Raw genomic sequence first — 53,192 nt, 5'->3', positions numbered from 1 at the left:
TTCGTGATCAACGACGCCCCGGGGGACGCCAGCGCCTTTACCTCCTCGGGCTTCTACGAACAACGGGACCCTGCGGGGCCCTTCCTGACCGCTGCGGGATACAACCAGAGCGGGGTGACCGACGAAATCGATGGCCGTATCGACGAGCTGAAGGTATACAACAAGGCATTGGGGGCCGAGGAGATCAAGGCCTTCTTCGACCTGGGCAGCGGACTGGCCGGCGTACCGGACTGTCCCCAGGGGACCATAGCCGCGGAGTTCAAGATAGACGACGGCGAATGGACCGCCGGCAACAACGTGAACGCCCCGGAGGGCTCACGGGTATACCTCAGGGCCGTGACGGCGGGCACCTATTACGTGACCACCGCCCAACGGGACTTCGAGGCGCCGACATTGCGCTCGGCGGCGGATTTCGACCAGGCCGACGGCTATCAGGTCGATACCGGGGTGAGCGACCCCCAGAACGACAGCCCGGAGCGCAACGACGGACTGGTGGACCTTGAGAACCAGGGTAGTTTCGTGCTCACCACGGCGGCGGGATGCGCCACCGTAGTGAACGTCAACGTGGTGAAACAGTGCGACCCCGAGGACATCCTGATCAGCCCCGAATGGAGGATAGGATCGAACCCATATCAACATGGAGACCCCGGTGAAAATGTTACTATTTCGGTAGCGCTCGATGAGCGCGTACGTTTAAGCATTTTACCGAACGTCTTTGAAAATTTGGATAAGCTTTCTTTTAGCATTACCACCCCACGAGGAGCTACTATTCCCAACATTACCGGGGACTATACCATCGGAAGGGTAACCCCTGCCGATATCGGGGTTTATGTATTGACTTCCATAGAAGGATGTACCGTTCTCATAACGCTGGACTTATTGAGAGAACCTGTATGTCCGGAAGGGAACATTGTCGGGGAATACCGGATCAACGGTTCGTGGCAGAGCGGCAGCGGTACCCTGGAAGTGACCGAGGGCGACGTGCTGATGCTCAGCATGCTCCCCAACGATATCCCCGTGGAGTCCATTGCCCTTCCGGACGGACGTCTGGTACGGGACAACCATAACCTAGGCGCCGTGGACGTATCGGACCAGGGTCGCTACCTGATCACCTCCGTAGAGGGCTGTACCACGGCGATCGACCTTGTGGTCGGTGCGGACTGTCCGGCGGACAGTCTGGTACATACCCATGAGGTGGGCGGAATTCCCGGAACGGGAGGACTCGTACTTGCGGACGAGGGCGTATCGGTAACGCTGGGCCTCGGTGCGGCTGTGGGCACGGTACTGGAACTTCCCGACGGTACTTCCGTAGGAGTGCCCTACATCATTGGTATCGCGGGCGTTTCCGATGCGGGCACCTATACCCTTGTCAATACCGAGGGCTGTAGTACGGAGATCGAACTTCGGGTCAACTCCCTATCGGCCTGTCCGGAAGGGAACATTGTCGGGGAATACCGGATCAACGGTTCGTGGCGGAGCGGCAGCGGTACCCTGGAAGTGACCGAGGGCGACGTGCTGATGCTCAGCATGCTCCCCAACGATATCCCCGTGGAGTCCATTGCCCTTCCTGACGGTCGCCTGGTGCGGGACAACCATAACCTAGGCGCCGTGGACGTATCGGACCAGGGTCGTTACCTGATCACCTCCGTAGAGGGCTGTACCACGGCGATCGACCTTGTGGTCGGTGCGGACTGTCCGGCGGACAGTCTGGTACACACCCATGAGGTGGGCGGAATTCCCGGAACGGGAGGTCTCATACTTGCGGACGAGGGCGTATCGGTAACGCTGGGCCTCGGTGCGGCTGTGGGCACGGTACTGGAACTTCCCGACGGTACTTCCGTAGGAGTGCCCTACATCATTGGTGTCGCGGGCGTTTCCGATGCGGGCACCTATACCCTTGTCAATACCGAGGGCTGTAGTACGGAGATCGAACTTCGGGTCAACTCCCTATCGGCCTGTCCGGAAGGGAACATTGTCGGTGAATACCGGATCAACGGTTCGTGGCAGAGCGGCAGCGGCACCCTGGAAGTGACCGAGGGCGACGTGCTGATGCTCAGCATGCTCCCCAACGATATCCCCGTGGAGTCCATTGCCCTTCCGGACGGACGTCTGGTACGGGACAACCATAACCTAGGCGCCGTGGACATATCGGACCAGGGTCGCTATCTGATCACCTCCGTAGAGGGCTGTACCACGGCGATCGACCTTGTGGTCGGTGCGGACTGTCCGGCGGACAGTTTGGTACATACCCATGAGGTGGGCGGAATACCCGGAACGGGAGGGCTCGTACTTGCGGACGAGGGCGTATCGGTAACGCTGGGCCTCGGTGCGGCCGTGGGCACGGTGCTGGAACTTCCCGACGGTACTTCCGTAGAAGTGCCCTACATCATTGGTATCGCGGGCGTTTCCGATGCGGGCACCTATACCCTTGTCAATGTGGAAGGCTGTAGTACGGAGATCGAACTTCGGGTCAACTCCCTATCGGCCTGTCCGGAAGGGAACATTGTCGGTGAATACCGGATCAACGGTTCGTGGCAGAGCGGCAGCGGCACCCTGGAAGTGACCGAGGGCGACGTGCTGATGCTCAGCATGCTCCCCAACGATATCCCCGTGGAGTCCATTGCCCTTCCGGACGGACGTCTGGTACGGGACAACCATAACCTAGGCGCCGTGGACATATCGGACCAGGGTCGTTACCTGATCACCTCCGTAGAGGGCTGTACCACGGCGATCGATTTGATCGTGGCCCCGACGGCTGAGACGCCAATAGCATTAAAGTCCCGTCTGGATAGTGTTGACGACGACCGTAACGAATTACGGGTATTCCCGAATCCTTCAAAAGGAACCATTTCAATCGACCTTAGCGGGCGTGCGGGTACGGCTGTTGGGCTTACCGTCTACAACATGCTACAACAGAAGGTTGTGTCCCATACCTTTCCAGCGACCCATTTGGAATTTGAAACGCTTGACCTCACTGGCTTACCTGATGGGTTTTATGCCCTTGTTTTTGATGCCGATGGGCATACCGAAGTTCAAACGATCGTCATGAAAAAATAAAAGGGAAAGGATGCTACAACATGGTATTGATCCCTTCCTTTAGAGAAGTCACACATGTTGATGCAGAATTTTAGCATTTTAACACCCTTTCCCTGTTTTTTTTGAGGAATGAAAAAAAAACGAAAACCACTGTTTTTTAAGGGGATAAGCCTTATTTTTACCGGATTTTAAAAAGAGGGTGCTATTTGTTAAAAATGTTAAATTTTCGAGCGTTTTATCGAATAAATTCATTTTTCACGTTCTATCGAAGACTATTTGGCGCATTTCACCGTATTAAAGATGTATTTTATCGAAAACGATTTTTTAAGATTCCAAACAAACCCCCACACCCGATGAAGCGAATTACATTCCTATTCCTGTTAATGACCTGTATTTTCGGGACATTGATGGCGCAAGACGTGACCTATGAACAGGCATTTCCCAATCTAACTTTTGATGTTCCTGTGGAAATTCAGAATGCCGACGATGGATCCAATCGACTTTTTGTTGTCGAACAATCAGGAAAGATCAAAGTTTTTCAAAATAACGGACAAACAACTACCCAGCAGACTTTTTTAGATATTTCTAATGAAGTCAGTTTTGTTTCCGGTCTTGAAATAGGCTTATTGGGGCTTGCCTTTCACCCCAATTATAATCAAAATGGTTATTTCTACGTGTATTACACCCGCAGAAGTTCGTTGCCGGGCATTGTTGTAGAAATAGTGTTGGCAAGATATCAAGTGAGTAGTGGAAATCCGAATCAGGCAAATACTTCCAGTCGATTGGAAATCTTCAGTTTTGATAAAAATCAGAACAATAACAACCATAACGGAGGGAAAATCGGGTTCGGTCCTGATGGGTACCTGTATGTGTCCATGGGCGATGGTGGCGGTGCAGGAGACCCTCAAGGGAATTCGCAAAACCTAAATAATATTTTTGGTAGCATCCTGAGAATTGATGTGGACGTAAATGGAAACAATCCGTTGGAAAGCAATCCGGATTTGCCTAATGGCAATTACGAGATACCTTCGGACAATCCCTTAGCTAATCAAGGTGGTTTGGACGAACTATATGCATGGGGAATTCGAAATACATGGAAGTTTTCATGGGATACCCAAAATAATAGAATGTGGGGCGCCGATGTAGGTCAGGGCAATTATGAGGAGGTCAACATCATTCAAAATGGGGGCAACTATGGCTGGAATCGATTTGAGGCAAATGACAGCTATAATTCCTCAACTGGATTGGCGACCAGTCCTGATATTAAACCTGTATTTAATTACAACCATAGTAATGGCGATGTCTCCATAACCGGAGGTTATGTGTATCGGGGAAGTAGCACAAATTCCGACATTCAGGGAAAATATATTTACGGAGATTTTGTCACGGGGCGGGTATGGGCATTGGACTATAATTCCAACTCCGATAGCGCGACAAGTAATCTCTTGTTCAGGGCGGAAGGCCGAATGATTTCTAGTTTTGGACTGGATGAAGATGGTGAAATTTACTTTGCTGACTATACCTCGGGTAAAATTTATCAAATTAATGGTGGAGACGTAACACCGCCGCCTCCACCTCCAGGCCCTACCAAGGTAGCGGTGGATGGAGTAGGAGTTTGGAGAGCTCTGGAAAATGGTACCAATGGTACCGTAGAAGCAATAGTGACATCGGGAGAAGATACTTATGTAGCCGGTAATTTTTCCAATGCCGGAGATAGCGCTGCCAACAATATTGCCCGGTATAATAAGGAAAGTGGATGGGAAAACCTGGGCAACGGCGCCAATGGTCCCGTTAGAGCACTAGCTTTAGCAGATGACGGTCGATTGTATGCGGGTGGTAGCTTCACTTCAATTGGAGGTGTAAGCGCGCAGAATGTTGCTGTATGGAACGGAGCCTCTTGGTCCGCTTTAGGTTCGGGTACCAATGGTCCCGTTGCGAAAATTGGTGTTGACGGTAACGGTAATGTATACGTAGGAGGTGCTTTTGAAACTGCTGGAGGGATTTCCGTGCAGAATATCGCCAGATGGAACAACGGTTGGTCGGCGTTGACCGATTCGGGAACTTCTGGCACCGGAACAAATAACGAAATTAGATCCATTGCTTTCGACAATGCCAACGTATTGTATGTGGGAGGTAATTTCGATACTGCCGGAGGTCGCAATGCCAACAGAATTGCCACTTGGAATGGGACCAATTGGGGAACCTTGGGAGAGGGAACCAGTGGATTTGTCCAGGCGATTGAAGTGACTTCGGAATATATCTATGCCGGAGGAACCTTTGGATCGGCTGGTGGAAATACCGTAAACAATCTGGCACGTTGGAATCGGAATTCAAACCAATGGCAGTTGCTTGGGGATGGAGTAAATGGTAGCGTCAATTCCTTGGAACATGACGGTACATATTTATATGTAGGAGGAAGCTTTGAGACTGCCGGACAGGATAGCAGTACCGACTATATTGTAAACAATAGTGCGCGTTGGAGTAGTGGTGGTGGCTGGCAGGCTTTAGGTCCCGCTAGAGCGGTAGGAACCGATAACATTGTAAGGGCCCTAGCACTTTCCGATGATAATAGACTTTACACCGGAGGTACTTTCGATAATGCGGCCAATGTTACGGCAGATAACCTTGCTGTTTGGGCACTTTCATTCGATTGTGGAGATGAACGATTGATTACCGAGTACCGTATTAACGGAGAATGGTCCAGTGGTGATACCGAAATAACCTTACCGGAGGGGACCGATTTAATATTAAGCTTATTACCGAATACAGTAACCTTTTCTATTACATTGCCTAATGGCAATATCACGGAAGGTGATTATGGTTTAGGGGAAATAACCAAAGAGGATGAAGGGACGTATGTTTTTGTCACTGAAGGCCAGTGTCAAATTTCGCTAATACTTACAGTGGAAACGGAGGACGAACCTTGTACTTCGGAAAGTGTGGTTCCAGAGTTTCGCATAGGTAACAATGGTTGGATTAGCGGTGAAGAAAGTACCACAGTGGATGAAGGAACACCATTGGCGCTAAGAGTTGCCCCCGGTAATTTGGATTTTACGGTTACATTGCCAAATGGTACCGAACAAGAAGTATCAGGATTGTTGGATTTGGGTGCCGTTACACCCGGTCAACAAGGTACCTATCTATTCACGATAGCCGAAGGATGTTCGGCCAGTTTCGAAATAAGTGTCATTGCCAATACGCCAAACTGCCCAGAGGGAAGTATTGTTCCCGAATATACCGTAAATGGGGAAACGGGTAGTGGCCAAACCGAAATCACGGTCGATCAGGGTGCAGAAGTGCTGCTAGGTACCGTGGATAATCAAGATGGTCTGTTAATACGATTACCAAATGGTACAACCGTAAGTGGAAGCTATCAAACGACAAATATAACTTCCGAACAGGAAGGAACGTATACTTTTATCTCTCAAGATAGCTGTGAGGCCACATTAACCATAAACGTAGAAGAAACGGGCACTGGGGATTCTTGTAACATTGTTCCGGAATACCGATTGAACCGAGTGTGGTATAGCGGCGAAAGTAATATTACCGTAGATCAGGGTACCGATATTATACTAAGTATTTTACCTAATGATGTTCCGTTGACCATTACCTTGCCTAATGGAACGGTTGTAAATGACAACTATAGCTTGGGACTGGTAACGCCGGAGGACAATGGAACCTATCTGTTTACCGCTTCCGATGGATGTACGGCCGAGTTGAACTTGATCGTAGAGACTTTGGATTGTGGGGGGGTATTGATTCCTGAATATCGTATCAACGGCAATTGGCTGAGCGGTGATAATGTGGTGACCGTTAACGAATCAGCCGAGGTGATATTGAGCATGCTTCCCAATGGCGTCGGACTAAACATTACCAGACCTAACGGACAAGTAGTTGGGGATAACTATAGAATTACCAATTTCACATCCGCCGACAGCGGTACGTATGTGTTGACCTCTGAAGAAGGATGTACGGAAACCTTGGAACTTCGCGCTATTGACGGCTGTGAAGAGGCCATTACACCGGAATATCGTATCAACGGACAATGGAGTAGCGGTCAGGAAAACCTGAGCATCGTCGTCGGCACGAATTTGATGTTGAGTATGTTGCCCAATGACATTGGATTAACGATTACAAAACCTGACGGAACCGTTGTGGGGGACAACTATAGTATCGGTCAAGCTTCGCTTTCCGATAGCGGGCGCTATACCTTACGTTCGGAAAACGGTTGTACAAGGACATTCAATCTTTCCGTAGACGAAATACCAAATTGCGATGCAAATGCTTTGGTTGCGGAATATAGAGTGGCCGGAGTATGGCGAAGCGGACAGAATGCGCTTACGGTCGACCGGGGTGAAGAGGTGGTGCTTAGTGCATTGCCCAACGATAAACGTGTAACGATTACATTGCCGAACGGCGAGGTAGTGGGAGACAACTATTCCTTAGGAAATGTTGGTGCCCAGGATGCCGGTTTCTACGTTATAGAATCGGCAGAAGGCTGCCGATCGGTATTGCAGTTATATGTTTCCGATTCCGCCTCGAACAGGAATGATACCTTTGATGAGTTTGGTAGGGAATTTGAAAATTCCGCAAGGGAGAATACATCGGTTTCCGTTTATCCGAACCCGACCAGTACAATGGTGACCGTTGACCTATACGGGCTGGCCGGAAAAGAAGTAGAAGTGGTCGTTACCAACATGCAACAACAGCAGCTTTTATACCGTGCCTTAAAACAAGATCATTCACCCACGCTCGATTTAAGCTTAGAGACCCTGACTACGGGAACCTACTTTGTCTCTGTTTGGTCGAATGGAGCGGTAATCACCAAAAAGGTGGTGAAAAGATAGTTAGCACAGTTTTAGACTAAGAATTTAGGAAACCCTTTCGAACGATTTTCGGAAGGGTTTTCTTTTTTATTGCAATTGGCACAACAATTGTCCTTTGTGGGCGAGGGTGTGCCGTTTGTAGTAATGAACACTAGTGCTAGCGGAGGCTTACACCAATTAATACAAAAAGATTATAAACTGATACTGTCTTTAGCTGACAGATTGACCGAAAAATTGTTATGGGAGATTCTAAATTTTCAAATTTTGACAATATGTCGTTGGATACCTTTGATGAAGATGCCGAACTTATTCCGTTGCTTACGGCGGAAGATGAAGAACAAATGAACAACGAAAGTTTGCCGGAAACTTTGCCTATACTGCCGTTGCGCAATACAGTACTTTTTCCTGGAGTGGTAATACCGATTACCGCTGGGCGGGATAAGTCCATCAACCTTATAAAAGACGCGAACAATGGTTCCAAGGTAATAGGGGTAGTTTCCCAAAAGGATGCCGATACCGAAAACCCGGATATCAAGGACATCAATACCCTGGGCACCGTAGCCAAGATTCTAAGGGTACTGCAGATGCCCGATGGCAATACCACTGTTATAATACAGGGAAAAAAGCGGTTTGAAATTGCCGAGGTATTGACGCGGAAACCCTATATGACCGCCACCGTGATGGATACCAAAGAGGACCGACCAGCGGAGGACGATAAGGAGTTTTTGGCCATCATTGAAACGATAAAGGAACTGTCGTTAAAAATTATCAAAAACAATCCCAACATACCCAGTGAAGCTTCTTTTGCCATAAAAAACATTCAGAGCAACTCTTTTCTGATCAACTTTATCTCCTCTAACCTTAACTTGGGGGTGGCGGAAAAACAGGGCTTGTTGGAAATTGGAAGTTTGCAGGAACGGGCATTGTCCACCTTGCGCTATATGAACGTGGAACTTCAAAAGTTGGAGCTAAAGAACGATATCCAATCCAAGGTTCGCAATGATATGGACCAGCAACAGCGCGAGTATTTTTTGCACCAGCAGATGAAGACCATACAGGAAGAGCTGGGTGGGGTTTCGTACGACGAAGAAATCGAGGAAATGCGCAAGCGGGCCAAGGACAAAAAATGGGACGACAAGGTATCCGAACATTTTGATAAGGAGCTTTCGAAAATGCAGCGCATGAATCCTCAGGTGGCCGAGTATTCCATACAGCGAAATTACTTGGACCTGTTTTTGGATTTGCCTTGGAACGAGTTTTCCAAGGACAAGTTTGATCTCAAGAGAGCCCAAAAAATACTGGACAGGGACCATTACGGACTGGAAGATGTAAAGAAAAGAATCATCGAATACTTGGCCGTTCTGAAATTAAGAAACGACATGAAATCGCCTATTCTTTGTTTGTACGGACCTCCGGGAGTGGGAAAGACCTCTTTGGGCAAGTCGGTCGCCGAGGCCTTGGGAAGGGAATATGTACGGATGAGTTTGGGAGGCCTAAGGGACGAGGCCGAGATACGGGGCCATCGCAAAACCTATATTGGTGCCATGCCCGGGCGAATCGTGCAAAGTCTTAAAAAGGCAGGAACGTCCAATCCGGTGTTTATCTTGGATGAGATCGATAAGCTGTCCAATAGCCATCAGGGCGATCCATCATCCGCTATGTTGGAAGTGCTCGATCCCGAGCAGAACGCAGCGTTTCACGACAATTTTCTGGAAATGGGATACGACCTATCCAAGGTAATGTTCATCGCTACGGCCAACAGCTTGGCTTCTATACAGCCCGCATTACGGGATCGAATGGAAATCATCAATGTTACCGGGTATACCATTGAGGAAAAAGTGGAAATCGCCAAGCGGCACCTGCTTCCCAAACAATTGGAAGAGCACGGCCTTAATACGAAGCACTTGAAGATAGGAAAACCCCAACTGGAAAAAATAGTTGAGGGCTATACTAGGGAGTCGGGGGTACGGACCTTGGAAAAACAAATCGCCAAAATGGTCCGGTATGCGGCAAAATCAATTGCCATAGAAGAGGAGTACGAGGTAAAGGTGTCCAGCGCGCTGGTAGAAAAAGTTTTGGGACCTGCCCGGTTGGAACGCGATAAATATGAGAACAACGAGGTGGCAGGTGTCGTTACCGGCTTGGCATGGACCAGTGTAGGGGGCGATATTCTATTTATAGAGTCCATCCTGTCCAAAGGCAAGGGCGCGTTGAACATTACGGGAAATTTGGGAAAGGTGATGAAAGAGTCGGCCACGATCGCTTTGGAATACATCAAGTCCAATGCGGAGCGGTTCGGTATCGATGCGACCATTTTTGAAAAATACAATGTACACATTCACGTACCGGAGGGGGCCACACCCAAGGATGGACCAAGTGCGGGTATTACCATGCTTACGTCATTGGTTTCCCTATTTACCCAAAAGAAAGTGAAAAAGAGCCTTGCCATGACAGGAGAAATCACTTTGCGGGGCAAGGTGCTGCCGGTAGGAGGTATCAAAGAAAAAATACTGGCGGCCAAAAGGGCACGGATCAAAGAGTTGATCCTTTGTAAGGATAACGAACGTGACATTTTGGAGATCAAGCCCACATATTTAAAAGGGCTCCAGTTTCATTATGTATCCGAAATGCACGAAGTAATCGATATCGCCGTAACCAAACAAAAAGTAAAAAACGCAAAAAAGTTGTAAGGTGTTAATGTCCGGTTGCAATAGTATATGGGAAACCGGGTGAAATGGAACAATTCCTGTATTTTCTACTTATTTTTGAAATATGGCAAAGATAACCATAGCGATCGACGGGTTTTCCTCTACGGGTAAAAGTACCTTGGCGAAACAATTGGCCAAGTCGTTGGGGTATCTGTATGTCGATACCGGGGCCATGTACCGTGCCGTTACCCTTTATGCCATGCGGGAGGGACTGTTGACGGACCCTCGGGAGTTGGTAGCGTCATTGCCCAATATTGCGTTGCGGTTTGTGCTCAACCAACGTTCAAAAGATGCCGAAATGTATCTCAATAACGAAAATGTGGAAAAAGAGATACGGACTTTAGAGGTTTCCAGGCATGTGAGCGATATTTCCAAAATTGCAGAGGTACGCCATAAATTGGTGGACATACAGCGGCAAATGGGAAAAGAAAAAGGTGTGGTGATGGATGGTAGGGATATCGGTACCGTAGTTTTTCCCGATGCCGAACTTAAAATATTTATGAACGCTTCTTCCGACGCACGGGCTGCAAGAAGGTATAAGGAACTGTTGGACAAAGGCGAGGACGTATCCTATGCCGATGTGCTTGCCAATGTTCAAAAGCGGGACCATATCGATTCGAATCGGGAGGTTTCCCCTTTGCGCAAGGCCGAGGACGCCGTAGAGTTCGATAATACGGACATGGGTCTGGAAGAACAGTTTGAACGCATCTACAACTTTGCACAACGAATCATTGCCAAAACTGTGGCACAATGAAGTAGTTTAAACGTTTCTTTTGGACAAACAAAACAAATGAAAGGCACCCAAATGAAAGGGTAAATGCTGATTAACAGCATTCATTTTATCATGATGATCATTTTGATGTCGAACTCACATTAAAAAATGGTTTAGAAAGTCACAAAAGCCGTCAGTTTCGGTTTAAACCAAAAGCTCAAAACCACGGTAATAAAAAAGACGTGCAAAGCACGTCTTTTTTGTTTATCATGTCATCGGCCTTAGCCGATATCTCAAACGATTACGGATTTGGAATCACGAGCACTTGATCGGGCTGTATAACATCCGGATTGCTCAAAATATTGGTGTTCGCCGAAAAAATCTGTTGGTACTTCATGGCGTCACCGTAGTAGTGTTTTGCAATTTTACTTAATGATTCACCACTTTTAACCGTATGTCTGTGGTATACCGAGCTATCGGAAACGGAGATGTTGGCCTTGATATCCGAAGGGCTTTCACCACCCAGCTCTTTGATCTTGTCCCATAACAAATCCTTTTCATAAGGTGTATTTGCCTCTCCCTTGATTTTCAGCACACCACCGTCTTCGGTAATGTCACCGTTCTTTATCCCAAGTTGTTCTCCAAGATTCAAAACGCCTTGGTACTTTGCTTTAACGCTCATAGTTGTCTATTTTTATTTGGTTAATATTTCGCAATTAAAGGTACTAAATATTGCCATATTTCAACCTGAAATGGCTAAAATACTACAAAAGATAAAAGCTTCGGCCCGGTATGTTGGTATATCGACCAAAAAACCGTACTTTTGCACTCCTTTTTTACGGATAATCAAGAGAAAAAGGAAAGGATATTGAAATAAATATAACAGCTTTCGAAAGTACCGTTTTACCCTTGTAACATTTCGAAATACAAATTATTAATCAGCAAATGGCTGAAGAAAACACCACCGCCCAAGTAGAGGAAACTACGCCGGCACAAGAAGAAAAAGCAGTAGCGGCTCCGGTTCAGGACCCAAAGGAATTTCTGGAAAACTTTGATTGGGAAAAATACGAGCAGGGAATCGAGCGCGTAGACGATACCAAACTTCAGGAGTTCGAAAAACTGGTAGCAGAAAATTTTGTCGACACCGCCGATGAGGAGGTAGTAACGGGTACCGTAGTATACCTTACCGACAGAGAAGCGATCATTGACATTAACGCGAAATCCGAAGGGGTCATTTCTTTGAACGAGTTTCGATACAACCCAGGACTAAGTGTAGGGGACAAGGTTGAAGTTTTGATCGACATCAGAGAAGATAAAAGTGGTCAATTGGTATTATCGCACCGTAAGGCGCGTACCATTATGGCCTGGGAACGTGTGAACAAGGCACATGACAACGAAGAGGTAGTCAGTGGTTTTGTGAAGTGCAGGACCAAAGGGGGAATGATTGTCGATGTTTTTGGTATCGAGGCGTTCCTACCGGGATCACAGATCGACGTGAAACCGATCCGGGATTACGATCAGTACGTGAACAAAACAATGGAATTCAAAGTGGTCAAGATCAACCACGAATTCAAGAACGTTGTTGTGTCGCATAAAGCGTTGATCGAAGCGGATATCGAAGAGCAGAAAAAAGAGATTATCAGCCAGTTGGAAAAAGGCCAGGTATTGGAAGGTGTTGTAAAGAACATTACTTCTTACGGAGTCTTTATCGATTTGGGTGGTGTAGACGGATTGATCCACATTACCGACCTTTCCTGGAGCAGGATCAATCACCCGAACGAGGTGGTCGACCTGGATCAGAAATTGAACGTAGTAATTTTGGATTTCGACGAAAACAAATCCAGAATCCAATTAGGATTGAAGCAATTGGAGAAACATCCATGGGATGCCTTGAGCGATGAAATCAAAATTGGCGACAAGGTAAAAGGTAAGGTCGTGGTCATTGCGGATTACGGTGCATTTATCGAAGTTGTAGAAGGCGTTGAAGGATTGGTGCACGTATCCGAAATGTCATGGTCTACGCATTTACGTTCCGCGCAGGACTTTGTTAAGGTCGGTGACGAAATCGAAGCGGTCGTATTGACCCTTGATCGCGAAGACCGAAAAATGTCCTTGGGCGTAAAACAACTAAGTCCAGATCCATGGACCGATATTACTTCTAAGTATCCTGTAGGTTCCAAACATACCGGTATTGTTAGAAACTTTACCAACTTCGGTGTTTTTGTGGAGTTGGAAGAAGGTATCGATGGGTTGATTTACATCTCCGACCTTTCATGGACGAAGAAAATCAAGCATCCATCCGAGTTCGTAACCGTAGGCGACAAGCTAGAGGTGGAAGTATTGGAATTGGATGTTGATGGCCGTAAGTTAAGTCTTGGTCATAAGCAAACTACCGAGAATCCTTGGGACAAGTACGAAGCGGAATTTGCTTTGGATACGGTTCACAAAGCTGCGATTACCGAAATCGTGGACAAAGGAGCTACGATCGATTTCAACGAGGATATTACGGCTTTTGTACCGCAACGTCATTTGGAGAAAGAAGATGGTAAAAAGCTTGGTAAGGGCGAAGAAGCAGAGTTTAAGATCATCGAGTTCAATAAAGACTTTAAGAGAGTGGTTGCCAGTCACACCGCGATCTTTAGGGAAGAAGAAGCTCGTAACGTAAAAGCTGCCGTCAAGAGAGCCAAAGCCAGTAGCGACGAAGCGAAACCGACACTCGGTGACGCCAACGAACAACTGCAGGCCTTAAAGGATAAAATGGAAGGCAAAAAGTAAGCCCGAAATACTATTCATATCAAAAAAGTTCCCAGCCTTAGGTTGGGAACTTTTTTTATGGAGTATGTTCAGTGCTCTCAAAAGATATATGGGCTCGAAAGTGGTAGTTTCCGAATTTCGGTACTACGGGGATTTTTTTCAGTTGGTGAGTCAGTGTTAGTAGTTAGTAGTCGGTACATAGTATTTAGTAAAAAGTGGTTAGTGAAAAGTGCGTGTGAGTTTGAATTTGAACTTGGCACTTGAACTTGAATTTGTCGTTTATCCTTTTTCTTTCAGCGTAGTGGTCTTTATTCAATGAACAATGATATCAATTAGCAATAAACAATGCGTGATCGGTAAAAAGTGGTTAGTAAAAAGTAATTGGCAAAAAGCGGTTAACGGCAATTTTGGTTTTGAATTTGACATTTGACATTTGACATTTGAGTGGTCACAGCAATAGTTCAACCTATGCACTTTAGTGTATTTCGCTTTAGCTTCTAAAAAAACCTACTTTTGCCATTATGTCGGAACAAAGGGTAAATGGACATACGGTCTCTCGTCTTTCGGTGCATATAGTCTGGAGTACGAAATACCGATATTCTGTCCTTGTGGGAGATGTGCAAAAGCGTTGCCGTGCGGTCCTGATAGAGATCTGTGACGCGGAAGGGGCCGACATTTTGAAAGGTGTGGTAAGTAAGGACCATGTCCACATGCATTTGGAGTATCGCCCGTCCCAGGATATCAGTACGCTTGTCAAGAAGCTAAAGGGTCGAAGTTCCAGGAAACTTCAAATGGAATTCCCGATACTGAAGAAGAAATATTGGGGCCGGCATTTCTGGGCTATAGGATTCGGCTGTTGGAGCACGGGCAATATAACGGATAAAATGGTGGACGAGTATTTGGAGCATCATCGTAAGTCCGGCAACGATACCGATGCTTTCATACTGGAGTAGTCTTCCGAACAGCTAACTTTAGTTGGATTTAAAAACCTATGGTACTTTAGTCCATAGTGGTTTAGTTTGAACTTGAACTTGAGCTTGAATTTGAATTTGACACTTGAACTTGAACTTGAGCTTGAATTTGAACTTGAGCTTGAATTTGAACTTGAACTTGACCCCGCCTTCCCTCCCGCTAAGCCGGAATCTATCGGTATCAAGGGATAATTGTACAGAAATCCCTATTTTTGTTTTTTAAATTCAGGCATCGTTCAATTCATGGGTCAAAAAGTATTGCTTTCCTCAAAAGAGATAAACATTATACTTCACCGTTTGGCCTGTCAGCTACTCGAAAACCATCTCGATTTTAAGAATACCGTATTGGTGGGCATGCAGCCCCGGGGTACTTTTGTGGCGCAACGGCTCAACAAAATTTTAAGGGAATCCTACGGTGTACGTGAGATTGAAATCGGTTTTCTGGACATTACCTTTTATCGGGACGATTTTAGACGGGGAGACAAGACCTTGGCAGCGAACCAAACGAAGATCGATTTTTTGGTAGAGGATAAAAAAGTGGTGTTGATCGACGATGTATTGTACACTGGAAGAAGCATCCGGGCGGCACTTACGGCCATACAGTCCTTTGGAAGACCGTCGGAAATTGAGCTGTTGGTGCTGATCGATCGTAGGTTCAGCAGGCACTTGCCCATACAGCCGAACTATCGGGGCCGGCAGGTGGACGCCATTAACGACGAAAAGGTGAAGGTCATGTGGGAAGAAAACGATGGCGAGGATGCCATACATTTGATCGATAGATAATAGAACCATTCAGCTCCTACGGGAACGGAATAGCAACTAGAATACAAAAGCGGACGAAAAAAATGAGTGAACTGAGTGTAAAACACTTGTTAGGGATAAAATATCTGAACGAAGCGGATATTCAGCTCATTTTTGAAACTGCCGATAATTTTAAGGAAGTGATCAATAGGGCGATCAAAAAAGTCCCTTCCCTACGTGATATTACCATTGCCAATATCTTTTTTGAGAACAGTACCCGTACCAAACTATCCTTTGAACTGGCACAGAAACGGCTTTCCGCGGATGTGATCAATTTTTCTGCAGCGCAGTCCTCGGTCAAAAAGGGGGAAACCTTGATCGATACGGTGAACAATATTTTGTCCATGAAAGTGGATATGGTGGTCATGCGGCATCCCAACCCGGGAGCGGGAATATTTCTGTCCAAACACGTTAATGCGGCAATCGTGAACGCTGGAGACGGAGCACACGAGCATCCTACCCAAGCGTTGTTGGATTCGTATTCGATTCGCGAGCGTCTTGGCGATGTAGCGGGGAAAAAGGTGGTGATCGTGGGCGATATCCTGCATTCGCGGGTGGCGCTCTCCAATATTTTTGCCCTAAAATTACAAGGTGCCGAAGTGAAGGTCTGTGGTCCAAAAACATTATTGCCCAAGCATATCGAGAGTCTTGGGGTAACGGTGGAGACCAATTTGAGAAAAGCATTGAACTGGTGCGATGTAGCGAACATGTTGCGCATACAGAACGAACGTTTGGACATCAGTTATTTTCCTACGACACGGGAGTATACCCAGCAGTTTGGGGTCAATAGGGCGGTATTGGATAGTTTGGACAAGGAAATCGTTATCATGCATCCCGGACCGATCAACCGGGGCGTTGAAATTACCAGTGAGGTAGCGGATTCCGACCAGTCCATTATCTTGGACCAAGTAGAAAACGGTGTCGCGGTTCGTATGGCGGTGATGTACCTGCTCGCCTCTAAAATAAAATAATATGATTTTTGATAAAAATGGCAACACCACTGTTGTCTCACAGGAAAATATAGCGATTCCCGCCTTTTTGGAAAATTTGAACGCCGCTTACCCAAAGCTGGAAAGCGATAATATTATCGTCAATCTTTTTTCATTTTCAAAATTGGGAACCGGGGACGTATTGGAATTTCTTGACATCGCGCGTACGCACACGGCAAATGGAAAATCATTTGTTTTGGTAACCGATAAGGTGGGGTATGAGGATGTTCCCGATGCGATTACCGTGGTACCCACCATCCAAGAGGCCAAGGACATTATTGAGATGGAAGAGATCGAAAGGGATTTAGGCATTTGATGTTCCCTTGGGTATAGCGATCGTAAATTAAAAGCGGTCCCCTAAAATTTTTGGCAGCACCATATTCCGGTATCCATCATCGCGTAGGAATACTATCGTCAGGCGAACCGATTCGGGTTCATAGGGACCGTGGCCTGACCAAATCCCAACACTAACAAGACCAAACGAATGAAGTTACACATTATGGGTTGCTATGCGGCCACTCCCCGAACGATGACCAACCCTTCTTCACAGGTATTGGAAATACGCAACCAATTGTTTTTGATCGATTGTGGTGAAGGCACACAGGTACAGCTCCGTAAAAATAAAGTGAAGTTTTCCAGGATCGACCATATTTTTATCTCCCATCTGCATGGGGATCACTTTTTTGGTCTTCCCGGACTTATTTCCACCTTTAGGCTGTTGGGCCGAAAAAAGGAGTTGCATGTTTATGGGCCAAAGGGAATACAGGAGGCCATTACATTACTCTTAAAATTGGGCGACTCTTGGACGAATTACCATCTGATCTTTCATGAACTTACCAATACGGTTCCGGAAACGATTTTTGAGAACGAAAAGGTTTCGGTGGAGACCATACCCCTGAACCATAGGATATATACGAACGGATTTCTTTTTAGGGAAAAACCGGCTGAACGGAAGCTGAACATCGATGCCGCGCAGCGTTATGGGGTGGATAAGGCCTACTTTCGCAATTTAAAAAACGGGAAGGATGTTGTTTTGGATGACGGAACGCTCGTCCCCAATAAAGCGCTTACCTTTGACCCACCAAAACCGATGGCGTACGCGTATTGTAGCGACACTGCCTACAAACCCGAATTGGTACCACAGCTCAAAGGTGTGGATGTGCTATACCACGAAGCCACTTTTTTGGAATCGGAGGCGCACCTGTCCGACAAAACAAAACACGCCACGGCAATGCAAGCGGCAGCGATAGCAAAAGATGCCGGGGCGGGTACCTTGGTCCTAGGGCACTATTCCACACGGTACAAGTCCATTGCCCCTTTTAAAACGGAAGCGGAAACCGTGTTTCCCAATGTGGTACTCGGCGATGATGGTAAACTTTTCGATTTTCCTGAAGGTTCTTAACGGTCGGGAATTAGTGGTCAAGAATACCATAATCCATGCGGTCGTGTTGTAATTTATTAAATTGTCGACCCTACCGATGTGGGCCATTCCAAATGGTCCTGGACAGGTGCTATGGTTCCCACCTAATTTTAACCCGGTTTCTGCATTAGAACTTCGTCCGGAGGGCAGAAAATGCAATAAAATCGGAAAGCATAGTAAAACGCTTCGTTTTGAAGCAGTTTCGGGCCGTAGTAGAATTTCTCATACCTAAAACAGCTTTAATTTTTTATTAGCACAAACTATGATACAGGTTCCTTATTTTTGATGAACTTTGAAAGTTAAGTTACTAATGGTCGGTCGGGCGAAACTAGATTTTTCGCCATCGAATCACCAACTGTTAGTCATGTTAAATATTGAATTGGAAACGATGCAAAAGGATTTAGGCGCATACAGAAAATCATATGAAAAGGAGGCCTTAACGGAACATACGGCTCCCGAGGATCCTATGGTCTTGTTTCAAGAATGGTTCCGACAAACGGAAGAGGCCAAAGGCGTGGAAGAGCCGAACGCCATGACGTTGAGCACCTTGGGAAGCGACGGTTTTCCAAAGAGTAGGATCGTCCTATTAAAAGCGTTTTCCGACGAAGGATTTGTTTTTTATACCAATTACTCCAGTGAAAAAGGCATGGCCATTGCCAACGAACCAAAAGTATGTCTTTCCTTCTTTTGGCCGAATTTGGAACGCCAGGTCATTATTAAGGGAACGGCGGAGAAGGTTGCGGACACACAGTCCGACAGTTATTTTAAATCACGACCCAAAGGAAGCCAATTGGGTGCACTCGTATCCGATCAGAGTACGGTCATTCCGTCTCGGGAATACCTTGAAAACGAATTGGAAGCCTTGGAAAAGACCCATTTGGACGGCCCTGTGGAAAGACCTGATTTCTGGGGAGGGTACGTGGTAAAGCCCGTTTCCATGGAGTTCTGGCAGGGAAGACCCAACAGGTTACACGATCGGTTACGGTTCCGAACGGGAGCGCTTGGTAAATGGCAACGCGAGCGACTGGCTCCGTAGCCTTTAGCGGTATCACATAAATTACGGCAGGTCATATCCGCTTATAGCCATTGTACGTCGACCGTGCCGATGAGGTTCAAAATAGTTAAAGGAAGGTAGTCTATGAAACAGCTGATTTTGGTACGCCATGGAAAATCCTCTTGGGAGTACGGCGTGAGCGATAGGGATCGCCCGCTATCCGAAAGGGGAATCAACGATGCGTTATTGGTGTCCCAACATTTCGCCAACAAGGGCGAACCAATGGATGGCATATGTTCCAGTCCGGCCAACCGCGCCTTGCACACCTGTATGGTCTTTATGCGACAGCTGTCGTACGATTTTCGATTGTTGACCATTTCGGAACAGCTTTACGACTTTTCCGGCGAGTCCGTTCTACAACAACTGCGACAACTACCGGAGTCTCAAAAGACGGTACTCTTTTTTGGCCATAACCATGCCTTTACCCATATTGCGAACGCCTTGGGGAGTACCTATATCGACAATGTGCCGACCAGTGGTCTGGTGCAACTGAAATTTGATATCGACAGTTGGTCCGCTGTCGAAAAGGGAACTACGGTTCAAACAATTTTTCCAAAGCATATTCGATAATGATCAAAACAAAAAACCAATACATCAATCGCGAGATCAGCTGGCTTCGTTTTAACGAAAGGGTTTTGCAGGAAAGTGCCGATAAAAATGTACCCCTGATCGAAAGACTTCGTTTTTTAGGGATTTTTTCAAACAATCTCGACGAATTTTTTAAAGTACGCTATGCTACCGTAAAACGAATAGTCGAAGCCGGAAAAAGTGGGAAAAGTGCCCTGGGGGGCGAAACGGCCAAAGATCTTTTGGCGGAAATTACCCAAACCTGTATCGGGCAACAGACCAAGAGTCTTAAAATATTAGGGGATATCGAAAAGGAATTGGAGGCCCAAGATATTTTCATCCTGCGGGAAACGGAACTTTCGCAGCCGCAGGCCACTTTTGTAAAGGACTACTTTATACAAAATGTAAGTCCACAGTTAATGACCATCATCTTGAACGATTTGGCCGAGTTCCCGATCCTCAAGGATACGGCGGCCTATTTGGCAATTAAAATGCTGCTGCGTACCGGAAAGGAAGCCGTAGAAAAAAAGTACGCCCTCATAGAAATTCCAAAAGGGATCGATCGTTTTGTGGTGCTCCCCAAAGAGGGTGATAAAAACTACATTATCATCTTGGACGATTTGATCCGCTATTGTTTGGACAGCATTTTCACTATGTTCGACTATACATCCATATCGGCCCATATGATCAAAATTACGAGGGATGCGGAACTCGATATGGACAACGACTTGAGCAAGAGCTTTATCGAGAAGATTTCGGCAAGTGTCGCCGATCGTAAAATAGGCGATCCGGTGCGTTTTGTTTACGATAAGGGCATCGAAAAGGACACCCTTTCCTTTTTAAAGGAAAAGATGAACATAGAGGATACCGATAGTGTGATTCCCGGTGGGCGTTACCACAATCGACGTGACTATATGGGATTTCCAAGTTTGGGAAGGACCGACCTGTTATACCAGAAAATTACGGCCCTTCCTGTAAAAGGGTTGTCGCTAGAGGGGAGTATTTTTGAGCAGATCGCGAAAAAGGATTACCTACAGTACACTCCGTACCATACTTTCTCCTACATCATTAAATTTTTAAGGGAGGCGGCCATAGATCCTACGGTAAAAAATATCAAGATTACGGTGTACCGTTTGGCGAACAACTCCCAAGTAGCGGCATCGTTGATCAACGCGGTAAAAAACGGCAAACAGGTGACCGTCCAAATAGAATTACAGGCACGTTTTGACGAGGAGGCCAACATACAATACGCCGAACAGTTGCAGGACGAAGGGGTAAAACTGATCTTTGGTGTTCCCGGACTGAAAGTACACAGTAAAATATGCGTCATCGAAAGGGAAGAGGGCAATGCCCTAAAACGATATGGCTTTATCAGTACCGGTAATTTTAACGAGTCTACTGCAAGAATTTATACCGATTATACCCTTTTTACGGCACATGATGCCATTTTAAAAGAACTGAACAAGGTGTTCGACTTTTTCGAAACGACTTATAAGATCCACAAATACAAACATTTGGTGGTCTCGCCCCATTATACCCAACGGGTTTTTGAAAAGCTGATCGATAACGAAATCTCCAATGCCATTGTAGGTAAGGAAGCGTATATAAAAATAAAAATGAACAGTTTTACCTCCTACAAGATGATCGATAAGCTGTATGAGGCCAGTAGGGCAGGGGTAAAGGTGAAGTTGATCGTTAGGGGTATCTGTTGTTTGGTACCCGGAGTAAAGGGCATGAGCGACAATATAGAGGCCATTAGCGTAGTGGACAAGTTTTTGGAACACTCCCGTCTGTTCATCTTTGGCAATGGTGGCAACCCAAAAATCTATATCTCCTCCGCCGATTGGATGACCAGGAACATCGACTACAGGGTAGAGGTGGGCTGCCCGATATATGATGAGGATGTAAAACGGGAACTGCTCGATACTTTCGATATCTCATGGAACGATAATGTGAAAGCTCGAATATTCAATGAGGCCCAGGACAACGCATACAAAAAGAATGGCGGTAAAAAGCTTCGTTCCCAATTCATAAAATATGAATACTACCGGGATCAGCTGAAATCCTGATGCTTGAATTTGTAAAGGCAGCGTATTTGGTGCGGAGGAGTACGCTTATCCGTGAATGGTCTCTTTTTTGCCCAAGTCTTTCATGATATCCGCTTCGTAGCGTAGCAAATCGTCCCATTTTTGGTCGACCGTTTCGCGGTCGCCATACTGTCTTGCAAATTTTAGGAACATGGTATAATGTCCTGCCTCGCTGACCATAAGTTTATGATAGAATTCGGCGAGGTCCTTATCGGCCAATTGTTCCGATAGCAGGCGAAACCGTTCACAGCTGCGCGCTTCTATCATGGCTGCATATAAAAGCCGGTGCACCAATTGATCGGTACGGCTCCCCCCTTTTGGGAAAAACTTCATAAGCGCGATAACGTACTCATCCTTTCTATAACGGCCCAAAACGGTACCCCGGGCCAAAATACGGTCGTGCACCATTTTAAAATGGCCCATCTCTTCCCTTGAAAGTGCTACCATTTCCGTTACCAGTTCAGGGTATTCGGGAAAATTGACAATGAGTGAAATTGCCGTACTGGCCGCTTTTTGTTCGCAATAGGCGTGGTCCGTTAAAATCTCGTCGATGTTTTTTTCCACTAAATCTACCCATCTGGGGTCGGTCGGTAATTTTAAGCCTAGCATTGGATTTCTTTTTTTGTAAAATTAGGAAGAATATGGGAAAGTTACCGCTTGAAAATATGGCATTCCAAGCCTAAAATCGCTTATTTATAAGTAGCTTTGCAGCAGTTGAGCAAACGGGTAAAAAACGTAAGGTACCGTATAACGTATGCAATTCACCGACATTTCCCAAAATCTTTCTACCCTGTTGACGCGTAGCTTGAAGCCCGATACGTTCGAATGGCTTCAACAACGCATAGCATCGGTAGTGGACCATGCCGCTACAAAGGATCTTTATTTAGGGTACAGCCTTGTGGCAAGCAAGGTAGTTTCCGATAAGGAGGCGGAAATCGATTTTCCGCGAAACCCATTAGGTACCTATTTGAAAGCACAGGGGGCAACACCTTTACAACTGGCACGAATGTATCTTTTGATTGGTGTTTTGGAAGGGAACACTCCTTTTTTTGCCCCTAAAATAGCGCAGATCATTCAGGTGGCCGATACGGGGGAACTCATCACATTTTTAAAGTTCTTGATATTGTTGCCCGAACCGGAAACCTACAGGTCTGCTGCGGTTGAAGCGTTACGGACCAATATTGCACCGGTTTTTGATGCTATTAGCGCTCACAATCCCTATCCTTCCCAATATTTTAACGACCAGGAATGGAATCAAATGTATTTGAAGGCGGCGTTTATGGAACGGGACCTTTCGGTCATATCGGACGTTAAGGAACGGGCAAATGGTGAACTGGCGCGTATTATTTCCGATTATGCGCACGAGCGTTGGGCGGCATCACGAAAAGTCGATCCATTGTTTTGGAAACCGGTCGGTAACTTTCTGGACGACCGCTTGCTGGAAGATATGAAAAGACTGCTCAACAGCCCCGATACCAAGGAACAATTGGCGGGAGCGCTCTGTTGTATGGAATCTTCGGAAAAAGCCGCTGCAATATTGTTACAACAATACCCTAAAATACAACAGCAAGTAGCAAACGATGCTGTTAGCTGGGATACACTAAACGTTTACGAATGAATACGAACTTACGATTTATAGATCCGCACGTACACATGACGTCGCGCACGACCGACGACTATGAGGCCATGGCCAGGGCCGGAGTGGTCGCAATTATTGAACCTTCGTTCTGGTTGGGCCAACCGAGAACACAGGTAGGCTCTTTTCAGGATTATTTCAGCAGTTTGGTCGGTTGGGAACCGTTTAGGGCCAGTCAGTTTGGTATCAAACATTATTGCACGATCGGGCTAAACTCAAAAGAGGCGAACAATGAGGCCTTGGCGGAACAAGTGATCGAGTTACTACCGTTATATGTACACAAGGAAAATGTAGTGGCCATCGGGGAAATCGGATATGACGATCAGACCCCGGCGGAGGATAAGTATTTTCGAATGCAGCTGGAGTTGGCCAAGGAACTGAACATGGTAGTACAAGTACATACGCCGCACCGCGATAAGAAGGCCGGTACCATACGGAGTATGGAAGTATGTTTGGAACATGGCATCGACCCGGGAATGGTGGTCATCGATCATAATAATGAAGAAACCGTACAGGCCGTATTGGATCGCGGGTTTATCGCCGCCTTTACGATTTATCCCAAAACTAAAATGGGCAACGAACGCATGGTAGAAGTAGTGCGAACCTATGGAAGCGATAACATTATTGTGGATAGTTCCGCCGATTGGGGCGTAAGCGATCCGCTGGCAGTGCCAAAAACGGCCGGACTCATGCTCCAAAAAGGAATTTCCAAGGAAGATGTGGTCAAGACCTGCTACCAAAACGCTTTGGATATTTTTGGTAAAAACGGAAAAATGAAAGCATCCGATTGGTTGCGTCCCGAAGGTGTGGACCAAACGCAGCTGTTCAATGACAATAGCGTACTGCGGGGGCAAAAACCCAAAACAGGTTCCGACAAGATCGTTTAAATGAATGCAGTCCTAAAAGGATATTTTCGCTTGGCGCGACCGGCAAACCTGCCTACGGCCGCGGCCGATATTTTTGCGGGAATGGCGTTGGCCGGAATGTTTTCAGCAGATACGTTACCCTCCCATTTGCTGTTTCCCGGAAGTTGCCTGGTGCTGGCTTCCATACTTTTATATGCTGGCGGTGTAGTCCTCAACGACGTTTTCGACCATCGGTTGGACGCTGTGGAGCGGCCCGAAAGACCGATACCCAGTGGATTGGTTTCGCTGCGTTCGGCAAGTAGCTTTGGGGCCATATTGCTCATTTTAGGAATCGGCTGTGCATTTTTGGTACATAGTATCAGTGGCTTTATCGCTTTAGCGCTGGCATTTTCCATAGTGCTATATGACGGGGTGGCAAAAAAGCACGCTTTTTTAGGCCCTTTGAATATGGGCTTTTGCAGAAGCCTAAATCTGGTGTTGGGAATGTCCCTATTGGGAAACATCCCCGATTTGTATTGGTTGGCGGGTATTCCCCTGATCTACATCTTTGCCATTACCCTCATCAGTAGGGGCGAAGTACATGGGAACAATAAAAAGCATTTACTATGGGCCGCAACGTTATATGGGATCGTTGTTTTGGGCGTTGTGGGAGGTATATTTTTGGTCTCGGGAAAAGTGTATCCAGTGGTCCTGTTTTTGGTTATGCTTGCCGTGTTGGTCTATAGGCCTTTGGTTGCGGCCTATCGGGAAAATACGCCCACAAACATAAAAAAAGCGGTCATTTCGGGCGTATTATCGTTAATTGTACTCGATGCCGCTTTTGCCGTGGGGTTTGCCCCTTGGTGGTATGGATTGCTTATTTTACTTTTATGGCCCCTGTCCGTAGGCTTGTCTAAACTTTTTGCGGTCACTTAAGTTTGCAGTATGCAGTTGAAACCAATAGCACAGTCGTTTGCCGTAGAATACCGATATACGCTGTACTTCACCGAACAGTTGTTTTCCAAGGACAACCCGTTGTTCCATGAAGTGCTGGCCCGTTATAAAAAAGACACCCAAAACCGCTTGTTGTTCGTTATCGACGAAGCGGTGGTGGCACGCCATCCGGACCTTATCGTTTCTATTCGGGAGTATTGCAGTTTTTTTGAAAAGACACTGTTGCTTACCGAGGTGCTGACCTTACCGGGAGGGGAGACGAGTAAAAATGACACCGCCCATCTCAATGCAGTGCTAACGGCCATCAACGATGCCCATATCGACCGCCATTCCTTTGTGGTCTGTATCGGTGGCGGGGCATTGGTGGATATGGTGGGGTATGCCGCTACCATTGCCCATAGGGGAGTGAAGTGCATACGCATACCGACCACGGTACTCGCACAAAACGACGCGGCCGTAGGGGTGAAGAACGGCATCAACAGTTTTCAAAAAAAGAATTTTTTGGGCACGTTCGCCCTGCCGTACGCCATTATAAACGACAGTCATTTTTTGACGACCTTGGAACAACGCGATTGGATCGCCGGTGTTTCGGAGGCGGTGAAGGTAGCCTTGATCAAAGACCGTAGTTTTTTTGAGTTCATCGAAGAGAAGGCCGATGCCTTACGGGAACGCAATATGGAAACCATGCAGTTGCTGATCCATAGATGTGCCGAAATGCACATGCAGCATATTGCACAAGGAGGAGATCCTTTTGAGAGCGGTTCGTCCCGGCCATTGGATTTTGGGCATTGGGCCGCACACAAAATGGAGCAAATGACCCAATACCGGTTACGGCATGGGGAAGCAGTGGCAAAGGGCATCGCTTTGGACGTTACCTATGCCCATTTGACCGGTTTATTGACCGAACCGCTGTTACAGCGCATACTCGGCGTGTTGGAGCGCATCGGTTTCGATTTGACTATCCCCGTTTCGGATGCTGCGGAAATACAAACCTTGTTAAAGGGCATTCAGGAGTTTCGGGAGCATTTGGGCGGTACACTTTGTATCACTTTGATTACAGGGATAGGAATAAAACACGATGTCGATCGTATCGATATGGCCCAAATGGAACGGGCGGTCACCTTTTTGAACAGCAGGTACCCATGAAAATAAACGATACCTTTCACGTCAGTTACTGCACCAATATCCACCCGGGTACCGATTGGGAAACTACCTTCAACAGTTTAAAGGAGTTTGCCCCAAAAATAAAGGAACAGGTATCGCCAGACCATCCTTTTGGGTTGGGATTGCGGTTATCGAACAAAGCAAGCGAGGAACTTACCGAAACCCGAATGGCACAGTTTAAAAAATGGCTGGATGCCAATGGGCTGTACGTATTTACCATGAACGGGTTTCCATATGGTAATTTTCATGGAGAACGGGTAAAGGATACCGTACACGCCCCGGATTGGACAACGCCGGAGCGCCTTGCCTATACAAAACGGCTTTTTGAACAGCTTTCGGTATTGCTTCCTAGCGGAATGTCCGGAGGTATTTCTACCTCCCCGATAAGCTACAAGCACTGGTTTTCAACTACCGAAGCTACCGAAAGGGCATTTGAGAGCGGGGCCGGGCATCTGGCGCAAATTGTACTGCAACTGCTGGACATTGAAACGCAAAAACAACAGTACCTGCATTTGGATATCGAACCGGAACCCGATGGCCTCTTGGAGAACAGTGGGGAAGTGGTGCATTTTTATAATACCTATCTTTTACCGATCGCCGCTGAGGTACTCAAAACCGAACGGGGCATTCCCGAGGATGCCGCGCATAAACTGATCAAAAGATACATCACGCTCTGTTATGATATCTGTCATTTTTCCTTGGCTTTTGAAGAACCGGAGTACACCTTTCAAAAGATGAAAGATCAAGGCATCGCCATTGGTAAAATTCAGGTGAGTGCCGCATTAAAGATCTTGTACGACGCACAAAACGAGGACGCCATTTGGGAGGGGTTGGCGCGATTTGATGAACCCACCTATCTGCATCAGGTGACCGAAAAAGTAGGGGATACGGTAACGACCTATAACGACCTGCCGATGGTACTTCAAGAAAAAAAGGCTTTTACCGAATTGCGGGCCCATTTTCATGTGCCTATTTTTTTGGAACGTTTTGATGCATTGCATTCCACTCAAGATCATATTTTAAAAGTACTTGCGTATGTAAGGGAGCATCCCGTTTCCGAACATTTGGAGGTTGAGACCTATACCTGGGAGGTACTACCGAAAGCATTAAAACGGGAACTATCGGCATCCATAGTACGAGAAATCGATTGGTTAAAAGAAAGACTATAGCACGCCATGAAAAAAACGGTCGTAATCAATGTGGTCGGGTTGACGAAACGGTTAATAGGGGAACATACCCGGCATATCGCCGCCTTTTTGAAAAAGGGTACCGCTGCCTACATTAAACCCGTGTTTCCAGCCGTCACTTGTTCGGCACAAGCAACCTACCTGACGGGCAAGTACCCGACAGAGCATGGTATTGTCGGCAATGGCTGGTATTTTAAGGACGAGTGCGAAGTCAAGTTTTGGCGGCAGTCGAACAAATTGATCCAGCGCGAAAAAATCTGGGAAAAAATGAAGCGTGTCGACCCCGATTTTACCTGTGCCAACCTGTTTTGGTGGTATAACATGTATGCCACCACGGACTATAATGTAACCCCACGCCCCAACTATTTGGCCGATGGGCGGAAAATTCCGGATGTGTATTCCCATCCCGCCGAGTTACGGGATACCCTTCAAAAAGAACTGGGAACCTTTCCCCTTTTTAATTTCTGGGGCCCCAAGACCAGTATCCGTAGTAGTCAGTGGATCGCGGATGCGACCATACGAACGGACGAATTGCACGACCCTACCCTTACCCTGGTCTATTTGCCGCACCTGGACTATAACCTGCAGCGGCACGGGTTGGATTTTAGCATCATTTCAAAAGATTTACGGGAAATAGATGCTGTTGTACAACAGCTTATCGAACATTACCGGAAAAAGGACGCCAACATCGTTTTATTGAGCGAATACGGAATCGTAAATGTGGACACCCCCATTCATTTGAATCGCGCTTTAAGAAAAGAAGGGTTGTTGGGCATCCGACGGGAGCGGGGTTTGGAGCTTTTGGATGCCGGTGCCAGCAAAGCGTTTGCTGTGGCGGACCATCAAATTGCCCATATTTATATAAACGATGTTTCGGTAAAGGAACAGGTAAAGCAGTTGCTTAAAAATGTAGCGGGGGTAGCGTCCGTTTGGGACGATGCCGAACTACGGGAAGCTGGGCTGTTGCACGACCGTTGTGGGGATCTGATGGTATTGGCCAAGGAGAACGCTTGGTTTACCTATTATTTTTGGCTCGATGACGCAAAGGCCCCGGATTATGCCCGTATGGTCGACATTCATAAAAAACCGGGTTATGATCCCCTAGAAATGATGACAGATCCTTCCGATCCTTTGGTGATGCCAAAGGTGATTGGGAAGCTCATTCGTAAAAAAATGGGTTTTAGAACGGTTATGGATATCATTCCTTTGGATGCTACATTGATCAAAGGGTCCCATGGAACGGAGCCAAAGGACAAGGCGGACTACCCCATACTCATTTCCGATGGTAATCTTGGGAATACCGGCGATACTATAGCGCCCACGGAAGTATTTCGTATTTTAGAACAACAATTAACCGAAACCGCTACTACATGAAAATCTTGTTCAAGGCAATCGGCTTTATTTTTGCGCTGTTATTTTTTGTTGCCGCGGGACTGCAATTTAACGATCCCGATTCCCTCATTTGGATCATTATATGGGCATTGGCGGGGATGCTCGCATTGGGTTTTGCCGTAGACAAGGTGCCGTCAGCGCTTTTGTGGATTACGGGAGTAGTGGCTTTGGGCGGTTTTTTATATTGCTATCCCGAGCAGTTCGAGGGATTCGAGATCGGGGAAGGAAACATCAAAAATGTAGAGGAGGGCAGGGAAGCCTTTGGATTGTTGATTATCGCACTAATACTGTTGTTGTTTGCCGCCCGCAAACAATTTTCAAAATCATAGGTCCAGATCGAACTCTTGTCGCAATAGGTCTATAGCGGGGTTTTTGGCCCGAAGCTTTTCATATTTTTCTTCCGGCGTAAACGCAAATTTCTTGGCTGTTTCCTCGTTTACCGTAATCTTTAGGGTGATAAAGTGGTTGTTGAGTTTGCTGCGCAAGTACACCATAAGGTCATATTGCTCCCGCTCCACTTCCTTTTTCATGGTTCCGTTGGGCAATTCGATCCAAAGCGTGTGGTTCTCCAACAGTTTGGGAACATCGGTAGCCAGGTTCGATGCTAGAATTTTTTGCCCTTTTTTGTCTATCTGCTGCACAAATTCGTTCCAGTGGCCGCGCATCGTTTCCTCTGTAAACGGGTCTTTTGGCAGGTCTTTTTCATCTACTACCTGTTCCTTTTTTGTACGCTCATGCTCTTTTTTGGCCTTTAAGCTGGAAAGGGAAAGCCCGGAAACCCTTTTTGGAGCTATGGGAATAGCATCTTTTTTTTCCGTGGGTAGTACGTCTACTTCGGCCGTAGCGGCACTGTTTGTTTTTGCTGGATTTGTTGTGTTCTCGGCTACGGGAACAGGGGCTTCCATGGTGGGCGCCGTATCAAGTTGTACGTTACCGTTTTCTTCCAGTGTTGCCGGCGCGATCTCGTCGGTCGGTACGGGCTGGTTATCCGTTTCGTTCCAAGTCGGGGTTTCCTCTTGAAGCGATGGTGAGGCTAAAGCTATGGTGGGTGTTATAGGGGCGACCGTTTGGGGCGTTATTTCGGCACTGACCGGTTGTACCGGTTCGGAAACGGTTTCTGGAGCGGGAATCGTATCCGGTTTGGGCGCTGTTAAGGGAGCGGCAACGTTCTCCGCGCTAGCTGTTGCCATCTCGGTTTCAGGTGCGGGCAACTGTTCTTGGTGAACATTTTCCGAGCCGGTATCGGGTTGCGGTACTTGGGAGATTTCGGTAGCGACTGCCGTTTTAGGGCTTCTGTCCTTGAAAAAAGAGGCCGGAGCGATAAAATCGACCGTTTTATTGGCCAGGGCTATCGACTCAGGATTTTTTTTTTCTCCGTTATAGGTAATGGAGGCCAACTTCATCAAGGTCAGTTCTACCAGCAACCGTTGATTTTTACTGGATTTGTACTGCAGGTCGCAGGTATTCGCCAAATCCAGCGCTTTTAATAAAAAGGATTGATTGACCTGGCCGGCCTGTTGCATGTACTTTTGCTGCGCCACGTCGCCTACTTCCAAAAGGGAAATGGTGCCCGGGTGTTGGCAGACCATAAGGTCTCGAAAGTGCGAGGCCAGTCCACTAATAAAATGGTGCCCATCAAACCCAAGCGAAAGCGTTTTGTTGAACAATAAAAGCACTGAAGGGATATCGTTTTGCAACAAAAAGTCCGTAGCCGAAAAATAGGTGTCGTAATCCAGTACGTTCAAATTTTCGGTCACCGCTTTTCGGGTGAGTTGTTTGCCCGAAAAACTGACCACTCGATCAAAAATAGAAAGTGCGTCCCGCATGGCACCGTCCGCTTTTTGGGCAATAATATGGAGCGCGTCCTCTTCGGCGGTTATTCCTTGGTTCTCGGCAATATACTTTAGATAATTGGCCGCATCCTTTACCGTAATTCTCTTAAAATCGAAAATTTGACATCGGGATAGGATGGTAGGGATAATTTTGTGTTTTTCGGTCGTCGCCAATATGAACACCGCATGTTTGGGGGGCTCTTCCAAGGTCTTTAGAAAGGCGTTGAACGCCGATTGGGAGAGCATGTGTACTTCATCGATAATGTACACCTTGTATTTGCCCACTTGGGGCGGAATGCGTACCTGATCGATCAGACTGCGGATATCGTCCACCGAGTTATTGGATGCGGCATCGAGTTCGAACACATTAAAGGCAAAATCCTCATCGGGCCTTTCGGTACCGTCCGAATTGATTTTTTTGGCCAAAATACGGGCACAGGTCGTTTTACCGACACCCCGGGGACCGCAAAAGAGCAATGCCTGTGCCAAATGATTATTGTCAATGGCATTGGTCAGGGTATTGGTAATGGATTGTTGCCCAACAACATCTTTAAACGTTTGGGGCCGATACTTGCGGGCTGATACGATAAATGGTTCCAAAAAGGGACGGTATTTAGTTCTTGAAAACGAGTGTAACAAAGATAAAAATTGCCCTTTATTAAACGGAAAAACCGAAATGAAGTTACCCCTATTTATCAACAAGGGGCGAATCGTTTTGGTATCGATGGGGCGTTAAGGTATCTTTTTGTACAGTGGTTTCCCTCAACAGCGCTAAAATCGTGCGTGACACCAAATGGGGTGTTCCCAACGGTATATAATGACCACTTTTATCGGTCCAGATCATTCGTCGTATTGTAGCCAATAGCGGTACCATACTTTACGGTTATCGACCAAGCTATTTGAATGGTTATTAGAGCGGTCACCTTTCAATTGACTGCGCCATACATGATGCTGTTGCTTCTTCCAAAATGTCCGTGAGGGAATTTAAGCTGGTTTTTGGACAATCTATTTCAGGGTTAAACTATACCATTTTAACTTTGAAATAGCACTAACAAATCGTTTCTTTTTCAGCTGTTCTTCGTTAAAAAATATAACCGTAGCTAAGGCTATGCTTAGATCCCCTGTCAAGCCGGGGACAGGCTTTTTGCCTCGAACAACTAAAAAATAATTCAATTTCTATACGCGCGATTTCAAAGTTAAAATGGTATTAGTATAACGAACACCGCTCCTTCATCCATGTTTCGGTACAAATATCAAATGCAACTCGGTTGTATCATTTTTTCTTTTTGCGTAATTTGTATGCTTATACTATCCGTTTGTTATAAACTCATTTAGACTTTTTGAATTTAAAACATGATAAAAGGTTTTAATACAGTCGAAAGCTTTCCGAGTTTTATGGCCGAGTTCAAATTGAAAGGCCCAAATAAGTTCGTTATAAACACTATAAAATTTTACATGAATCGTATCCTTTTTTTAAGAAATATATTTGGTTTAGGCCTTTTTTCAATCTTCGGTTGTAAAATGGAGAAAACTAAAACCGATACTGACACGGTTTTGGACGGGTCTAGTTTGACGCCCGCCGCAGTTGCTGCAAAGTCCTTGAGAAATGAACTCATCGCCGCTTGGAAAAGATCGGAATTGATGACGATGACCAATGTAAAACAAATGCCTCTTGATTTTTTCACCTTTAAATATACCGATGAGGCCATGACATTCTCCGAGCAATGGCGCCACTGCGTTGTCTATACCTGTGGTCAGCTTGCGGGCCGGGCCGGAGTTATAAACCCCTATGAAAATGTAAAGCTCCCGGTACAAATGCCCAAAGCCGATGTTATTACGGAACTGAACAATATGTACGCCTTTGTTCGAAAATCGATTGCCGAGTTATCCGATGAGAAACTCCTCTCTGATTGTGAGTTTGCCGGCGAAACTATTCCTGTTTGGCGTCTTTTTTACGCTATGGAAAACCACATTATTCACCATCGAGGGCAATGTATTGTTTATTTACGGTTGAACGGGATAGTTCCTAAAGGCTTTTATGGGTGGTGATCCTGAAAATAAACGGTACGTTCAATTGCCATAAATGGCGTTCAAAAATAGGGTCGCCGCAATACCAAAACCGGCACCGGAAATAAACACCTTCCATTTTAAATGCGTTCCCTTGATGAACTTGGTGTACCCCCATAACGCCAACATAAATAGCAGTACAATAAAAAGCTGGCCGGCTTCAATACCGATGTTAAAAGCAAAGAGCGGCATCAGAATACTGTCTTGGAACAACATAAATTTAAAATTACTGGCAAAGGCCAACCCATGGATAAGCCCGAATACAAGGGCAATGGCATATTTTATTTTGGTATCGGAAAACTTTCCAAATCCATCGTACTCCACCACATTGGCCAAAGCGGTCAGCATGATGGTAAAGGGAATAAGCATGTCGATAAGCTGCGCATTGGCGGGGATCATATCCAAGGTACTCAATATAAGGGTACCGCTATGTCCAATTGTGAAGGCGGTAATGATCACTAATATTTGCTTCCATTGTGCCAATGTAAAGGCTGCACATAGCGTCATTACAAATAAAAGGTGGTCGTAGGCTTTCACATCTACAATATGTTCCCAGCCGCTGGCAAAGAAAGAACTAAAGTTGCTCATAAGGTCGGTATTAAAATTGGATGGGTAGGGTGTAATCATCTTCTTTGGCCTCAAAGTAGCTTTCAGAAATTAAGGGGGGTATGCGTATGGTGGTCATATTGGTTTGGAGAAATTCGAATTCCTCAAAGAAAAGTCTATTCTCCATACAGAAAACATCTCCTTTTTTTAAAGGCTTTACCTCCGCCGAAAATTTTAGGGACAGTACGTTTTGCTTTTCCATGACCTCGGACGAAATATAGTGAAGGGTAAGGTTAAGATCATTGACCATAAGCGTCACATAGCGTCGAAAATAGGCTTCAATGATTTTTTGGTCGTTTTTTGAAAGATCGGCAACATCGATCTCTCCTTTGAATTTTTTCCGAACACTATTTTCGAAATCATCGATAAAAACACGACACTCCATTTGCAAGCTCCTTGTTTTGGTATCATACTCAATTAACGAAGAAGTTAATTTAATGGGGTGTGGGGCTATAAAGGCAGTGGTAAAAGTTAAGGCAAGGACGACTAATAAAATGTTATGGTGTTTTGTTCTCATTTGTAACAGCTTTATATAAATAGAAAATAGGGAAAGAAAATTTCCATTAGGTTGAATGGACCTAAAGAGACTTTAGGTCGTAGCAAGGATGGAATATGTATAAACACCAACGATGCGTCATCCTCGACCGGTAGTACCCCATGGGAATCGGGCGGGCCGGCAAAAGATAGGGCACATGTTATGCGTTTAAGAAGATTAGGGAGTCGGAGGAGGTTTGTTGTGAAGCTGTTCCGGGAGCGTAATACAGTAGTGATGTGAAGCCCCTGCAAAATGCAATGTGAAGGTCTGTACAATAATATCGGCCCTGGTATGTGATTCCTCAAAACCGCCATCCAAGGTAGTCTGTACGGTATCGGTACTTACCACCATAGCGCATAGTTCACAGTGTGTTTGCCCGTCGTGTTCGGCAAAATGTGAGTACGCATGTACCTTGACTATTCCAAGAATCAGGAAAGTCAAAAGGAAAAATATTGAAATGGTATTGTTACCTTTCTTCTGTAACATGATATGAAGATACTAAAAACGGTAATGGAATAATAGTGCCAATACAGTCAAACTAAGGTTTGCCTATACAAAGTTACAAACAATGGTATCCTACGAATGCTTTAGCTATACCCTTGCTGACTGTTCGACAATAGGAAACTATGGGCTCTAGAAAAGAACGACCGTGTTTACTACTAATGTTGCGTCTGGAATAGAGGGTTTTTACCCGATCTTACCGCTTGTCATCACTGTGGAAGGTGAAATTTTCAACCCGGTTTATCCGTTAAAACTTCGTGATGAGGGTCGAAGACGCAAAAAAGATAGCGAAGCGTTCTTTTTTGCTACAGTTTTGAGCGGTAATAAATTTTTAATCCATAAACGGGTTAGAGTGGCATTTTTGGCCATACAAATTCCATTGTAGCTTTTTACAAGTGGTGTGCCCAAATTGATTTCAGGAAGCCCTGGCAAAGTTATGGGCATAGCACTTTAACTTTGGAAGGATACTACATAAAACTATCGGCAGAAGCATTTCTAAAAAGACATATTCATATTGAAAAGACAACTAGAGAAATTAAATCAAATCCCCGGAAGCCATACCTGTCTTGTAGACAATAGCTTTTATAACATTCTTTTCTGTTTTAAAAGTTAAGCGGGTATAGTTTCAATAATACCTTCCCATTAAGGGGTGGTCTACAATTGCTTTTTTTAGTTCAAAAGGGGTAATAGTTCCCATTTTTCGGTATACGATCGTACCTCCCGGTTCCACTAAAGCGGTATAGGGCAAAGCACCGTCCCATTCGGGATCAACGGCCTCGATCATGGCGTATTTGTCGGCTCCCGAAAAAATGTAATTGGTTACGGCGGCATGTTCTTTTTGCAAGAATTTTAGCGCCCGTTTTTCTGATTTTAAGTTATCCGCACTTATCGACACAAACTCGAAATCACGGTCTTCGTACATTCTATGAATTTCTACAAAATCCGGAAATTCCTGTACGCAAGGGCCACACCAGGTAGCCCATAGGTTGATCAGTCGAAGTTTATCCGAGTCGTTTGCAAAAAGTGCTTTGATTCCGTTTTCATCAACGGGTGCCAGGGTTACTTCTTTTGCTGCCCATTCTTTGTTTATTTTTTTACGGTATTCATTTTTCCATGCCCATTTTACAGAACACCCAAAGGTTTTTGTTACCGCATCGGCCACAGCTACGTTCTTTAAAGTATTGTCAATGGCATTGCGAAGGTCCTCGGCATTTGCAGTTCCCGGTTTCTCCGAGGTATCCAATCGGCCGGTATAGGTAAGCTCCCGCTTTTTATTGAAAACAAAGGTATGCGGAGTGGCGATAGGCCCATATTTTAAGGAAACCCCATGGGTGTCACCATCATATAAATACGGGAAATTATAGCCTTTGTCATTGGCCCGAACGATCATATCTTCAAAGGAATCCCCTAAATCACTATAGCTTAATTCTTTAAGAAGTAGTGCATTGACAGCGTTTGGGGAAATGGCGATAAGCTGCACTCCTTTGTCTTTGTAATCGGTGGTCAATTGTATAATACGGTCTTCATATGCCTGTGCCGTTGGGCAATGATTACAGGTGAAGACAACGACCAAAACTTCCGCGGTATCATAATCGTTTAGGGAGTGGAATTTACCGTCTACGCCCGGCAACCTAAAATCGGGTGCTTTTTCACCTATTTTGAGCGTCGACACTTCCTGTGCCGGTACTTCTTGGGGATCGGCAACAAAAAAAGCAGTTTCCTCCTCCGTCTCGTTTGCTGTTTGTTCCGTTGAGGGTTCCTGAATTTTCTTCTCTTGTTTACAAGAGGAAAGTACCGATAGGGCTATGAGGCCTACCAAAATAAATCGTTTCATACGAATTCCTTTTCAATGAAGTGGTTTAAAGTTACAAAAACGAGCAAGCTTAAAGAAATCGAGATGTTTTTTGAGATATAACAAAGTTCTAAAATGACCCTGCGTTCCGGCAAAAAACAAAGATTATGGTATGTCATTTCAATAGCTTCCCAAAACCTTCCTAAAAGTGCCGTTTCGTTATTGGTGCATATCGTTATCGACCATTTAAAATGGTATTAGATACGATTCATAATTGGCGGGTTTGCTACCGAGCCGGTGTTTTACTTTTTGCACTTTGGTAGTAAACGGTATTAAATTACCTGAACTACAAAAGGTAAATATGCTGCCGAAATATGTTCCTTACTGGGTTTGATGTACCTTTGGCGTAGCAGGCCACCTTATCGCTCCGGCCGTTCGGCCGGGGAGGAAAGTCCGGACACCATAGTGCAGCATAGCGGGTAACGCCCGTCGTTCCGAACAGCGTTCGGAAAAGGACCAGTGCAACAGAAAGCAAGTACAGTTCGGCTGTAGTGAAACCAGGTAAACTCTATGCGGTGAAACGTCATGTAAATCGGTGTTTGAGGGCGGCACGTCCGAATCGAAGGGTAGGCGGTTAGAGCCTTTGGGCAATCAAAGGTCGAGATAAATGATAAGGGGCGACCGTATATCGGTCGCAACAGAATCCGGCTTATGGCCTGCTTTTTTTATTATACGATGGTTTTGTTTCCTTTTGGCCGTCCCATAGCGGGAAGACAGTTGTTATATTCCTATGGGGCTCCTGAAAACCGGGTTCTGTGATTATGAACAGGTTAAGGGCTATAGGTCAAATAAGGGTGTTTACGGCAAAAGAAATGTAGTCAATAGCGGTATTCAATTGGCATGTTAAACGGACCAACAGATTAATCAAATTGCTATTCCTTTAACTTTTTTATCAATTCATCAACTCTTGTTATTCTTGGGCTAATTTTATTTCTTACTATTCTTTTGCTTTTACAATATGAATAGATTAGGATTCCTACCAAAGCAAAAAATGATATGACTCCTACGTATCGGGCTAAAGGTTTATCCCAAATACCGGTAAAAAAGAAAATGTAAATCGGTAAAATAGTCAAAACACGCCAGTTCAACGAAGTTTCAAAAAATCCCTTTTGAGCAAGAAGATAGGTTTTGGTTTTTTCTAGATATTGTAGGTAATTCTCTTCTAGGTCACTCGGTTTGAATTTTTTCAAACTTTTCCCTCTAGTTCCTATGTATATTGCCCAAACCATTATCAGTGCCGACGAAATTTTCATGGAAGTATAGGGCACCCAAATAATACAAGGAATAAACCCCAAAACGGTTACCCATCCGGAAATAACATTTACACGTTCCATATTCTTCCACCAAATTTGGAAACGTTCTAAACTTGAACCTAACTCTAACATCAATTTAGACTTCTCAAATTTTACTCTTTCTTGATTACTAGACGATTGCCATATTCTAATTAGTTCATCTTCTATCATAATCTTCTATTTATACAGTTCAACAATTTTGACTTGATTCGCTTGATTTTTACAGCTATGTGGTTTTCAGATAATCCTAGAATACTTGAAATTTCTTTGTAAGCTATGCCCTCTAGGTAAAGTGCAACTATCGCCTTATCTGCTTCATTCAGTTCTTTTACACATTTTCTCAGACTATCCAGTTTTTCCACTTCTGATTTGTTATTTTCTTCTGTACCAAAATTTGCAATAGTGATACTATCTAATCTTATGAACCGATTTTGATTCTTAGTATGCTTAGATTTAAAACGTAGGCAAACATTTAAGGCGATTCTAAACATCCAAGTTGCAATTGCCGAATTACCTTTAAATGTGCCCATCGACCCCCACACATGAACCAGTACCTCTTGAAAAAGATCTTTGGCATCTTCATCATCCTTAGTATAAATCGTACATATTCTAAATAGCTTCTCCTGGTTCTGTTCTAAAGCATTAATGAATATGGTTTCTTGCTCTTCTTTCATTTATAAATCTTCTCTCTACTAGTTTAGTTACCAAATTCTTTTAAATATGACACTTTGGCACTGAAAACTTTTAATAAGGCAATCAAAGGAATTTCTAGTGGACCGGAATTATCTGGTTTTCAAAAATGTACATTACTCAAATCCAGCTGTTGCGTAAATTGACCGTACCAAGATGGAAAATAATGAAAGCGCAATTTTCCGTGCTTATAGTTGCGTGTCGCTATGGAAGATAACAAAGCTTAATACTTAATGCGACTTACAGGTTTGCGCCAAGGTGTATATTTATGATGTTGTAAAATTTTTAGGGTTTAGTTTTCGAATAAAAAAAGAAAGACCAAAACGAACATACAGGCCCCGCTTTCCGAACATTTTTGTTCGGATGACAGGTACCACTAGATATTACATGAAGTACACCACGAGCACTATACCCATAACGAATTGCGCCTATTTCCAACATGGAAAATCGTTAATAATTATTACTATCTTCATAACCTACTGGAGCGATTTTAGGGGACATTTCCGCAACTGGACATAGCCGAACCGCTAGCGGTATATGGCCATGCACACTGAATATTGAACAGGAATAAAAATTATCAGAAGGGATATATCAACACTTTAGCTGAATTTGGAAAGTCTAATGGCTCAAAACCAATTTGCCTGAATAAGGGCCGTTTATGGTACACCTATCGTTGGCAGTTGTTCTAAAAAACCTCAAAAGTATTCAAAATACACAACCATTTATTTATGATGAAAATTACATTAGTACTGCTCTTACTGTTTCAATTTCAATCTGTTTTAGGGCAAAAAAAATTGGAACAGATTATTAGTGACACGCCATTTTATGAAAGCTATTATTCACCTTTTAGTTATTACGATGGTGCTGAAAAAAAACAAGGGTTTTCAATACAACACGAAACACAAATTTTAAAAAGATTAAAACTGGAACCCTTGGAGCATAGCGAATATTACATTACTGGTAAGTATGCGATAAACAACCTGATGGTTCTTTTCTTTTCAAAATATTGGATTTCCGAGAATATTCATTTTGCCATACTTTTAGATAAATCGTTGAATGTAATAGATAGGCTGGATGAAACGGCTTATTACAACGAAGAAGGTTTTTATGAAGTAAACTCGTGGATAAACTATAATATTATGACTTTGAATATTCATAATATATACAACGACCCTGAGCGTACCGTAAAACAATATTCAATTACTGATACCGGTTTTAAACCTATCAAAAATCAAGTTATCATAAAAGCGCCATCGGGAATTAGAGTTCGAAACAAACCGACTACAACCAGTGAGGTTGTTGCTTCCGCACCCAATTCAACAGTTTTCAATTACCTATCCAACGATTCCAAAATAGATTCCACATCAGTATTGGACAACGGAATATATTTAAAGGATTATTGGATAAAAATAGCGAAGAAAGACTCTTTGCAGCAATTAGGTTATGTTTTTGGCGCTTTTGCAAAAAGACATACCGAGATAATCACTAACGACTATAAAGTGATTCTTGATCAAATTTCAAAAGAAGATTTTGATAGGGAAGAAAACAAAAAAGATAGTTACCCGTCCGTAGAAAAAATCACGGATATCAAAAAAATAGAGGGTGTTTTAAAAAATCAATTAGTAGGCCAATTTGATGAAGACGGTTATTATACGGTAACAAAAATATTGACGGATAACCACAAGGAAGTTCGTTCAGATCTAAACGAATGTGGAATTACCGAATACTTTCCAAAATACCATTATTTGTTATTGGAATGTGGCCATTCCTCAGATTATTTAATTAACTTAAAAAATGGCAAAGATGATATTAACCGAATAGGAAATCCAAACTATTACCGATCATCTCCGGAAAACACTTTTCGTATAAATGGGTACTACAGTGGGCAATCAAATGTTCATTTTTTGGAAAAAATGAATAAAAACCTTGCACCAGAATATTTGTTGAATTTTTCAAGTCTTATCCCGATGGATTATATGGAAAAATATTCTTGGAAAGACGATAATACCATGCTGTTAAAAATTGAAAAAGGGTATTATAAAATACAATTACAAAAACTTTAAGTGATGATGTTCTCTCGTACCTTAGGTTCTTTTAAAATCCTAGACCTAAAAGTTCGTGGAGTTGTTCATGGCCAATTTTGGCTTTTAGGTAGTTTGCTAGGGGAACCAAAAATTAATGGAAAACCTAAAACGGGATTTTTTAAAAAATTGTTAGCAGTAAATAAAGACACTGCGATACTAGTTAAAATACATTAAAACGCATTTTAAATTAACCGTTGTACTTCGTTTAGAAACCATGAATCAAATACTTTGCTTATCATTTTTTTTAGCAACTATAATGTTCTGTACACAGGTGCAAGGTCAAACTCATACAAATGACGAGTTGAATTGTGCTTATCCTGTTATGGATAAACAAATGAATGTAAAGCTATGCTTGCCACATGATAATTTTACGGTTGAAAAGAGTACGAACTACTTTACTGTTGTTCCGAAAAATAGGGATTCAACGGCGCTAATGGATGTCTTCTTTATGGTGAAAGTTGATGACTTCAAAGAAAAGTTAGATGCCAATTGGTATCGGGATGAACAGCTAAAACGATATCGGTCAAACGCAAAAATGGAAATCCGTACGCTCAAAAAAGGAAATCAAGTAATCGATGGTAAAGAATTTGCCGATGTGGAAATGGTGATAACCATAGCGGACAAAAAGATGTATTCTCGAACGTTATTCTACTTTGAGGGTACCATCGGTTATTTGCTAGATGCCGTTGGAAGTTATGCCGATATGAATGAAATAAGCAAATCGGAAATTTTATCTTTATTTCAAACGTTTAAAATTGTTGGCGTTCCCAACTGATACCATTTCAAAGTTAAAATGGTATAATAACCACAATACAATAATGGTAACCGTTGCACAAGCCCAAATGCGGAACGAAAATAGAACGATTTGAACCTTTTTAAGGGAAGTATCCCATAATGCGTGTAAGCTTAAATCCGAAGATCAAACCGCTGCGCTATCATTTTCGAAAAAACTGAATACGCTTCCACCATACTTTCGCTGTTCCTGAAACCCGGTTTGGTCCGATAGGTCGGTCTTGTCCGAATGTTCGATGATCAGGACGCCACCTTCGTTCAATAGCTTCCGCTCCAATACCATTTTGGGAATATCGGTAAATACCTGTAGCTCCAGATCATACGGGGGATCAGCAAAAATAACATCCGCTTTCATAGGCGTTTTCTGCAAAAAACCCAAGGCATCACCTTTTATAGCGGTAATGGGAAAGCCCAACATTTCGGCAGTTTTGGCGATAAATGCGGTACAACCCGCATGGGCATCTACGGTAGTAATACGAACGGCGCCCCTTGAGGCAAACTCGTAGGCAATGTTGCCCGTACCGGAAAAAAGGTCGATGACCGATAGTTCATCAAAATAAACGCGGTTGTTCAAAATATTGAACAGCGCTTCTTTGGCCCGGTCGGCCGTTGGCCGTACCGGTAATTTTTTTGGAGCGGTAATACGCCTCCCTTTATGGCTTCCGGATATAATTCGCATTTAGAGGGCGTTTAATAAGGTGAGATCCATGGTTTCCGTTGCCGTTGCCCCGCCGGCGAAAGAAGTTGTCGCGGGAACAAAAATGGAAAGCTTGGAAATATATTCGTAACATTTGGCATACAGCGCGTCCTTTTCCCTAATATCCCCTAAAAGGTATACCAGGGTCTGCTCGGTATCGAGTTCCAATTGTTCCATGGTAAAGAGCAAGTGGTACAAAAAGTCGTCGGCCGTGTCAAAAGAGGTGCTGTTGAAAAGCAACAACTTCTTTTGGGAAATTATGGTAATATCCAATTCCTTTTGATAGGCATTGGCGTATACCACAGGGCGCTTCGCCCCTTTGTGCTCGTTCAATAAGGTTTGAACCAATACCGTGGCATGGTGTTTAAAGGTAAACTCCCCGAAAAGCTCGTAAAGGTAGTTGTTGATGTTTACGAAAGGCACATAGGTGTTTACGATGTCGTATCCCTCAAGTTCATCGTGGGTTATATGATCGTTCGCTAAAATTTTGGCATTGAACTGCAAGTAGTTGGGCAGTTCGTTTTCTTTGAAGAGGGCTTTGGGGACCAAGCCGAACAGGGTATTGCGATGTACGGCAACGACCTCTGCAAAAGCCGTTTTTGTAATTCCCTCGGCTTCCATGAGGTTTTTTAATTCCTTTAATACCTGAAAGGGATCTAAGGTTTCGACAAAGGTCCGGTGCTCCGAAGAAATAATTTCCGTATGCAACGTATCGAGAATACAAAAAGAAAGTCCATTCAAACCGATTTGAATGGACAGTCTTAAAAAATCCTTCGACGAATCGATGTGCTGTTTATTGGTCGATTTTTTTGTCATAGATCGGAGGCCAGTTTCCACTGGTACTTACTTCTTCCAGAGAACCTACTACAATTGCCGGTCCGTTAACTTCTTCAACGCTTGATTCCGTCATTTCCTTGGCCAATAGGTCTTTGGGTTGATCAAAGAGGATGGTCTTTTTGTCGACCTTGGCTTCGAACACCGGAGCTTTATAGCCTCCTTTATCGATGATATCCGCCTTCATGGTCACTTTTTCACCATTTGCCGCACCCGGAATTTCCATCATTGCCTTAAAACGATCATCTTTTTTGAATAACGAGTCCCGAACCGATACCGTCCCTAAGGTGTCGATGAGCACGGTGTCTTTCTGTTGGTCGATTTTATACACTTCATCAAAATACATAAAAGAAGAATCCCGCTGCTGGGTGATGGTGTATTGTCCGGATTCCACAAACTTGACCAGTTTGTTAAAGTCCGGCGCATATTTTCCGTTTACTGTTTTGTACGCTTCCTGGGAAACCCTAATGTCCTTTAATTTGGAGATTACCTTTGCATAACGTTCTTCTTTGACCCTATTAAATTCGATCGGGCCGGTAACGGATTTGTAAATAAGATACCCAAAAACGATACAAGCTATCCAAAGTACAATCTGTATTATGGTCTTCATTTCCTTAAGTGTTAGTTAACTATAACGGTTCACACAAATCTACAATTTTTTTGCAAACTGCCTAATTTTTTACCATCGGATTTCGCCATGCCCGACCACTGGCGAAAAATGACCGCAAACGGTCGTTGTTGCCTTATTCGCATCGGTCGGACAGTCGAACCTACCGTGTGGTTCCAGTAGGTTACAAACGCTTCGGGGACGACCCACCGGTAAAGAAAATCCTGAGTATCTTTACCGTTCTATGGAACCGATGACAGCCGCCGCTTTTTACAAATTGATAAAGGAAAAGTTTCCGCACCAGCCTACCGTCAATCAAGATATTGCCTTACAGCAATTGGCCGATTTTGTGTTGTCAAAGGAAAAAGACCGGCTCTTTTTATTAAAAGGATATGCAGGCACCGGTAAAACGACCTTGATCGGTACCTTGGTGAACAACCTTTGGCATTGCAAGCTAAAATCGGTGATGATGGCCCCGACCGGGAGGGCGGCAAAAGTAATGTCGGGCTATTCCAAAACGGAGGCCTTTACCATCCACAGAAAAATCTATTTCCCCAAAAAGCAAGCGGGTGGTGTCGTACAGTTCGTGCTGGCGCCCAACAAGCACCGAAATACCGTTTTTATCGTTGATGAGGCCTCTATGATCCCCGATACCCCTACCAACTCCAAATTGTTGGAAAACGGTTCGTTGTTGGACGATTTGATACAGTTCGTGTACTCCGGGCATCAGTGCAAACTCATGCTGGTCGGCGATACCGCACAATTGCCTCCGGTACATTTGGATCTGAGTCCGGCCTTGGACGGGAACAAATTATCGCTCAATTACCTGAAAGAGGTAAGCAAGTTGGAGTTGGACGAAGTGGTGCGGCAATCCGAAGATTCCGGTATTCTAATGAACGCCACCAATCTGCGTGAACAGTTGCAACAGGAATTTTTTGATCATTTTCAATTCGATATCACTCCTTATCGGGATATTGTCCGCCTCATCGACGGACACGAAATTCTAGAAGCCATAGAACAGGCCTATGCCGACCACGGAAAGGAGGAAACCAGCTTTATCGTCCGATCCAACAAAAGGGCCAATTTGTATAACGAGAACATCCGCTCCCGTATCCTCTACTTGGAAAATGAACTTGCCGTAGGCGATTATATGATGGTGGTAAAAAACAATTATTTTTGGCTATCGCCCAATACCGAAGCAGGTTTTATTGCCAATGGCGATATTATAGAGGTATTGGAAATATTTACGATACAGGAGCTGTATGGGTTTAAATTTGCCGAGGTGCGGGTGAAAATGGTCGACTATCCCAACCAAAAACCCTTTGAGACCGTACTGTTGTTGGACACCATAACGGCCGAATCGCCATCACTTCCCTACGAGGAGTCCAACCGGCTTTATCAGGCGGTAATGGAAGACTATGCCGATGAAACCTCTAAGTACAAAAAGTTTTTGGCGGTAAAGAGCAACAAGTTTTTTAACGCCCTACAAGTAAAGTTTTCATATGCCATTACCTGCCACAAATCGCAAGGGGGACAATGGGAAACGGTTTTCGTGGAGCAGCCTTATCTTCCGAACGGGGTAGGCAAGGAATATTTGAGGTGGTTGTACACTGCGATTACGCGTGCGAAGAAAAGGCTCTATCTTATCGGTTTTAAAAGCGATTTTTTTGTTGATTCGGAATAGATTAAATTCGTTTTGGCAAAGAAGCCATCCAAAATGCTACGTGGGTCCGCGTCTCCTATGATGGGGTATTTCGGTTTTATTCCGTAAAGACGTAATAGGGTTACATCATATTCCCTATGTCTTTCCCAATCAAAAAAAGCGCGCACCCTGGGCCTATTGGATTTTTTATACCATTTTCAAAGTTAAAATGGTATCATATAAACACGACCATTAGCTTTTCTAAACCATGACAGCAGATACCGTTATTAGTATTTTTTTAGGTATAGGCTTGGCCGCTTCGGTGGGTTTTAGGGTGTTTTTGCCCTTATTCGCCTTGAGCTTGGCCGCTTATTTTAACGTATGGGACCTCAATGAAAGTTGGGAATGGATCGGTAGTTTGCCGGCCGTTATCACTTTGGGTGTGGCCATGTTCGTTGAAATTTTCGGATATTTTATTCCTTGGGTTGATAATCTGCTGGACAGTATTGCGGTGCCGTTGGCCGCGATAGCCGGTACCGCCGTAATGGTTTCCACTGTGGCAGATCTTGACCCGGTGGTTACCTGGGCATTGGCCATAATTGCCGGGGGGGGAACGGCCACGGCCATAAAGGGCGCCGGTGCCACGGGAAGGTTGGCATCTACCGCTTCTACGGGCGGATTGGCGAACCCCATTGTTTCTACAGTGGAAACGGGTACGGCCGTGGTAGTGTCCACCGCTTCCATTTTTGCACCCATCGTTGCCGCGGTATTGGTCATTATCATCTTGAGCATTATTTTTAGCATTTATAGAAAACTGAGACCCAGAAAAAAGAGTTCGGAACCAAACAACTGATACCTTGAAAACAATAGCAATGATACCCGCCCGTTATGCGGCGTCCAGGTTTCCGGCAAAACTGATGCAGGACCTGCACGGAAAACCGGTTATACTGCGCACCTACGAAGCCGCATTACAAACCGGGCTTTTTGATGCCGTATATGTGGTGACCGATAGTAAGCCCATTTTTGAAGTGATCCAAAATGCCGGGGGCAAGGCCATAATGAGCCTTAAGGAACACGACTGTGGTAGCGACCGTATTGCGGAAGCCGTAAGTGGTATGGATGTTGATATTATAGTGAACGTACAGGGCGACGAGCCCTTTACCGATAAGGAAAGTCTAAAAGGGGTACTCGAGGTTTTTGAAGAGGACGTTCAAAAGGAAATCGATTTGGCCTCCCTCATGGTGAAGATTACGGATGAGGAGGAGATCAATAACCCGAATACGGTGAAGGTAATTGTCGACCAACGGAATTTTGCCCTTTATTTTTCAAGATCGCCAATACCGTATCCAAGGGAAAAAAATACCTTGGCCACCTATTACAAACACAAGGGCATTTACGCTTTTCGAAAGAGGGCGTTGATGGATTTCCAGCGGCTTCCGATGCTGCCTCTGGAGGCCACGGAAAAAATAGAGGCCATCCGCTATTTGGAGTATGGAAAAAAGATAAAAATGGTGGAAACCCACGTCACCGGAATAGAAATTGATACCCCGGAAGACCTGATCAAGGCAAAAGAAGCATGGAAATAGATGTAAAAGGCATAAATGTGATCGGCTTTGATGCCGATGATACCCTTTGGGTGAATGAAACCTATTTTAGGGAGGCAGAAGCCGCCTTTGCCGGGATGCTGGAACAGTACGAGACCAAAAACACCATCGATCAAGAGCTTTTTAAAATGGAGATGCGAAATTTGGAACTGTACGGATATGGCGTCAAAGGCTTTGTGCTTTCCATGGTAGAATCGGCACTCCAATTGTCTAACAATACGGTTTCGCAGGAAACCCTGTTGCAAATTTTGGACCTTGGTAAAGAAATGATCTCAAAACCGGTAGAATTGTTGAACGGTGTAGAAACGGTTTTGGAGGAACTGTCCAAAAAATATCGATTGATAGTGCTGACCAAAGGAGATCTATTGGATCAGGAACGTAAATTGGAACGCTCGGGCCTCTCCAAGTATTTTCATCATGTAGAGGTATTGAGCGATAAAAAAGAAGAAAATTACCTTCGGTTGTTGGAACATCTTAAAATTGACGTTGCCGAGTTTTTAATGATCGGGAATTCCCTGAAATCGGATGTGTTGCCTATCATCAATATCGGTGCCCGGGCCATACATGTTCCCTTCCATACCACTTGGCAGCATGAAGAAGTTGCGGTAGATGAAACGGTACGGCAGTACCCGACACTTACTGCGATCGATAAACTTTTAGCGTACGTCTAAATTATTGTATGAAATTAAATAAAGAGTTCGATATTAAAAACACAGCTTCAACTTCGGCACCGTCCTTTCGAAATTTTCCGATGGTGCCCAGGGTCGTTTATGGGCGTGGCAGTTTTTCGGAACTGGGCGCGGTATTGATGCCCCATCGCAAAAATTCCGATGCCCCCTGTATTTTTTTGGTGGATGACGTATTCGAAGGAACATCCTTGGTCGATAGGATCCCGTTGATATTTAATGACCAGATTATTTTTATTTCCGCGGAGGAGGAACCTAAAACAGATCAGGTAGATGCCTTGGTATCCAAAATAAAAAACGACTTTTCCGAACGGCCTTCCGCAATCATCGGTATCGGAGGGGGCACCTTGCTCGATTTGGCAAAGGCAGTGGCCATACTTTTGTCCAATTCCGGGAATGCGGCCAATTACCAGGGCTGGGACCTTGTACGCAAGGCGGCGGTGTACCATGTAGGCATACCCACCATAAGTGGTACGGGAGCGGAAGTGAGCCGTACGACTGTACTGTTGGGGCCCGAAAAAAAGTTGGGCATCAATTCGGACTTTACCATTTTTGATCAGGTACTGCTAGATCCGGATTTGACCGAGGGCGTTACCAAGGAACAATGGTTTTACACCGGTATGGATTGTTTTATCCACTGCGTGGAATCATTGAACGGCACGTATTTGAACGCCTTTAGCCAGAGTTATGGCGAAAAGGCCATGGACCTTTGTACGGAAGTTTTTTTAGGGGACCTTTCCCCATCGGACGCCCGCGAGAAGTTGATGATGGCCTCTTGGCATGGTGGTATGAGCATTGCCTATTCCCAGGTAGGGGTGGCGCACGCCATGAGCTACGGCCTATCGTTTCTATTAGGGGTAAAGCACGGTATCGGAAACTGTTTGGTGTTTCAGCATTTGAACGACTACTATCCCGAGGGGGTAGCCCTTTTTAAACAAATGATGGCAAAACATCATATCGCTTTGCCCAAAGGCGTGTGTGCCGGACTTTCCGATGAAGCATTTGACACAATGGTGGGGGTATCCTTGAAAATGGAGCCGCTATGGGAAAATGCCCTGGGAAAGGATTGGCGTTCCAAAATGACACCGGCTCGGTTACGGACACTTTACGAAAAAATTTAACAGACCCGACCATACCTTTTTGCCATCACCCACGTTTTGCTTTTGTTCGCGCTTAGGTAAAGCGCTAAAACGACCCTAAAAAACCCTCAAATTCCGATTCCCTTATGTTACATGCCCTTGCGAAGTTTATTTATTTCAAGCTTTTGGGTTGGCAGTTCAAAGGTGACTTTCCACGTCATCTAAAAAAATGCGTGATCATTGTTGTGCCGCACACGAGTTGGGTCGACTTTTTGATGGGCGTTCTGATACGAAAGGTATGGAACGAACCCATTAACTATGTCGGTAAAAAAAGCCTGTTTAAACGGCCCTATGGATGGTTTTTTAGGTGGATGGGCGGCGCGCCCGTCGACCGAACGAAAAACAGGGATACCGTAAGCGCTACAGCGGCAATTTTTAAGTCTAGGGAAATGTTCCGGCTTACCTTGGCCCCCGAAGGTACCCGCAAAAAGGTCACCAAATGGAAAAGTGGGTTTTACTATATTGCCAAAGCCGCGGAAGTTCCCGTTATCCTGGTCGCTTTTGATTTTGGAAAGAAAGAGGTAAAGGTATCGGAACCCTACCTGACCACCGATGACAAAGAGGCCGATTTCAAAAAATACAAAGCGTTCTTTAAAGGGGTTAAAGGGTATGTGCCCGAATACAGTTATTGACCAATTATAGTGATTCCGGACCACTTTTTTTAAATAGTATGGAAACGGTGACGAGCACTATAGTTGTTCCGACCAACTGCGCATTCCTAAATCATATGATGGGCAAAAAAATAAAAGGGGTGTACGGTAAAACCGTATACCCCTTTTTTATTTCTGTTTTTAAACCCGGATTATGCATTAGAACTTCGTAATGAAGCTTTTAGCTGCGATAAAATATGACATTTTATGAATGTAAGCATAGCACCGCTACGGTTACATTTAAAAATGTAGCGCAGCACCATATTTTGAAGTAGCTGGAAGCTGTAATAGATTTTCTAATGCATAAAGCGGGTTAAAGCATACACGCCGTTCGATATGGCCAAAGTCGTTATTGCTTCACCATTTTAATGGTCTCGTTATGCCATTCCGAAGACAGGTTCACCATATAAACTCCCGGGGGTAACGTTGCGATGTCCGATGAGATATCCAGTTGTTTGTTTCCCTTGGAAATCTGGCTTGTCGTTTGAACCACTTGTTTGCCCTGTAGGTCATAAATGGCAACGGAAACCGCTCCCGATCGTGGCTGCTCCCAACGGAGCATTGCGGTATGGGTAACGGCATTTGGGTATAGTAGCAGTTGGTTCGTGTTTGCCGTCAAAGAGGCACCAAAGTTGGTCGTAACATCTAGGTTCCCGGCCACGGACCAGTTTCCCGCTTCGTCCCGTACCATACTCTTTATTTTTCCAGTGGTAGTACGAAGATCTTTATTGCTCTCGATCCCGGCGGAAACAACGGCGCTGCTTCCAGCCCTATAGTGGTATACCTTAAGATCATCGAAGGTGATGGCCGTTTTGTTGGTCCGGAGCGAAATAGCGCCGCCGGTGCGTATAGGGCTGGTATCGGTCCAACTCAAGAGCAAGGTGTTGTTTTTCCAAACCCGCACCACGCCATAGGCCGGACTATAGGTAACCCGGTATTTCGCCCAATCGTTGTCGAGCGAAACGTCCGAAATGGCCCTAAAATTAAGCACATCGTTATCGGTTTCGTAAATTCTAACTTTGTTGTCCTCCCCGCTGAACCATATCAAATACGAATCCCCCCGTTGCGGCAGCGTTCTATCGGAGGCCATAATATGGATCCCAAATTTGCGCGGACCAGTGGTCGATGTCACTTTTGCCGAAAACTCATAGAGATAGGGCAGGTCGGAATCTTGGATCAAATAGGAACTCCATAGGGTATTGTCCGAAACGATATCCGATTGTTTGAGCCTTTGGTCGGTAATGCTCCAATTCCCGGCCCCAATATCGTAAACCCCGTTGTCCTGATTGAAATTTTCATTAAAAAAGCCATTATTTCTGTTGGCCAAAAAGCCCGAACCGTACTGTTCCAACACCTGATAGAACCTTCGGGTGACCCCCACGTTGTCATTGTCCGAAAAAGTTACCGTAAAATCTCCCGTCTGTACCGTTTCGGCAGGGGCATCGATAGCTGTCGTTGGAGGAACGGTATCCGCGGTAGGGGACGGGGCGACCGAACAACCATTGGAAACCAACGTACCGACATCGCTCCGTAATCCGGGTAAAATACCGTATCCCCCGTTGCCGGGACAAACGGAACAGCCTGCATCCCTGTGACCGGCAATATGGGTCAGCGACCTGTTTACCGAATAATGGAAAGAGGCCCCTTCGGGATTAATATTGTCTTTGTCCGCTTTCCAGGCCAATAGGTTTTTCAATGCCTGTTGCGTGGCGTTCGTGGGGGTAACGCTGGAATAGTCGCCCATCATACACACGCCCATGGTATTTCGGTTGGTGCCACAAAAATGTGCGCCGATGGCATTATCGCCCCCTGCACGTCCCTCATAAATGACGCCATTGGGGTCCACCAAAAAATTATAACCGATATCGGACCAGCCGTTTCCGTTGATATGAAAGTTTTGTACGGCCCTCACGCGGGCGGCCCAGTCGCTACTGGAGTTGGATCCGAATTCGTGATGTACGATAAGGTGGGAAACGGTGGAGCTTGCGGCCGGGTTTCTAAAAGTGGCTCCCCATTGGCTCCTGCTTACCACGCTCGGTTTTGAGCAACCCGCTTCTACCGCGTTTTTAGCGGATGCCTTCAACTGTTTTTTAATTTTTCGAGGGGTATCGCCAGGGCTGTAATGAAAGATTTCCGCACTTTGGATACGGGTAGCGGAACTTCCTTTTGCCAATTTGAGCTTGTATTGGATATAATGTACTTTGGCATCCAAAAATACCATTTTTGATACAATGCGGTCACCGCTTTGTTCCTGATGTCCATCAAAAACGGCTTGCTTCCAGCCGGACCAGGATTTGCCATTTTTTGAGGTACGATAGTGTAGCGTCGTTGTGGTATGGTCGAGATGTTGACCGCTCCAAACGGAATAGGTGGAAAGGAAGGGTTTTGGTTTTTTTAATGGAATTTTAAACGGTTTCAATACCAGTTCCGGTTGGTACAACTCGGTACCATTGCTGGTAATACCTTCTTTTTCCAAAGAAAAGGCCGTGCGCTTTTCCAATTGTGAATCGTTGCGGAACGAAATGGTTTTGGTAGCCGTAGCTTCTCCTTTAAAAATGGGTTGCTGTCCATATGATTTGAACAATAGCAACAACAAACATAGTAACGATAGGGGCGTTCTTTTTTTCATGTTATCGATTTTTTAGATTTTCCTACAAATATTGAAAAAAACCGATGCAAAAAGAAACGCCGATCGCAAATAACAGATTAGGCCAAGATGTTATCGTAATTTACCTATAAAATGGGATATAGCATACCGAAGTTGCTTTTTCATTTACCGCCGCCGTAAGTGTTTTATACCATTTTTGCTTTTTAATGGGTAATTCAACATCGCAAATGATATAAGGGCGTTTAAAGGAAGATTACGATTTGACGTGCGTAGGGTAGGAGTACCTACAAGGAACTCGGAACGTATTAAATTTTCACCTTTTTAATACTTCGCTTACGCGCCGTACTGTCCTTTTTACGGGTGTTTCCCGGAAATATCAGATCGGTGCTGGAATAAGAGGTGCCAAAAGTGGCATTTGCGGCGTATACCTGTTTTATGGCATCTACAAGTTGATGTGGTTGCAGTTCCTTAAGTGGATGAACGTAAATGGACCAAATAATTTCGTCGCTAAGTGCGTATTTCACATCCAAAGCGGAATGAAAATTGGCCACCATGGCGTTGAGCAGCTGCTCTTCTTCCAACTGGTCCCGTTCGATAATGGGAGAGATAATGCGCATTCTGTTGGCATTCTCGTCATAGATACATATCAAAAAAGTCTCTTGGTACACAAAGCGAATGGAATTCCCTTGCACGTCTACGGTATCCGACACTTTTTCAATAATTTGTTGAAGTTTGTCCGCGGTCATGTCCTGGGCCGTTCCGGATACGGAGTTAACAAAGAACAACGAACAACAGAACCACCGCGCAAATGCTTTCATAGGATACCTTTTAGAATGAGTCGTAATACCCTCTAAAAATTACAACAATTTTAGATAGGTTTTAAGGTAAGCTAGGCAGGGGACCAACTTATACCATTTTAACTTTGAAATAGCACTAATAAATGGTTTCTTTTTCAGTTATTCTTGGTTAAAAAGCCTGCCTCCAGCTTGACTGGGGATCTAACCGTAGCTACGGCTATGCTTCCGTTTTTCGCCTTGAATGCCTAAAAAAAAATTCAATTTCTATACGTACCATTTCAAAGTTAAAATGGTATTAGAGGGGAATTGGGAACGATGCCGAATTACTCCTGCATGGTATGATATACGTTTTGCACATCATCGTCCTCCTCTATTTTTTGCAATAGTTTTTCCACATCGGCCACCTGTTCCTCGTCCAGTTTTTTGGTGACTTGCGGAATGCGTTCAAAACCGGAAGACAGGATTTCGATATTGCGGTTTTCGAGTTCTTTTTGGATGGCACCGAAACTTTCAAACGGGGCGTAGATCAAAATACCATCATCGTCCACAAATACTTCCTCTGCGCCATAATCGA

At 44.9% G+C, this 53,192-nt stretch carries 45 protein-coding genes and 1 other RNA gene (1 of these 46 only partly in view); 31 read left to right on the top strand and 15 right to left on the bottom strand.

The genetic code is table 11. The features are described from left to right. The 4 genes from ACRD7P_RS01390 to cmk form a co-directional block, all read left to right on the top strand. A partial coding sequence (locus ACRD7P_RS01390; RefSeq protein WP_430905675.1) for a T9SS type A sorting domain-containing protein occupies window positions 1-3,057 on the top strand: 3,057 nt, incomplete at its 5' end. A 332-nt stretch (window positions 3,058-3,389) separates the two neighbouring features. Continuing rightward, a complete protein-coding gene (locus ACRD7P_RS01385) occupies window positions 3,390-7,883 on the top strand; it encodes a PQQ-dependent sugar dehydrogenase (protein WP_430905674.1) in 4,494 nt (1,497 codons plus the stop codon). A 218-nt stretch (window positions 7,884-8,101) separates the two neighbouring features. After that, window positions 8,102-10,552: an endopeptidase La gene (gene lon / locus ACRD7P_RS01380; RefSeq protein ID WP_430905673.1), complete on the top strand. Its 2,451-nt coding sequence runs from the start codon at window positions 8,102-8,104 to the stop codon at window positions 10,550-10,552. Window positions 10,553-10,634: 82 nt separating this feature from the next. After that, window positions 10,635-11,324: a (d)CMP kinase gene (gene cmk, locus ACRD7P_RS01375; protein ID WP_430905672.1), complete on the top strand. Its 690-nt coding sequence runs from the start codon at window positions 10,635-10,637 to the stop codon at window positions 11,322-11,324. A 259-nt stretch (window positions 11,325-11,583) separates the two neighbouring features. Here the strand turns inward: cmk and ACRD7P_RS01370 are convergent, their stop codons facing one another. Next, window positions 11,584-11,964: a LysM peptidoglycan-binding domain-containing protein gene (locus ACRD7P_RS01370; RefSeq protein WP_430905671.1), complete on the bottom strand. Its 381-nt coding sequence runs from the start codon at window positions 11,962-11,964 to the stop codon at window positions 11,584-11,586. Window positions 11,965-12,227: 263 nt separating this feature from the next. Here ACRD7P_RS01370 and rpsA point away from each other — a divergent pair, with 263 nt between their 5' ends. The 9 genes from rpsA (at window position 12,228) to ppk1 (ending at window position 21,907) form a co-directional block, all read left to right on the top strand. Further along, complete coding sequence (gene rpsA, locus ACRD7P_RS01365; protein ID WP_430905670.1) at window positions 12,228-14,057, top strand: 30S ribosomal protein S1; 1,830 nt, start codon at window positions 12,228-12,230, stop codon at window positions 14,055-14,057. A 500-nt stretch (window positions 14,058-14,557) separates the two neighbouring features. Continuing rightward, entirely contained in the window at window positions 14,558-14,989 is a 432-nt protein-coding gene (tnpA, locus tag ACRD7P_RS01360) for an IS200/IS605 family transposase (protein ID WP_430905669.1), read from the top strand. 261 nt (window positions 14,990-15,250) lie between these two features. Beyond that, entirely contained in the window at window positions 15,251-15,790 is a 540-nt protein-coding gene (pyrR, locus tag ACRD7P_RS01355) for a bifunctional pyr operon transcriptional regulator/uracil phosphoribosyltransferase PyrR (RefSeq protein ID WP_430905668.1), read from the top strand. A gap of 62 nt (window positions 15,791-15,852) precedes the next feature. Then, on the top strand, window positions 15,853-16,779 hold the full coding sequence (locus tag ACRD7P_RS01350; RefSeq protein ID WP_430905667.1) for an aspartate carbamoyltransferase catalytic subunit: 927 nt from the start codon (window positions 15,853-15,855) through the stop codon (window positions 16,777-16,779). A 1-nt stretch (window position 16,780) separates the two neighbouring features. Then, window positions 16,781-17,113: a ribonuclease Z gene (locus ACRD7P_RS01345; RefSeq protein WP_430905666.1), complete on the top strand. Its 333-nt coding sequence runs from the start codon at window positions 16,781-16,783 to the stop codon at window positions 17,111-17,113. A 168-nt stretch (window positions 17,114-17,281) separates the two neighbouring features. Then, window positions 17,282-18,199 carry a ribonuclease Z gene (locus ACRD7P_RS01340; RefSeq protein WP_430905665.1) on the top strand — a complete coding sequence of 306 codons (918 nt, stop codon included), beginning with the start codon at window positions 17,282-17,284 and terminating at the stop codon, window positions 18,197-18,199. Between the two features lie 406 nt (window positions 18,200-18,605). Then, window positions 18,606-19,253: a pyridoxamine 5'-phosphate oxidase gene (gene pdxH / locus ACRD7P_RS01335; RefSeq protein WP_430905664.1), complete on the top strand. Its 648-nt coding sequence runs from the start codon at window positions 18,606-18,608 to the stop codon at window positions 19,251-19,253. A gap of 102 nt (window positions 19,254-19,355) precedes the next feature. After that, window positions 19,356-19,841, top strand: coding sequence for a SixA phosphatase family protein (locus tag ACRD7P_RS01330; RefSeq protein ID WP_430905663.1), 486 nt, complete (start codon window positions 19,356-19,358; stop codon window positions 19,839-19,841). Beyond that, window positions 19,841-21,907, top strand: a complete 2,067-nt coding sequence (gene ppk1, locus ACRD7P_RS01325; RefSeq protein ID WP_430905662.1) for a polyphosphate kinase 1 — start codon at window positions 19,841-19,843, stop codon at window positions 21,905-21,907. Before ACRD7P_RS01330 ends, ppk1 begins: the two co-directional genes overlap by 1 nt. 45 nt (window positions 21,908-21,952) lie before the next feature. Here ppk1 and ACRD7P_RS01320 read toward each other — a convergent pair whose 3' ends face one another. Further along, window positions 21,953-22,534 (bottom strand): tRNA-(ms[2]io[6]A)-hydroxylase, encoded by a 582-nt coding sequence (locus tag ACRD7P_RS01320; RefSeq protein WP_430905661.1) that lies wholly within the window; start codon window positions 22,532-22,534, stop codon window positions 21,953-21,955. Between the two features lie 145 nt (window positions 22,535-22,679). On the opposite strand from ACRD7P_RS01320, the gene ACRD7P_RS01315 reads away from it, so the two are divergent. The 7 genes from ACRD7P_RS01315 to ACRD7P_RS01285 are packed head-to-tail and all read left to right on the top strand — an operon-like array spanning window position 22,680 to window position 29,432. After that, window positions 22,680-23,543 carry an EboA domain-containing protein gene (locus ACRD7P_RS01315; RefSeq protein ID WP_430905660.1) on the top strand — a complete coding sequence of 288 codons (864 nt, stop codon included), beginning with the start codon at window positions 22,680-22,682 and terminating at the stop codon, window positions 23,541-23,543. Beyond that, on the top strand, window positions 23,540-24,448 hold the full coding sequence (locus ACRD7P_RS01310) for a TatD family hydrolase (protein ID WP_430905659.1): 909 nt from the start codon (window positions 23,540-23,542) through the stop codon (window positions 24,446-24,448). Before ACRD7P_RS01315 ends, ACRD7P_RS01310 begins: the two co-directional genes overlap by 4 nt. After that, window positions 24,449-25,342, top strand: coding sequence for a UbiA-like protein EboC (gene eboC, locus ACRD7P_RS01305; protein ID WP_430905658.1), 894 nt, complete (start codon window positions 24,449-24,451; stop codon window positions 25,340-25,342). It begins immediately after the preceding gene. 9 nt (window positions 25,343-25,351) lie between these two features. After that, complete coding sequence (locus ACRD7P_RS01300) at window positions 25,352-26,506, top strand: 3-dehydroquinate synthase (RefSeq protein WP_430905657.1); 1,155 nt, start codon at window positions 25,352-25,354, stop codon at window positions 26,504-26,506. After that, the gene (gene eboE / locus ACRD7P_RS01295; protein ID WP_430905656.1) at window positions 26,503-27,693 is read left to right on the top strand and encodes a metabolite traffic protein EboE; all 1,191 of its coding nucleotides are present in this window, start codon (window positions 26,503-26,505) and stop codon (window positions 27,691-27,693) included. Before ACRD7P_RS01300 ends, eboE begins: the two co-directional genes overlap by 4 nt. A 6-nt stretch (window positions 27,694-27,699) precedes the next feature. Then, window positions 27,700-29,085: an alkaline phosphatase family protein gene (locus ACRD7P_RS01290; protein ID WP_430905655.1), complete on the top strand. Its 1,386-nt coding sequence runs from the start codon at window positions 27,700-27,702 to the stop codon at window positions 29,083-29,085. Then, window positions 29,082-29,432, top strand: coding sequence for a transmembrane 220 family protein (locus ACRD7P_RS01285; RefSeq protein WP_430905654.1), 351 nt, complete (start codon window positions 29,082-29,084; stop codon window positions 29,430-29,432). The genes ACRD7P_RS01290 and ACRD7P_RS01285 overlap by 4 nt, the downstream gene beginning before the upstream one ends. Here ACRD7P_RS01285 and dnaX read toward each other — a convergent pair. Beyond that, the gene (dnaX, locus tag ACRD7P_RS01280; protein WP_430905653.1) at window positions 29,427-31,535 is read right to left on the bottom strand and encodes a DNA polymerase III subunit gamma/tau; all 2,109 of its coding nucleotides are present in this window, start codon (window positions 31,533-31,535) and stop codon (window positions 29,427-29,429) included. The two genes, ACRD7P_RS01285 and dnaX, sit on opposite strands and share 6 nt — an antisense overlap. Before the next feature lie 921 nt (window positions 31,536-32,456). Between dnaX and ACRD7P_RS01275 the strand changes: the two genes are divergently transcribed. Continuing rightward, the gene (locus ACRD7P_RS01275) at window positions 32,457-32,984 is read left to right on the top strand and encodes a DinB family protein (protein WP_430905652.1); all 528 of its coding nucleotides are present in this window, start codon (window positions 32,457-32,459) and stop codon (window positions 32,982-32,984) included. 21 nt (window positions 32,985-33,005) lie between these two features. On the opposite strand, the gene ACRD7P_RS01270 is transcribed toward ACRD7P_RS01275, so the two are convergent. The 4 genes from ACRD7P_RS01270 to ACRD7P_RS01255 form a co-directional block, all read right to left on the bottom strand. Next, the gene (locus tag ACRD7P_RS01270; RefSeq protein WP_430905651.1) at window positions 33,006-33,629 is read right to left on the bottom strand and encodes a HupE/UreJ family protein; all 624 of its coding nucleotides are present in this window, start codon (window positions 33,627-33,629) and stop codon (window positions 33,006-33,008) included. Then, on the bottom strand, window positions 33,601-34,125 hold the full coding sequence (locus tag ACRD7P_RS01265) for a DUF6702 family protein (protein WP_430905650.1): 525 nt from the start codon (window positions 34,123-34,125) through the stop codon (window positions 33,601-33,603). The genes ACRD7P_RS01270 and ACRD7P_RS01265 overlap by 29 nt, the downstream gene beginning before the upstream one ends. Window positions 34,126-34,320: 195 nt before the next feature. Then, window positions 34,321-34,629, bottom strand: a complete 309-nt coding sequence (locus tag ACRD7P_RS01260; protein ID WP_430905649.1) for a hypothetical protein — start codon at window positions 34,627-34,629, stop codon at window positions 34,321-34,323. Between the two features lie 640 nt (window positions 34,630-35,269). Then, the gene (locus tag ACRD7P_RS01255) at window positions 35,270-36,478 is read right to left on the bottom strand and encodes a redoxin family protein (RefSeq protein WP_430905648.1); all 1,209 of its coding nucleotides are present in this window, start codon (window positions 36,476-36,478) and stop codon (window positions 35,270-35,272) included. A gap of 364 nt (window positions 36,479-36,842) precedes the next feature. Between ACRD7P_RS01255 and rnpB the strand changes: the two genes are divergently transcribed. Next, an RNA gene (gene rnpB, locus ACRD7P_RS01250) (RNase P RNA component class A) lies at window positions 36,843-37,163 on the top strand. A gap of 205 nt (window positions 37,164-37,368) precedes the next feature. On the opposite strand, the gene ACRD7P_RS01245 is transcribed toward rnpB, so the two are convergent. Both ACRD7P_RS01245 and ACRD7P_RS01240 read right to left on the bottom strand, forming a co-directional pair. Further along, window positions 37,369-37,959 (bottom strand): hypothetical protein, encoded by a 591-nt coding sequence (locus tag ACRD7P_RS01245; RefSeq protein WP_430905647.1) that lies wholly within the window; start codon window positions 37,957-37,959, stop codon window positions 37,369-37,371. Then, entirely contained in the window at window positions 37,956-38,462 is a 507-nt protein-coding gene (locus ACRD7P_RS01240) for an RNA polymerase sigma factor (protein WP_430905646.1), read from the bottom strand. Before ACRD7P_RS01240 ends, ACRD7P_RS01245 begins: the two co-directional genes overlap by 4 nt. Before the next feature lie 744 nt (window positions 38,463-39,206). Here ACRD7P_RS01240 and ACRD7P_RS01235 point away from each other — a divergent pair. Genes ACRD7P_RS01235 through ACRD7P_RS01225 form a run of 3 tightly spaced genes read left to right on the top strand, consistent with a single transcriptional unit; the run spans window position 39,207 to window position 41,337 of the window. After that, window positions 39,207-40,541 (top strand): SH3 domain-containing protein, encoded by a 1,335-nt coding sequence (locus tag ACRD7P_RS01235; protein ID WP_430905645.1) that lies wholly within the window; start codon window positions 39,207-39,209, stop codon window positions 40,539-40,541. A 3-nt stretch (window positions 40,542-40,544) separates the two neighbouring features. Beyond that, window positions 40,545-40,736 carry a hypothetical protein gene (locus ACRD7P_RS01230; RefSeq protein ID WP_430905644.1) on the top strand — a complete coding sequence of 64 codons (192 nt, stop codon included), beginning with the start codon at window positions 40,545-40,547 and terminating at the stop codon, window positions 40,734-40,736. A gap of 40 nt (window positions 40,737-40,776) precedes the next feature. Beyond that, window positions 40,777-41,337, top strand: a complete 561-nt coding sequence (locus ACRD7P_RS01225; RefSeq protein ID WP_430905643.1) for a hypothetical protein — start codon at window positions 40,777-40,779, stop codon at window positions 41,335-41,337. Window positions 41,338-41,481: 144 nt separating this feature from the next. On the opposite strand, the gene ACRD7P_RS01220 is transcribed toward ACRD7P_RS01225, so the two are convergent. From ACRD7P_RS01220 to ACRD7P_RS01210, 3 genes are read right to left on the bottom strand one after another with little or no spacing between them, the layout of a single operon-like run. Continuing rightward, on the bottom strand, window positions 41,482-42,033 hold the full coding sequence (locus ACRD7P_RS01220; protein ID WP_430905642.1) for an RsmD family RNA methyltransferase: 552 nt from the start codon (window positions 42,031-42,033) through the stop codon (window positions 41,482-41,484). Next, window positions 42,034-42,867 carry a DUF3822 family protein gene (locus tag ACRD7P_RS01215; protein WP_430905641.1) on the bottom strand — a complete coding sequence of 278 codons (834 nt, stop codon included), beginning with the start codon at window positions 42,865-42,867 and terminating at the stop codon, window positions 42,034-42,036. Next, on the bottom strand, window positions 42,845-43,495 hold the full coding sequence (locus ACRD7P_RS01210) for a hypothetical protein (RefSeq protein WP_430905640.1): 651 nt from the start codon (window positions 43,493-43,495) through the stop codon (window positions 42,845-42,847). The genes ACRD7P_RS01215 and ACRD7P_RS01210 overlap by 23 nt, the downstream gene beginning before the upstream one ends. A 250-nt stretch (window positions 43,496-43,745) precedes the next feature. Between ACRD7P_RS01210 and ACRD7P_RS01205 the strand changes: the two genes are divergently transcribed. The 6 genes from ACRD7P_RS01205 to ACRD7P_RS01180 all read left to right on the top strand — a co-directional run bounded on the left by ACRD7P_RS01205 (window position 43,746) and on the right by ACRD7P_RS01180 (window position 49,195). Next, entirely contained in the window at window positions 43,746-45,176 is a 1,431-nt protein-coding gene (locus ACRD7P_RS01205) for an ATP-dependent DNA helicase (protein ID WP_430905684.1), read from the top strand. Between the two features lie 226 nt (window positions 45,177-45,402). Then, on the top strand, window positions 45,403-45,987 hold the full coding sequence (locus ACRD7P_RS01200) for a DUF4126 domain-containing protein (protein ID WP_430905639.1): 585 nt from the start codon (window positions 45,403-45,405) through the stop codon (window positions 45,985-45,987). A 19-nt stretch (window positions 45,988-46,006) separates the two neighbouring features. Beyond that, window positions 46,007-46,720, top strand: a complete 714-nt coding sequence (kdsB, locus tag ACRD7P_RS01195) for a 3-deoxy-manno-octulosonate cytidylyltransferase (protein ID WP_430905683.1) — start codon at window positions 46,007-46,009, stop codon at window positions 46,718-46,720. Beyond that, window positions 46,711-47,409 carry an HAD family hydrolase gene (locus ACRD7P_RS01190; RefSeq protein WP_430905638.1) on the top strand — a complete coding sequence of 233 codons (699 nt, stop codon included), beginning with the start codon at window positions 46,711-46,713 and terminating at the stop codon, window positions 47,407-47,409. The genes kdsB and ACRD7P_RS01190 overlap by 10 nt, the downstream gene beginning before the upstream one ends. 8 nt (window positions 47,410-47,417) lie before the next feature. Next, a complete protein-coding gene (locus tag ACRD7P_RS01185; protein ID WP_430905637.1) occupies window positions 47,418-48,545 on the top strand; it encodes an iron-containing alcohol dehydrogenase family protein in 1,128 nt (375 codons plus the stop codon). A gap of 104 nt (window positions 48,546-48,649) precedes the next feature. Next, window positions 48,650-49,195 (top strand): 1-acyl-sn-glycerol-3-phosphate acyltransferase, encoded by a 546-nt coding sequence (locus tag ACRD7P_RS01180; protein WP_430905636.1) that lies wholly within the window; start codon window positions 48,650-48,652, stop codon window positions 49,193-49,195. A gap of 367 nt (window positions 49,196-49,562) precedes the next feature. Here the strand turns inward: ACRD7P_RS01180 and ACRD7P_RS01175 are convergent, their stop codons facing one another. From ACRD7P_RS01175 to ACRD7P_RS01165, 3 genes are all read right to left on the bottom strand, one after another. Further along, complete coding sequence (locus ACRD7P_RS01175; RefSeq protein ID WP_430905634.1) at window positions 49,563-51,842, bottom strand: N-acetylmuramoyl-L-alanine amidase; 2,280 nt, start codon at window positions 51,840-51,842, stop codon at window positions 49,563-49,565. A 284-nt stretch (window positions 51,843-52,126) separates the two neighbouring features. Further along, the gene (locus ACRD7P_RS01170; RefSeq protein ID WP_430905633.1) at window positions 52,127-52,639 is read right to left on the bottom strand and encodes a hypothetical protein; all 513 of its coding nucleotides are present in this window, start codon (window positions 52,637-52,639) and stop codon (window positions 52,127-52,129) included. A gap of 302 nt (window positions 52,640-52,941) precedes the next feature. Then, window positions 52,942-53,192: the end of a YebC/PmpR family DNA-binding transcriptional regulator gene (locus ACRD7P_RS01165; protein WP_430905632.1), read on the bottom strand. Its footprint extends 460 nt past the window's final position; 251 of the gene's 711 nt are visible here — the last part of the coding sequence; the start codon falls outside the window, past its right edge; its stop codon occupies window positions 52,942-52,944.

It is taken from the genome of Maribacter sp. 2-571 (assembly GCF_050589625.1).
GTDB lineage: Bacteria > Bacteroidota > Bacteroidia > Flavobacteriales > Flavobacteriaceae > Pelagihabitans.
Note: the sequence above shows the minus strand (reverse complement) of the source record. Positions and strands in the feature narration are given on the sequence as shown.

Coding starts and splice junctions, on each gene's coding strand:
- ACRD7P_RS01210 (WP_430905640.1), bottom strand. CDS start 43,495: ATGAAGACCATAATACAGATTGTACTTTGGATAGCTTGTATCGTTTTT.
- ACRD7P_RS01225 (WP_430905643.1), top strand. CDS start 40,777: ATGAATCAAATACTTTGCTTATCATTTTTTTTAGCAACTATAATGTTC.
- ACRD7P_RS01310 (WP_430905659.1), top strand. CDS start 23,540: ATGAATACGAACTTACGATTTATAGATCCGCACGTACACATGACGTCG.
- ACRD7P_RS01180 (WP_430905636.1), top strand. CDS start 48,650: ATGTTACATGCCCTTGCGAAGTTTATTTATTTCAAGCTTTTGGGTTGG.
- ACRD7P_RS01185 (WP_430905637.1), top strand. CDS start 47,418: ATGAAATTAAATAAAGAGTTCGATATTAAAAACACAGCTTCAACTTCG.
- ACRD7P_RS01270 (WP_430905651.1), bottom strand. CDS start 33,629: ATGATTACACCCTACCCATCCAATTTTAATACCGACCTTATGAGCAAC.
- eboE (WP_430905656.1), top strand. CDS start 26,503: ATGAAAATAAACGATACCTTTCACGTCAGTTACTGCACCAATATCCAC.
- ACRD7P_RS01265 (WP_430905650.1), bottom strand. CDS start 34,125: ATGAGAACAAAACACCATAACATTTTATTAGTCGTCCTTGCCTTAACT.
- ACRD7P_RS01315 (WP_430905660.1), top strand. CDS start 22,680: ATGCAATTCACCGACATTTCCCAAAATCTTTCTACCCTGTTGACGCGT.
- ppk1 (WP_430905662.1), top strand. CDS start 19,841: ATGATCAAAACAAAAAACCAATACATCAATCGCGAGATCAGCTGGCTT.
- ACRD7P_RS01350 (WP_430905667.1), top strand. CDS start 15,853: ATGAGTGAACTGAGTGTAAAACACTTGTTAGGGATAAAATATCTGAAC.
- ACRD7P_RS01330 (WP_430905663.1), top strand. CDS start 19,356: ATGAAACAGCTGATTTTGGTACGCCATGGAAAATCCTCTTGGGAGTAC.
- ACRD7P_RS01215 (WP_430905641.1), bottom strand. CDS start 42,867: ATGACAAAAAAATCGACCAATAAACAGCACATCGATTCGTCGAAGGAT.
- ACRD7P_RS01190 (WP_430905638.1), top strand. CDS start 46,711: ATGGAAATAGATGTAAAAGGCATAAATGTGATCGGCTTTGATGCCGAT.
- cmk (WP_430905672.1), top strand. CDS start 10,635: ATGGCAAAGATAACCATAGCGATCGACGGGTTTTCCTCTACGGGTAAA.
- ACRD7P_RS01320 (WP_430905661.1), bottom strand. CDS start 22,534: ATGCTAGGCTTAAAATTACCGACCGACCCCAGATGGGTAGATTTAGTG.
- ACRD7P_RS01260 (WP_430905649.1), bottom strand. CDS start 34,629: ATGTTACAGAAGAAAGGTAACAATACCATTTCAATATTTTTCCTTTTG.
- ACRD7P_RS01385 (WP_430905674.1), top strand. CDS start 3,390: ATGAAGCGAATTACATTCCTATTCCTGTTAATGACCTGTATTTTCGGG.
- ACRD7P_RS01200 (WP_430905639.1), top strand. CDS start 45,403: ATGACAGCAGATACCGTTATTAGTATTTTTTTAGGTATAGGCTTGGCC.
- lon (WP_430905673.1), top strand. CDS start 8,102: ATGGGAGATTCTAAATTTTCAAATTTTGACAATATGTCGTTGGATACC.
- ACRD7P_RS01340 (WP_430905665.1), top strand. CDS start 17,282: ATGAAGTTACACATTATGGGTTGCTATGCGGCCACTCCCCGAACGATG.
- ACRD7P_RS01170 (WP_430905633.1), bottom strand. CDS start 52,639: ATGAAAGCATTTGCGCGGTGGTTCTGTTGTTCGTTGTTCTTTGTTAAC.
- ACRD7P_RS01175 (WP_430905634.1), bottom strand. CDS start 51,842: ATGAAAAAAAGAACGCCCCTATCGTTACTATGTTTGTTGTTGCTATTG.
- pyrR (WP_430905668.1), top strand. CDS start 15,251: ATGGGTCAAAAAGTATTGCTTTCCTCAAAAGAGATAAACATTATACTT.
- ACRD7P_RS01275 (WP_430905652.1), top strand. CDS start 32,457: ATGGAGAAAACTAAAACCGATACTGACACGGTTTTGGACGGGTCTAGT.
- ACRD7P_RS01255 (WP_430905648.1), bottom strand. CDS start 36,478: ATGAAACGATTTATTTTGGTAGGCCTCATAGCCCTATCGGTACTTTCC.
- kdsB (WP_430905683.1), top strand. CDS start 46,007: ATGATACCCGCCCGTTATGCGGCGTCCAGGTTTCCGGCAAAACTGATG.
- ACRD7P_RS01370 (WP_430905671.1), bottom strand. CDS start 11,964: ATGAGCGTTAAAGCAAAGTACCAAGGCGTTTTGAATCTTGGAGAACAA.
- ACRD7P_RS01245 (WP_430905647.1), bottom strand. CDS start 37,959: ATGATAGAAGATGAACTAATTAGAATATGGCAATCGTCTAGTAATCAA.
- ACRD7P_RS01285 (WP_430905654.1), top strand. CDS start 29,082: ATGAAAATCTTGTTCAAGGCAATCGGCTTTATTTTTGCGCTGTTATTT.
- pdxH (WP_430905664.1), top strand. CDS start 18,606: ATGCAAAAGGATTTAGGCGCATACAGAAAATCATATGAAAAGGAGGCC.
- eboC (WP_430905658.1), top strand. CDS start 24,449: ATGAATGCAGTCCTAAAAGGATATTTTCGCTTGGCGCGACCGGCAAAC.
- ACRD7P_RS01240 (WP_430905646.1), bottom strand. CDS start 38,462: ATGAAAGAAGAGCAAGAAACCATATTCATTAATGCTTTAGAACAGAAC.
- ACRD7P_RS01300 (WP_430905657.1), top strand. CDS start 25,352: ATGCAGTTGAAACCAATAGCACAGTCGTTTGCCGTAGAATACCGATAT.
- ACRD7P_RS01220 (WP_430905642.1), bottom strand. CDS start 42,033: ATGCGAATTATATCCGGAAGCCATAAAGGGAGGCGTATTACCGCTCCA.
- ACRD7P_RS01345 (WP_430905666.1), top strand. CDS start 16,781: ATGATTTTTGATAAAAATGGCAACACCACTGTTGTCTCACAGGAAAAT.
- ACRD7P_RS01230 (WP_430905644.1), top strand. CDS start 40,545: ATGATGTTCTCTCGTACCTTAGGTTCTTTTAAAATCCTAGACCTAAAA.
- rpsA (WP_430905670.1), top strand. CDS start 12,228: ATGGCTGAAGAAAACACCACCGCCCAAGTAGAGGAAACTACGCCGGCA.
- ACRD7P_RS01290 (WP_430905655.1), top strand. CDS start 27,700: ATGAAAAAAACGGTCGTAATCAATGTGGTCGGGTTGACGAAACGGTTA.
- tnpA (WP_430905669.1), top strand. CDS start 14,558: ATGTCGGAACAAAGGGTAAATGGACATACGGTCTCTCGTCTTTCGGTG.
- ACRD7P_RS01235 (WP_430905645.1), top strand. CDS start 39,207: ATGATGAAAATTACATTAGTACTGCTCTTACTGTTTCAATTTCAATCT.
- ACRD7P_RS01205 (WP_430905684.1), top strand. CDS start 43,746: ATGACAGCCGCCGCTTTTTACAAATTGATAAAGGAAAAGTTTCCGCAC.